Consider the following 57,671-nt stretch of genomic DNA (forward strand, 5'->3'; position numbering starts at 1 on the left):
TGCAAACATACAGATAAAAGATACAAAAACAACGAGACTCAGCCTGGCATTTAAAACCACAATCATTACAATTGTTCCCACAGTGACAATAAAGCTTTGTATTACCATGGTGAAACTATTATTCAACCCTTCCTGTACCGTATCCATATCATTGGTAAACCGTGACATTAACTCGCCGTGGGTCTTTGCATCAAAGTAAGACAGCGGCAGATTCTGGGTCTTACTAAACAGATCACTTCGGATTTCCTTTACCATTGCCTGTGCCGTTCTCACCATCAACTGGGTATAACCAAAGGTACATAAAACTCCGGTCAGATACATGGTTCCCATAAAGAGCAGCATTTTAATCAGCCCGGGTATATCTCCGGGAACGATATAATCGTTTACAATAGGCTTTAAAAGATAAGTGCCGTAAATATTGGCTCCCGCTGATATTATAACCATAACCGTCACCAGGCATAGCGCAAAGATATGGCGTTTAAAATAGCGCAGCATAGTTTTTAAGGTTTTCTTGATGTTTCTGGGCTTCTTATATCCTATTACTTTTGCCATTATTTATCAGCTCCTTCCTGTCCCGAAGTATATACTTCCTGATAAATGGGGTTTGTCTCCACTAACGTTTCATGGGTCCCTATCGCATTGATATGCCCGTCATCCAATACAATAATCTGGTCTGCATTTTTGACAGAACTGATTCTCTGGGCGATTATTATCTTTGTGGTATCTCCCATGTACTGTTCCAGTCCGTCCCGGATCTTCTTTTCCGTTGCGGTATCCACCGCACTTGTAGAATCATCCAGGATCAGTATTTTAGGACGTTTTAACAATGCCCTGGCAATGCAGAGACGCTGCTTCTGTCCACCGGATACGTTGACACCCCCCTGACCCAGATCAAAATCCAGACCCTGGGGAATCTTTTTCAGAAATTCGTCAGCACATGCAATATGACATGCCCAGTTAATTTCACTGTCATCCGCCTTTTCATTTCCCCAGAGCAGATTTTCCCGGATCGTTCCCGAAAATAATGTATTTCTCTGTAATACCATACCGATTGCTTCTCTCAAATGCTTCATCGGATACTCTTTTACATCGATACCGTCAATCTTAACGGTTCCTTCCGTCACATCGTACAGCCGCGGAATCAACTGCACCAGCGATGTCTTGGCAGATCCTGTGCCGCCTATGATACCAATGGTCTGCCCTGCTTCGATGTGAAATGTAATATCGCTGAGTACATATTCTTCTGCTTCCTCTTTGTATTTGAAATTGACATGTTCAAAATCGATGCTCCCACTTCCTACTTCTATATCTTTTGCCATGTCATCTTTGATTTCGCTTTGTTCTTCCATGACTTCCTGGATACGTCCTGCACTCGCAACACTTCTGGTAAGCATCATAAATACATTGGAAAGCATCATCAGGGAATTCAATATCTGCAGTACATAACTTAAGAAACCGGTCAGTTCCCCAACCTTCATACTGCCCACAAATATCAGATTGCCGCCAAACCAGAGAATAGCCACAATGGTAAAATACATCACAAACTGAAAACATGGCATATTAAGCACTGCCGTATGAAAAGCTTTTTCGCTGGTAAACTGTAGATTATCATTTACTTCTTTAAACTTTTCCTTTTCATAATTTCCCCGGACAAATGATTTCACAACCCGGATTGCGATAAGGTTTTCCTGGGTCACCCGGTTCACCATATCAACAGCTTTTTGCATTTTTCCATACATGGGACGCAGTTTCCTTATAATGCAAATAAGTGCAACAGCCAAAATCGGTACTGCTGCTACAAAGACAAGTGCCAGCCTGGCATTAATCACAAATGACATCGTGATTGCCATCACCAGCATGACAGGTGCCCGAACAGCCGGCCGTATTCCTCCGCTGATGGCATTTTGCAGAACAGCTACATCACTGGTAAGCCTGGTGATCAGTGAGGAAGTAGAAAACCGGTCCATATTCCCAAAGGAAAACTCCGAAAGCCGGCGAAATTCTTCCCCCCGAAGCTCTGCCCCAAATCCCTGTCCCGCCAGTGCCGCAAAACGGGCATATAAGATTCCCAGAAACAGTGATAAAAGAGCACACAATGCCATCAGAGAACCTTTCAGAAAGATATACGGAACATCTTTATTCACCACGCCTACGTCAATGATATCTGCCATAATCATGGGAATAATTAATTCAAACATGGTTTCCAGCACTACACAAATGCAGCTGATGTAAAGATATTTTTTATAATTATGAAAATATCTCATGAATTTCTGAATCATTGCACATTCTCCTTCCCGCTATTTGCCGTTTATATTTTCATACATCCGGTTTAAAAAATTCCGATACTGCTCCCGTTCTTCTTCTGTAAATCCCTGCAGGCTTTTTTCATCTGCCTCTTCACAGATTTTTTCCCACTCTCCAAGGGAAACAAGCCCTGCATCCGTCAGTACAATGTGAAATGCCCGGCGGTTTCCCGCTACATCCATTCGTTTTATCAATCCGTTCTTTTCCATCGTATCCAGCATCTTCGACATGGTAGCCGGCTCCACATTGCAAAACGAAGCCAGTTCCTTCTGCATACATGCTCCATGATCATAGAGATAATGCAGAACCTTAGGCTGCCCCACACAAAGTCCCGCTTCCAGAAGTTTGGGGCGGATCATATTTCTCTGGGCATGAAATGTCCTTGAGATAAGCAGGTGGAGGGAATCTTTTTTAATATTTATATTCATTTGTAATACCTCCTATCATTAGTCAACTAACTATTAGTATACTAACTATATCGCTATATGTGACGGGAGTCAATACCTCTTTTGATAATGGAGGGAGATATCTGTTGTTTTTGGATTGGAATTCATTTTTCGGAAAATATATGCTTTAGATTATCGATTTCTGTTACGGATAGATTTATGATAATTTACAATTGATCTGGGTTTGAAGATTTCATAAATTAGATGAATAGATTTTTTAATACTTCAGCGAATAATTTCATTTTAAATTTGGGTTTCGCTGAGTAATGACGCTTTGTGATGTAGGTAGTGTACGAAAAGATGGGTGTGGGAAACTGGCATGGGCTCCGTCAGCTGGCCGCAGAACTGGTATTTTCTAACCTTTCCGAAGCGCTTTTTGGCGGCACGCGGGCATTCGCTCCGAAATCCTGATGCATTTCGCAGCTCACTGCCCGCTTAGTATCCGATGGGAGCCAGTCGAATACTATCCGCCAAAAAACACTTCGGAAAGGTAAGTAAAATACTCAGCTCTGCTCTACGCTTCCTCCGCCCATACCAGTTTCCCACACCCATCTTTCCGAGATAGCATTCGTTGATACAAAGCTGGTTTTCTCAGCAGGTTGGAACCCCTGGGCTGTGGCAGGCTGTTCGTTATTGGATAAACACACAATTCATAGCAATACCCACCGGTGTCACCAAAAACGGATTTTCCGGCTTTATTGTTTTAATTCCTGTCTTCTTCTCGAAGATCTCCTCTATTCCTGTAAGGCAGCAAGTTCCTCCGCACAGATAGATTCCTTTGATTTTCTGATCGTGGATATATTTGTTGACAATGGATGCCATTTTTTCGAAAACCGGTTTTACAACCGGGTATATTTCTTTATGATTGCTGTAATCCTGTTTCATTACCTCGGCTTCTTCAAAAGATATGTGATATCTTCCGGAAAGAACCAGGGTCACATGGGTTCCTCCTGTTGCCTCGTCCTGAATTTCTTCTACTTTGCCGTTTTTGATGATTGCCAGCCCTGTAGTACCGCCTCCGATATCAACAATTACTCCATCTTTAATCTCATAGACTGAGTTGGCGGCAGATGGCTCATCCAGGATATTGATTACCTCGAACCCCGCCCCTTCGGCTACATAAGTATGGGTCTTTAAACTGCTTTGCGTACCTGCCGGCATTGCAATTGCACATTGTGACAATTCGCATTTCAAACGTTCTTCCAGCTTTGCCTTTAATTTTTTAACAATCTCAAGTGCGCCCAGATAATCTACCACAACACCGTCTCTCAATACTCTGGCACTTTGCTTTTCACATGCCACGGGCTGATTATTTTCATCTAATACAGCAATTACAATATATGCCGTACCCAGGTCCAATCCTACCTTTAACTTGCCTTTATAGGGGAAAGTTTTTGTCTCAGCTTCTGTGACCTTTTTCATGTACTCATTTACTTTTTCTATATTCATTCAAAAAACTCTCCCGTAATTACAATATTTTATTGATCTGCTCGCCCTTTAACCACTGGTCGATATTTCGGAACACAATTTCAGCTCTGATTTCCATAGATTCTTTTGTAGCAAATGCCACATGGGGAGTTACAATGGTATTTTTCGCATGAAGCAGCGGATGATCGGTATTAAGCGGAGGTTCCACTTCGAATACATCGATGCCTGCTCCTGCAATGCGTCCTTCATTCAGTGCCTTTGCCAGAGCATCTGAATCCACTACGGGTCCTCTTGCAGCATTTATCAGGATCGCAGATTTTTTCATATATCCAATGGTCTCCTGGTTGATCAGATGGCGGGACTGTTCCGTTAACGGGCAGTGGAGTGCTACAATATCTGCTTCTTCCAACAAGTCTTTTAACGGCATATAAGTGATCAGTTCACTGTTCTCCTTCTTTGAAAATCCATTATAGGCAATGACTTTACAGCCGAATGCACTGCAAAGCTGTGCGGTACGCATTCCGATTGCTCCTGTACCTATGATTCCCACAGTTTTTCCTTTTAATTCAAAACCAACAAGACCATCCTTCGTTTTTCCATCCCTGCAGCGTGCTTCCACCTGAGGAACGTTTCGAAGAAGTGAGAGTATCATGCCCAGCGTAAGCTCTGCTACTGATTCATTTGAATATCCGGAAGCGTTACTAAGGGCAGCTCCCATTTCTTTTGCGGCCTCCAGATCTACATGATCTACACCGGTAAATGCCACATCTATAAATTTTAAATGGCTGCAATTGCGAATTACTTCCTGTCTCAGCGGCATATTTGCCAGTATCAGGATATCCGCATCTTTGCTTTCTTCCTTTAATACTTCCTCATCACTGCTCTTTTCATATGCGTGGAAGGTATGTCCTGCTTCTTCCAGCGGTTTTATATAGCTTTTTAATATATCCTCGCTGACTGCAAGGGATTCTAACATTACAATATTCATGAAATTACTCCTTTATTCTTTGGTAAATTTAAAAAATTCAAATAGAGTATACATCAGCCGTCCGCAGAAATCAATAGCCCTCAACATCATAATAAAAAGCATACTGCTGCAGAATTCCGGCAAATCCCTGATACTTTGAAAATGGGAAACCCTCCGGATAATGACGGTCTAATACCTTCTGAATATGGGTATCTATGGGAAATGCATCGATATGATGCAGTGCAAACAGACATATGCATTCTGCCACCTTTATTCCAACTCCGCATAACTTTAAGAGTTCTCTTCTGGCATCCTCATAATTTAAATCATAGAGACGGTATAAATCAAAACCTCCGCTTACGACCATATCTGCGGTCTTTCTGATATACTTATTCCGGTACCCCAGGCTGCAGGAACACAGATCCTCTTCACCCAGACCTGCAAGCGCCTCCGGTTTGGGGAACGTATAATATGTTTCATTCCGGAAATTTGTTCTTTTTTCTCCATAGGCTCTGCAAAGAGACTCTACGCATTTTTTAATCCTCGGAATGTTGTTTTGCTGGGATATGATAAAAGTAATTACCATTTCCCAAAGCTCCTGGCGCAGGATGCGGATCCCTCTGCCATATGCACAAGCGTTTTGCATGTACAGATCCTTACTTTCAATCTGTGCCTTAAATGCTCCATAATCTGTCGTAAGATCAAAGTAAGAATCCCAGATCTCACGAAATTCATTCTCTTCACAGAAAAAAGTGATTTCTTCCTCCTGCTGCACTATCTCCAGATACCGCTCCCGGGCTATCAGGGAATAGCTGCCGTCTTCCCTTTTGTTCAAGCGGAAACACTGCCCGGAATCAGCAATCTGTGCTATATCAAAGTCCTTAATGATCTTTATTGTCTTTTCTGTCATGTATTTTCCTTACTGTCTTTTGTGTAAATGTATTATATATAAATTTCTTATCTCCGGTATCTGTATCTTTGTTTAAAGCAATTGATTAGTACCTCATACTTCTAATCATTCGACTTTAAATGTACAATTTTATTTTTCGTTCGGTTTTCAATTATTTCTAACTGCCCAATACTCTGTACAAATTTTGCAAAAGTTGCATAACCGTAATCCTTCACTTTAAAGTTATCAAATTTCCGGTGAATCCGATTGCCTAAGAATGCCAGTTCCATGCCTTCCCTGCCGCTGCTTCGTACCAGGTTAATGGCATATTCCGACAGCTGCTCTTTCTTAATATTGTTATCTTTCATACGAACCATGATGGCATTATTGTTCTTGGTAAGTTCAAAGCTTTCCATTTCTTCCAAAAACTTTGACAGGGAACTGTATCCATAATTACGGACATCAAAATCCGAATATTTCTTCACCAGCCGGCTTCCGATTTCCCCAAGGCCGGTCATTCTGTCCTTGTCATCATTTTCTGTTATAATGGATACGATGTCATTCTCAATGACACGTTTGCTGATAATACTGCTGTCTTCCATCCCCGGCTGGCTGTCTCCCAGGCGGCTTCTGCTGCCGATAGAGCTGTCACTTAACCGGCTCTTATGAACAAAGACTTCTTCCTGTGTTTCTTCATCCTGCTCCAGCAAAATCTCCAGATTCGTAAATACCGTACAGGCGGCACGGAAAGATCTTGGAGTCTTTTCCTCTCCCATTCCGATTACATCTTTGCCGGATTCCCGCAGCCTCCCCGCTAACCGTGTAAAGTCGCTGTCGCTGGAAACGATACAGAAACCATCTACATTATTGGTATACAATATATCCATGGCATCAATAATCAATGCGGAATCGGTTGCATTTTTCCCTACGGTATTGCTGAACTGCTGGATTGGCATAATAGAATTCTCAAGGAGTGCCTGTTTCCATCTCGTCGTCTGCGCACTGGTCCAATCTCCATAAATCCTCTTGTATGTGATGACTCCGTACTTGGTCATTTCATTCAGAATACAAGATATATATTTTGAAGAAATATTGTCTGAATCGATCAATACTGCAAATGTTTTTTCTCTCATTTTTTTGTTGCCCTCTTTTCATTTCATATCATGTGAATTAATACAATAGACTCCGAAGCAGTTCTTTCAAGAGCTGTTCCAGATCCGCTACTGCACATCCGCCCTCATTTCGGTCATCTTCAAACCCGCTATAATAGCCATACAGAAGTTCCAATTGCAGCCAGCGTCCCTCTTTTACCGCCTTTATTACTATATCTGCTGCAGAATTATTTTTGTAAACATAACGGGACAGCGCTCTTGCAACCCCGTCAATATTTCTCTTATCTAACAACCTTTCTTTGGAAGCCCGGTTCAGCTTTTCTGCCAGTTCCGGATAGTCCTTCATTATTTCGTCGTAGTCTTTCCCTTTTTCCAATCTCCCGATCTTCTCCTTCATTTGGCACTTATTGCGTAATTTTTCTTATTTTATTATAATTTAAATGAACGCAAATAGCAATGTTATCTGAGGGATTCTTTGATAAAGTTATTATTTCCTACTCCGGACGCGTATACTTTCCTTAACTTTCAGAATCAATCTTAACCTTTTCATAAGTTTATCTTCACTTTTTATAAATGATTGCACATACATTTTTTATTGTTTTCTACATCAGGTATGGTATACTCTTTTAATATAATTTGAAACTTATACATAATATAAATATACAGAGCGGCTAACAAAATCTCTTAGATTGCTCCCGAAAAGGATGTGATAGCAAGATGTTAATAACAAAGAAATTTATATTGTCGGAACAGAATGCGGATATGGTTGCAGATCTCATAGAAGAAACATTGCAGCAGCTTTCTGCAGCACCGGAAGAAATATTAAAGATACGTCTCTCTTTGGAAAAGGCACTGGATAGCTGGATGGAAAAAGGATTGGCACCCAATTCCGGGGAATTAATTATCCAGACACGTCTGAAAAAAATACAGATAACACTGAAGGTACAGGGCAAAGAGGCAAACCCTTACGAGCAGAATGATGATGACCAGTTTGGAGATGCATTTTTCAGCCAGCCGTTTCTTGCGGCTATTGGCAGCGGGTGCGGCTATGTGTACTCCAAGGGAATGAATATTGTTTCAGTTAGTATCAAGCTCAAGGCTTCCAACCCATTTTTGCCTATCGCAATTGCGATCATCCTGGCACTGGCCGCAGGTGTGGTAACCCATTACCTGCCTATAGAAGCCTCTGATTTTCTGCTGAACCAGGCAGCAATCCCTCTATTTGACACATTTGCCGGTATTCTGACAACGGTGGTCTGTCCTATGCTGTTTTTTGCCGTTGTATGGGGAATTTACCATATCGGAGCACCGAACCGGCTGGGAAGTGTGGGCAAAAAAGTACTGCAGCACTTTAGCGCAATTCTCATAACAATGACCATATTAGGAGGGATTGCGGCAGCCTTGTTCACAAAGGTGCATTTTCCCTCAACAGGTGCAGACGGCATTCAGGCAGAATCCATTTTTCAACTGCTACTTGATGCCATTCCGGAAAATGTCATCGACCCGTTCCAGACCGGAAATGCCATACAGATCATTGTTCTGGCTGTACTTGTGGGAATGGCAATGGTACTGCTGCAACACCGGATCAGCATTGCCGGACAGTTAGTTGAACAATGCAATGCTATATCGCAAAGTATTTTAGGATTTATTTCCGCCGTTTCACCGGCTTTCGTTTTTTTAAGTATTTACCGGCTTATCGTAGGCAATTACATACCTCTTCTTTTATATATGCTGCAAATGGCAGGTGTCTATCTGCTATGCATGGCAATTGTATTCCTCCTGTATCTGGTATCGGTAAAGGTAAAAGAGGGAATTTCGCCAATCCGTATATTGAAGAAAATTATGCCTTCCTCCTTTCTTGCCTTAGTAAATGCTTCCTCATCCGCAGCTTATTCTGATATGCGAAACAACTGCGATAAGAAACTGGGTATTGACCACCGCCTTTCTAAATTTACCATTTCCTTTGGAAGTGTGGTATTTAAACCTGCTACCGTGGTGCATTTAATACTGCTTACTGTTTTTGCTGCACAGGCATTCGAGATCAAAATAACCATTGCTATGCTGGTTATTACCATGATTGTGTCATTTACACTGGCTGCGGCAGCTCCATCTATTCCCGGTGGATTTCTTGCAGGTTATGCCGTTCTTTTTATACAGGCCGGAATTCCCGCAGAAGCACTTGGATTGGCGGTCATTGCTGATATTGTTATGAATGCCTTAAATGCTGCAATTAATGTAATAATTTTACAATTTGAAGTTTTACATTGTGCGAAAAGGTCAGATTTGCTGAATACTGAAGTCTTAAACGATAATACACTCTCATAAGAAATTGCCTGCTGTGCATACTAAGTAATATGGCAGGCGATTGCCATAACACTTATGCAAAGTATATGCATGAAAAGAGAGGAGATTTGAATATGGAAAACAAAGGTTATAATAATTATGATGTTACCGAACTTCCCCAGTCCTGTAAATCCGTTATGGAACACATGGTAAACGAACTGGACAAAGAGGAAGAAGAAGCAGCAGCACAATCCAGTACAAAAAGTAAAAGTAAAAGTAAAAAGAAGAAGAAAAAGAATTCATAGCCGCAAAAGCATCCGGATTATTTTAAATCCGGGTGCTTTTCTATTATCCGGCACATTTTTATTTTCTGTCACTTTTGAATTACTCTACTCTCATTTTTCATTTCTTTGCAATGATTTCATAACAATTTTTTTCTTGTACCATATATTATCTTAAAACGAATATTTGACAAAGGAGGGTTTATGCTCAAGAAAATTTTAGCCATTCTCTTATCTACGTTACTGCTGTTTTCTTTTTTTCCTGTATTTATTGTTTGTGCGATTCCTCCTTCCTCACATCCCCTCTACCTTGGTATTGACGTGAGCTTTTATCAGGAAGATATTGATTTTGAACAGGTTGCTGACTCTGGAATTCAGGTTGTTTATATACGTTCCAGCCTAGGTGGCGATTATATTGATCCAAAATTTGAAGACAATTACGCCAAGGCCTCTGCTGCCGGGCTGTCCATTGGCTTTTACCATTATGTAACCGCAAGAAGCATCTCCCAGGCACAGTATCAGGCACAATTTTTTGTAAACACTATCCAAGACAAGGACTTCGACTGCAGGCTGGCTATGGATTTTGAAGATCTGCAATATCTGACAGATACAGAAATAAATGCCATTGGATTGGCATTTATCCAGACTGTAGAACAGTTAAGCGGCAAGAAAGCTGTGGTCTATAGTGATTCCTATAATGCAGGTTACACATTTAGCGGAGCGATTACTGCCTACCCACTGTGGGTAGCCGAATATGGCGCAGCTTCCCCATCCGATAATTCAAATTGGAATTTCTGGGTTGGCTGGCAGCATTCGGACACAGGCAGGATTCCGGGAATCAGTACAAATGTCGATCTGGACTATTTTACCGATGGCATCTTTCTGGACAACAGCGGCCCGGTAAATCCTGTTCCTCCCCCACCGGAACCCTCTACTTCATATGTGGAATACCGGGTTAAATCCGGTGATACACTTTGGAATATTGCCCAGCTCTATCACACCAGTATTACCGCAATTGCAAACGAAAATGCTCTTGCAAACCCCAATCTTATTTATCCCGGTCAGATACTGCGCATTCCCATACCGGATAATACACCGTCTGAAGATACGTACCTGACCTATACGGTAAAACCAGGGGATACACTCTGGGCAATTTCACGAAATTACCATACCAGTATTGCAGACCTTGTAAAACTGAATCAGATTCACAATGAGAATCTGATTTATCCTGGCCAAAAACTCAGAATTCCCTGTACGCCGGATTCCGGTTCTTCAAAACCGGTTCAATGGTATACGGTAAAATCCGGCGACACCCTCTGGGCTATAGCCGCTAAATACAACACTACAATCAGCGCTCTTGTATCTGTTAACCATATTTCAAATCCAAACTTTATTTTAATCGGGCAGAAACTGCAGATTCCAAGCTAAGTAAAATGTGCTGATAACATGAATGAATTTTCAAACACGTTCTGTGGCGGATGAAAAATAGAATTCAGGGCATATCTGATTGCAATTAAAACTACCCTGCATTATTGTTATACAATACTGCAGGGCATCTTAAATTATCTTTTCATTTAATTACCTTTCCCATTCAATACATATACGAATTTATTTACGCTTTAACTACTCTTTCATTAACACTCATAACAAAATCTTCGATTTTCTTTTTGTCAGGTGCATCCGGCAGACCGGTATTTCTCGCCGCATTATCCAATCGTTTTTCATAACCCGACAATATTTCATAAAACTCATCCCGGTACATGCCGTCTTCTCTTTGAAATGCTCCATTTCTGACACTCATCAACAAATCATGCTCTTCTTCCCGGTAAGTACAAATCTCTTCTTTTTCCAGAATATCAATGGCCATCATAAAAAGCCGCAACAGATGCATCGCATGTTTATTCAGATGATTTTCATCTTTCTTATGATTGCGTTTACCAATTTTGTCATACTCTTTTACCACATTGTTTATCTCACACCAGATATTGCGGTAATCTCTCAATGGATAATGGGACAAATCTGCATCCATAAAAATCTCCTGCTCAAATTCAGGGTTTACAGCTTGGTCCAGATAAATATTGATACTTCCATTTCCAAACTGTGCGTAACGCTCCTGAAAATTGTACATGGCATTTTCTACAGACCGCAATATATGCTGTTCCTTCTCTGCCTGGGGCATTGTATCCCTTGCCAGAGCATTTTGCAGTCTTCGCAGCTGCTGACCGGCATAACCGCCGAAGGAGTGAATAGCGCGCTTTGATAAAAATAATTTCTTTTGATCCAGCAGTTCCTGGCCCACCGGGGATAAATACAGATAATGTTCCTGTTTTAGTCCCAGCATTTCACAGGTATTGGGATTACAGTCCATTAACAGCTTTATAATCTTGTTAAAAGTGTAAATTGTAGTGTCTGTTTTATCATCTGCATATTGATCATAGCTGCTCAGTCCGATCAGATCCGACTTGCGGTTGAGGGTAATCCCACGGACATCATAATCGCTGAATTCGTTATTTGTTCCATACGCATAGCTTCCTGCAACAGAAAGGAGAATCAGGTTCTTTCCCAGATGCTCATCCTGCCAGAGGAAATTATACTCCGGTGTATGTATCAGGTTTTTAAAGTTCATGGTTCTACCCTGTGGTATATCGCAGATAAATCTGCGATATACTCACAAACTTTCCTCTCTAGTTAGAAAACACTTTAATCCACGAATCTCTCCGCTCATGATCAAAGAAAGATTCTTCTTTATTTTTTCACTCGTCCAATCCCACCATTTTAATTCCAGCAGGTCTTCCACTGTCTGCCTGTCAAAGCGCATTTTAATCTTCTTTGCGGGAACTCCGCCTACAATGGTATAGGGCGGCACATCCTTTGTTACTACCGCTCTGGTTCCGATTACAGCCCCATCTCCGATATGCACGCCTGCCATAATTACGGCTTCATATCCGATCCAGACATCATTTCCAATCATGATATCACCCTTGTTATCCCATGCATCAGTTACATGTTCTTTCTTTAAATCCCACTCTTCAAAAAAAATGGGAAATGTATAGTTAGAAAGAGATCCCATAGCATGATTGGCGCTGGTGAACATGAACTTTGCTCCACAGGCAATGGAACAGAATTTCCCAATGACCAGCTTGTCTTTATTCACGGGATAATGGTACAGAACATTATTTTTTTCGAAATCTGCAGGGTTTTTTACAAAATCATTATAGATGGTGTATTTTCCTACTTTGATATTTGGGTTTGTTACTACCTGGTCTAAATATACGGTCTCTTTATCATTACTTCTTGGATATATTTTATTTACTGGAATAGTCATTTCAAATCCTCCTGTTTTTATGCTGATTTTCTTTTATACTATTCCAGTTTATGCAATACAGCGTTTCACCTGGGTCCGCCTCCTATTTATATCTCCTGTTCATAATTCCCCTGTTCACGGGGTGTCAGTATTTCGATTATTTTTACACATTATATTATATTCTTACTGTTTTGCCAAGCGTTTCTTTTATTTCATTTTTCAAAGAAAATCATTCCCTATACATAAGATATCTATTTAAGGCAAAAATAAACAGGGTAATATATAAGAATTGGAGGAATCAACATGCATTTAGAACCAAAATTTATTATTGATAGAGAAAACCATCTCGTCCTTGAAGTGATCAGTCCCGGCAACCCAACAGCATCCTGTACCTGTCAGGATTTTACCGAACTGAAACCCAATACATCTGAGGGTGCTTCGGAAAAACATCTTCCCATTATTGAAATCAGCGGTAATCAGGTTACTGTTAAAGTCGGCAGTATCTATCACCCAATGACAGAAGAGCACAGCATTGCATGGGTGTATCTGCAGACAAAAATGGGCTGTCAGAGAATAAATCTCTGTCCAACCTGTGAGCCGGTAGCAAATTTTGTATTAACTGACGGAGATGAAGCAATTGCAGCTTATGCTTACTGCAATCTGCATGGTTTCTGGAAAACAGAAGTCTAAAGAAATATAAAAACAGCCGGATCAAATCTGATTTTAATAAAAAATCATTTTTGTTTCCGGCTGCTTTTTATAATCATATACTTTTATTTCTTATAATATAACCTTGTCTCATATGGACGCAGAACCGTCACTTTCTCAGGAACCTGACTATCATAACCTTTCATAAGGCCCTGGCTATCATAACTTTTCATAAGGCCCTGCCCATCATAATTTCCCAGAAGACATTGATAATCCCCCAGATCCATTCCCGGATCCCACCCTGCTTCTTTTCCATAGAAGTTACTTGCTGCCACTAGTACTTCACCTTTATAGGTGCGCTTGTAAACCATTACAGATGGGTTATTTATATCCAGCGCTTCGAAATCCCCATAGGCGATCACTTCATAATCTTTACGCAGGCTGACCAATTTCTTATAGTAATAGAAGATCGAATCCGGATCATCCAACTGCTCTCTGGCATTAATTTTCTTATAATTAGGATTTACCTCTATCCATGGTTCTCCTTTTGTAAATCCTGCCTGGGTTTCCTCACTCCACTGCATGGGAGTACGGCTGTTATCCCTGGAATGTGCCATAAGAATCTGATATGCCTGTTCTTCGCTTAATCCTTTTTCCTGAAGGATCTGAAAATGGTTCAGGCTTTCCACATCCCGATACTGGGAGATATCTTCGAATTCTGCATTAGTCATTCCCAATTCTTCTCCCTGGTATATATAAGGGGTTCCTCTCAGACAATGAATCACCGTTGCCAGCATCTTCGCAGATTCTTTCCAGTACTTTTTCGTATCCCCAAAACGGGAAACCACTCTTGGCTGGTCATGATTACACCAAAACACCGCATTCCATGCATGATTTTTTGCCATATTCGTCTGCCAGTCAAATAGGATCTGCTTTAATTTTGCAAAATCATAAGGTATCAGTACCCATTTTTCGTTCCCCATAAAATCCACCTTAAGGTGATGAAAACTAAAAACCATGGAAAACTCTTTTCCATCTTCTCCAGCATATTGATAACAGTTTTCCATAGAAGTACTGGACATTTCCCCTACAGTAATTATTCCTTTTTCTTTTCCAAATGTCTTTTCATTAAGCTCTCTTAAATACTTATGAATATTGGGACCATCGGTGTAAAACCTTCTGCCGTCCCCTTCATAATCATCTTCAAATGCTTCCTTGCTGATCAGATTCACTACATCAAACCGGAATCCTTTCACACCTTTCCCCATCCAGAATTGAACTATTTCCTGCATTTCTTTTCGTACATCCTCGTTATCCCAGTTCAGGTCTGGCTGGGATACATCAAATAAATGCAGGTAATACTCGTCAAATGCCTCTACATACTCCCAGGCATTACCACCGAACTTGCTTTCCCAGTTCGTTGGTGGAATTCCAGATCCTTTTCCCTTTTTTAAAATGTAATAATTTTTATATTTCGCATCACCTGTTAATGCTTTTTGAAACCATTCATGACGGTTTGAGGTATGGTTAAATACCATATCCAGCATAAGTGATATTTCCCTTTTCGCCGCTTCTTTTACCAGATTTTCGAAATCCTCCATTGTCCCGTAAGAAGGATCAATCTGATAATAATCTGCAACGTCATAACCGTTATCCTTCTGGGGTGATAGAAAAAAAGGAGTCAGCCAGATGTAATCTATCCCCAATTCTTTCAAATAATCCAGTTTGCTGATTATGCCCCTCAGATCACCGGTTCCGTTTCCTTTACTGTCAGCAAAGGATTTTGGATAAATTTGATAAACTGTGCTTTTCTTAAAATCTGTCATGGTGCCATCCTCCTCTATTCATATGCCGCAATAACAGTTTCTCCTGCTTCTGCCTGCAAGTTAGACAGGAAGCGTATATTAGATGCATTCCCTTCATCGGTTACAATAAATACCGTAGTTGCCGGATGACCGGCTTTTTTAATTTTCTCTTTTGAGAAGCGAATCAATGGATCGCCGCAGCGAACGGTATCTCCTTCTTTTACAAAGAGTTCAAATCCTTCTCCATTCATATCTACAGTATCAATCCCTACATGAATCAGGATCTCCATTCCATTTTCCAGTACAAGACCGCAGGCATGTCCGGAATCTTCCATTACAACACTTACGGATCCGTCCGCAGGTGCAACTACTGTCTCGCTCTCCGGTTCTATTCCAACACCTTCTCCCATAATTTTCTGTGAAAACACATCATCCGGTACTTCCTCAATCGGAATAATTTTACCGGTTAAAACAGACATCAGAACCTGTTCTTTTTTGGAAGGAGCAGCGGCATCCATTTCTTTAGCTGTATCCACCTCTGCTGCCGCGATCCCTCTCTCCTGTAAAGTAAGTTTCTTTTTCCCCATAATCCATGTCAGAACAAATGGTACTACCAGTACGATCAGCATACAAATGGCAAACACCGCCATAAACTCTGTTTTAATGGAAAGAATGCCGGGAATACCTCCAACGCCTACTGCATTAGCCATTACCCCGGTACTTACCGCCAGTGCGCCTGCTATACCGGAACCGATCATTCCGCTGATAAACGGAAAACCTGCTTTTAAATTGACACCGAATATTGCCGGCTCGGTAACACCTAAGTAACAGGAAATGCATGCCGGTATTGCTACCTGCTGAGCACGTTCATTCTTCTTCTGTAATACAATCATAGCTAAAACGGCGGAGCCCTGTGCAATATTGGAAAGGGCTATCATAGGCCACAGAATTGTGCCCTGGTAATCCGCAATCAGCTGTAAATCTATTGCATTGGTCATATGATGCAGCCCCGTAATTACTAAAGGTGCATAAATAAATCCAAAGAATGCTCCAAACAATCCCCGGAAGCTTGAAGTAAGCCCTGCATAAACGCCTGCCGAAATCCAGGAACCCAGCTGCCATCCAATCGGACCTAAAATACCATGGGCAACGATAACGGAAAGCAGCAATGACATAAACGGAACCACAATCATGCTGATAGCCGCAGGTGTGATTTTCTTAAAAAACCGCTCCAGATATACCAGGGTAAATCCGGCAAGTATCGCAGGTATAACCTGTCCCTGATATCCCGCCATCTGCATTTGAAAGAAGCCAAAATCCCAGTACTTCATTGCCGCCTGCCCTACCTCGTAGGCATTGAGCAGCTGCGGAGAGACCAACGTAATTCCCAGCACAATACCAAGAATCTGCGTAGTTCCCATTTTTTTCGTGACAGACCATACGATTCCAACCGGAAGAAAATGAAATACCGCTTCTCCAATCAGCCAGAGAAAACTGTATATCCCGCTCCAGAACACGGAAACATCGGTCAGTGTCTTGGTCCCGCCTTCCAGAAATTTAACATCACCAATAATATTACGGAATCCGAGAATTAAACCGCCTACAATAATTGCAGGTATCAGCGGCGCAAAAATTTCAGCCAGATTTGATACTCCTTTTTGCAGCGGATTCTGCTTTTTCTTTGCTTCCTGTTTCACCTGGTCTTTACTTTCCTGCTTCATTTACCTGTCTGAGAAAATTAAAAAATCACAAAAAGGATACCTCTTCCATTTTTCTGCAAAAATTTGCACCCATTCATTCAGCGTAGTTTCCCATTACTGCATCTGCTTCTGAAACTCCTCAGCGGTATTTGAAACCATCGCTAACCTAATCCACTTTGTCAGTACATCCACATCTTTTTCTGTGACAATTCTTTGCTTTAAATCAGCTGATATCATTCCCTTAATATTTAAAATTTCCAGAACGGCTTCTGCCTTTCCCTGAGACATTCCCTGGATTATTCCCTGGGTTAAGCCCTGCGCTATACCATCATTTACTAACATCTGTCCTAACCTTGTCATATTTATCACCCCCTTTATTTCATCCATTTCTTCATACTTCAAAAATTTCTCAGCCAATGCATAAATTACAGCCTGGATTTTTTGTGATTCTTCATCCTTCATGCACCTCTCTTTTTCCAATATCTGAAAAGCGTTTTTTATGCGGTCTTTGATGGGTATTTTTCCCTGCATCAGTGGTGTTAATACCAGAGAGACCAAATCCTCCCGTGAAATAGGCCTGCCTTTTTTCTGCTTTTTCAATAATCTTTTGATAATATGATCCGCATTCTTATTTTGCATTACAATCGGGATTACACGATATGTATTGATGCCTTCCGTAAACTGATATTTGGGATTTTTAATTTTCCCCGAAAATAAAACATAGGTAACTACAGCAACTTTGTTTTGCTGGCTGGTAATTGCTTCATAGACGCGAAATCTCTTTAAATCCGTAATTCCGCCATTTGTTGACTGAAACTCAAAATGTTTCCAGGTTCCATCTTCCATTACCAGATTCATATCCTCATACAGCCTTTTTATTTCCATATGAATTTCTTCTGTTGGAGCAATCCGTTTCACCTTGCCCTGGATTCCCAAATAGGGAAGCATCTCATCTGCAAAAAAACGAACCATCGTTTTCATTGCCGAGTCTTCAATTTGATTGGCACTATTCTGCTTTTGTTTCTCTTCCTGCATACAACCTCTCTTTCTATTTACTTATGCAGAATTTACCTATTTCAAATACAGGGCGCAATTAAACAGAAACGCTCCGGCATTACAGATAATGGTTTTCCTTTTATATTGTTTTATAAGTGAATTTTGCTTTGATATAAAGCTTAGAATTGAATCTGAAATCAGAAGTTAAATCTTAAATTATTAATAGGAATTAATGAATGCAGCCAAAATAGATAAACTTTTGCACGAAACCAATATCTTACAAAAATAATAGCAAATTATCTGTTTGCTGTCAATTACTTTATTCTTCTGAGAAGGATTATAAATACGCAAATACCATCTCATTCGATGCAATGGAGCCGAGTGCAGCACTCTTTGGTAAGACAGCCTTCTCCAGCAACCGCGGATACGATGATAACAAGATGATTTTGAAAATGGATGAGTTTTTTCCTTGACATTCTCCTGACCCGATTTATAATAGTATAAAGATGTTTAAACAAGAATAGAAAGGGTGTTAATATGCCAAAAGCAAAATACGACATCATTTATCAGGATATTAAACGAAAAATAGAATCCGGGGAATTTGCATTCCAAGAACTGCTTCCATCGGAAAATACCATGGTAACCACTTATAACTGTTCCCGCAATACAATACGCAGAGCAGTCAGCAGCCTTGTTACAGAGGGCTATGTCCAGACGCTGCATGGCAAAGGTGTCCGCAATATCTTCAAACCTGTGGAACAGAATTCCTTCACTCTGGCGGGGATTGAATCTTTTAAAGAATCTGCACTTCGTAATCACAGGACAGCAAAAACACAAGTATTGTGTTTTGTAGATGATCTGGTCAGTGACGAAAAAATCGAAAAACGTACCGGATTTCCGATAGGAAGTGAGCTGTATTATATTCAGAGGCTTCGTTATCTGGACCAAAAAGCCCTGATCATCGATCACAATTATTTTCTGAAAAGTGTTGTAACAGGACTTACAGCTGATATAGCCCAAAACTCCATTTACGACTATCTGGAGCAGATCCTAAATATCTCCATAGTCACCAGTAAACGTACTATGACGGTAGAGCGGGTAACTGAGATTGATGAAAAATATATGGAATTAAATGGATATAACTGTATGGCCGTAATCAGCAGTCAGACTTACAATGATGATGGTGTCATGTTCGAATTTACCCAATCCCGCCACCGGCCTGATTATTTCTGCTTTCAGGATACTGCAACCAGAAAATAAAAATCCCGTAAGCAGACAGAAAGACAAGGACACTGTCTGCTTACGGAATTTCTCATGTGAAACACTAATTTACATTTCTGGAATTAAAGTCAACCATAACACGTGTTACTTCTTCAATATATTCTTCTTTTAACAACAATAACAGCTTTGGCATAAATTCATCCAGGTATTCTTTCGTCAGTTTACCCTGATCCATTCTGTAGAAACTGTCAGTAAGAAGACCTTTCGCCTCTTCCTCACTGCCGGGTGCCACCCGCTCCATAATAAATTCTAAAAAGCGGTTTTGCCCCTGTTTTTGAGATTCATTTTCCATTTCGCTCACTGTTCTTCCTCTTTCTATCAATGATTGTTCTTTCTATTATTGGCTTTTCTTCGGTTCTCTATACCTTTTTGTATCCACTCCGGCGCATAGGCCGAAGTACAGCCTTTTGCTACTTTTAATTCCTTATAAATCCCAAGTTTTTCTCCCATTGCAATACACCGGTCTGTATACTTGTCATCACGGATTCCGGCTTCGCACAGGAAACGGTTCATCGCCCACTGCTTTGCAGCAGGTGCACCTGCCAGATGTTCTTCTATATATACCAGTAATTCCTCGATTTCGTCATCCGGCAATTCGCCCTTTATTAAAAGTGCAACCGCCAGATCCCAACCTCCCTGTCCAATTCGATCATCGTCTATTTTCGCCCATTTTTTCAAATATTGTTTCGCATAACTGCTCAATGATAAAGCACGGAATATGAGCTCATCAACCAGATTAGAAGTATATGCATCCTTTATTAATTCTTCAAAATCCTGTTCCCGCAGCAGCTTACTGTCAAACAGCATTGCGGCCAGGACCATGGCATCATAATTTCTGCTCTCCCATAATTCCAGCGCCAGGGTATGGTTTGTTTTAATCTGCTTTGCCAAAGCACGCAGTTTCCCCATGGCAATACCAAATTGATTATCATCAGCCCCCAGTTTTTTATTGTATTTTTTTCTTTTGTCATCCGCCATTTCGGATAACTGCTTCATGATTTCTTTAAATTCCCTGCTCATGTAACCTGCCCTCTCTTATCAGCTCTACTCGCATTTCCACTTACTTCGAATGTTATCTGCTGTCACTTAATCATTTCCTCCACCTTTTTCTTATCAATCGCTGTCATTTCCACCCATGCGGGTCGAAATCCACTTCTGACTGCATTGCGGACGGAACCGATATTAGACCATGCCGCACAATAAAACGGTACCTTGCCACGGTTTAATACCTCGATTGCCAGCCTGCTGGTCAGTGCCGATGCAATACCTCCTTTACGATATCCCTGCAAAACATCAATGCCGATCTGCCACATCGTATCGCAGTCTGCAGAACAGCCCGCCATTCCAATCATTTTACCTTCGTCAAAAGCTGCCGCAGCCAGCACATCCAGGTGTTTTCTTTTCTCGCAAAGGGCATTGCTCCATTCTTCGGTATAGAGTTCTGCGAAATCTTTTGGTTCCAGAATTCGAATTTCATAATCACAGGGCTGTGGGGTTACCTGTGTTACGTCCGGCAAAAAATATTCCGCCATAAAACATATGGACTTATCATATTTTTCAAATTCCTTTGACAGCACATGAATATCCGGCGTTTCAAAGCAGTGTTCCACCTGAAAACGATTTACGTAACCAGCAACAAACTCTTTCACTCTGGGATCAACAGAAGCCACAATATTGTTTCCATAAGAAACCAGATTGCAGAAAAAAGGCAGCTCCAGATAACGCCTTGCCTGGTCATTTGCCTTTGATATAACAACTTTATTTTCACCTTGCTTAAAATCCTCCACACTGCAATTCAGATCGAATGCTGATTGCTGCATAGCAATTTCCATAATTTCTTTATTTGTCATAAAGCCTCCCTTACCTAATTACAGGTTCACGTAATCGTCAGCTTCTTTTGAAGTAACATTTGCTTTTATTTTAATGCATTCGGAACGCTATGTCTATTCATGAATATTTATTTTTATATTTTCTATTGCAAAGCAGCATTTATTTCTACTCTTTAAAGGGTTAGAAAACCTTTTTCTTATAGACAGAAGCTATTCTTAACAAGTCTTCTGCATCCTCCTGTGATTTTGCATTTATCGTATACATCACACCTTCCGGGCGCAGATTTTCAAGCATCACTTCCAGCTCTGCTGCCCTTACCTCAATCTGAATCATTTTACCTGCATCCTGAATCTTTTTCAATACTTCAATCCAGTGAGAAGCCGTAGGCTGTCCTGCACCATACACCCATTGCATCCCCTTTAAATGATCTATTTTCAATAAGCGGTCTAAATGCTTCAGAGCATCCGGTCCATCCAGATGATAGATGCTGGCATCTAAGAATTTCAGCTCTTCTTCCAGTTCTTCCACCACCAGTTCTTCATACATTTGTTCTGATATCATACAGGAAAAATCGCAGCAGGTTGGATACCATCTGCCCTCATGCCAGATCCCCATCCAATTAGTACTGCCCTTCTGACATGCTGTCGTCAGTGCATACAGCTCGTCATAGATGAATTTGAAACCGTCCAGCAGATCCATAGCTCCTTTTTTAATAAACTCCGGATTATCCAGTGTATCCATACAGAGTTCCTGAGGCCCCCGCATGGATACTAACCCATCCAGCCCAGGATGAATATCTGTTATGCCAACCAAATATTTATCTTTTCCATCTTCTACCGCTGCTTTCGTCATTTCTATCATTTTACGGTAATACTCATTCTGGGTCTGGAGAAGAAATCCCTGATATTCCTCTACATCATCATCACTTAAAAATGGAATAGACCAGCTGGTATCCGCGCCAAATGCAAGCTCTGTTCCATAACAAGCCGCAAAATAATCCGGTCCAAGGTTTGGATTCAATGCTGGAAATGCCTCCCCTCCGTAATAGGTGTTCTGCATTTCCCGGTTATTGCTTTTTATCATATACTCAGTATCCATCCATTGTTCCTTTAAAGAACCAGGAAAACACTCTGCTCTGCTTTGGGCATCCTTCTTCGGTGCCCGGATGCTTAAGATCGGACGGTCATGATTTTCTAATGCCCAATACTCTTTATATCGCACCATTATCTTATCCCAATTATTACAATATAACATATTTTACTCCTCCGTTTGTCTACATTTTATTTTGTTTACCTTCTTTGCAAAGATCCGGATTGATACTCTGATGGTGTACAATTACAAAACAGTTTAAAACGTTTACTAAAATAAAACTGATCTGAGAATCCAGTCATCTCTGCAACCTCACTGCATCGGTATTGATCATCCCGTAATAATTCTTTTGCTTTTTCTATTCGTATCTCTTCCAGTCTCTGCATGATCGTCCTGCCTGTCTGCGTCTTAAAAACCCTTCTTATATAACTGTTTTCAAAGAATAAATTTTCTGCTATATTACTAACAGATAAATTTGCTTCACTGTAATGGCTCTGTAAGTATTTTTCAATTTTTGTAACCAATATTTCTTTTTTACTGCTTATCTGTATATAAGTGCAGTCTGTCAGCATTTCATATACATAATTTTTAATGATATCTTTTACCTGATGACAGGAAAAACAATCCTTTAATTCCGTAATTATACATTCTTGAGTCTGCATATAATCCGAAAGCTGATTTTCTTTATTATAATGAAAATAGGAATGGACTCCTATTGAAAGTGCATGATATATAGAAATCACATATTGAAACGAAAACATCTGGTTTTCCGATAGTCCAAACATTTTTTCTATAATCGTATCCACTTTTGCATATTCTCTCATTTCAAAATACTTGATAAGTAAGTTCACATCCTGTGTGCTGTAAAATGTAACTTCTTTGCTTAGATTCTGTATGTCACTAAAACAGGCGATTTTTTCATCTACCTTGATACTGTTCTCGAAAACCATCTGTGCCTGTTTATAAGAATTCTGTAATTGATCCAATCCGGGTACAATATTCCCCATGGCCACCGAATCCAGCATGTAAGCCGCCTCATCTTTCAAAAGCTTCGCATAACTTATTTTTATTTCATCCATAGATCTCTCGCCGGAATTCATTACATGTACAAGCGTAATGCAGCTCCCATCATTTCTCAGGCAATAATTCTCGATACCTATGCAGTTCAAATAATGATTTAATAGGTTCCTGATTACTGACAAATTATAATTTGCATAACCCTTTCTTATTTTTACCATGGTAACAAGCGACGGCAAACCGGTTTGGGCTATTTCTCCATTTATAATATCCAAATCAGGCTGGAATTCTATTATCCCCCTTAAAAATAACTCCTGCTGCATCTGTTTGTTTTTCTTTGACGTCTCAATGTCTTCTATACATTTGCCCAGTGCCTCCTGCAGTTCTTCTCCGTCAAAAGGTTTTAAAAGATAATCAAAAACATTAAGCTTAATCGCCTGATGTGCAAAAGAAAATTCATCATATGCTGTCATAATAATTACTCTTGATTCCAGGCTCCATGATTTGATTGCCTCACATGCCTCAAGTCCATTCATTCTGGACATATTGATATCCATAAATATAATATCCGGAATTTCTTTTTGAATAACCTGAAGCGCTTCTTCTCCGTCTTTTGCATATCCGCAAATAGAACACTTCATAGCGTCCCAGTCTATAATCTGGCTAAGGTAATCCAGATATATACTCTCATCATCCACCAACAGTACTTTATAGCTCATGCTCTTCCCCCCTTTTTAAATTAATACACAAGACAATACTGGTGCCAAGCGGGGTATCTTCTAACTGAATACAGGTTCCTTCTCCATAAAAAATCTTTAAGCGTTCTGACACATTTTTTAATCCAAAACTTTCCGAATCCGTCTCTCGCTGTTCCCCGGATAATATCAGCGCAAACTTTTCCTTAGTCAGCCCTATGCCGTCATCGATCACACGGATGTAAGCCCACTCCTCCTCCAATTCTCCCGTTATCAGTATATGTCCCTTACCATTCCGGGGTTTGATTCCATGATAAATGGCATTTTCCACCAATGGCTGCAAGGTTAATTTAGGGATATGTAATGCACTTAATTCTTCCGGCATGGCAATGGAATAGCTCAGACTGTCCTGATAACGAACCGTTTGGATATCCAGATATTTCTGCAATGCATCCAGTTCCTGATCCAGCCAGACCCAGTCCAGTCCTTTATTCAAAACCAGACGGTAATATCCCGCCAGTAATTTTATCATCCGGCTGGCATCTGCATGACGTTTCATACTATTCAGACAAAATATGGTATCTAATGTATTATATAAGAAATGGGGTTTGATCTGGGCCTGCAAAAGTGCCAGCTCTAACTGTCTTTTTTCCTTCTTCTCATTTGTAATATCTTCAAACAGCTGCTGGTTCATATCAACCATCTGATTAAAACTGGAAATCAGTACACCTTCTTCGTTATGTGTATCAATATCCGGCAGCTTCTCCGGCAAAGATTTCGTGAATTTTCTCATATGTTCTGATAGTGCTGAGATCGGTCCGGCTATATGCCTGGCAATCATGATTGTAAGCATATAAAATATCATAAGCAATACCAAGCTGATACTGATGATCACAATAGTAATATTATTTACATCGGAGAGCATGGATTTCACATCTAAAACAGATACCAGATTCCATAAATCATTTACCTGATATTCACTGGTGTAATAGTTTCCTGTATCAGATATTTTCTCATCCAGCTTACGGATGATATTTTTTGAATAATCCAGTTGTGAATCATAAGCTGAAATCGCTTTAATATTGTTCATGGCGTCCCGGTCATCACTGGAAATCATCATTTGATTATAGTCCAGGAGATAAAACTCTACATCCTCACTGCTATTCTTATTTCGATAAATATCATAAATATTCTGCTCATCCAACTCCAATATCACATAGCCGATATCCGTGTTTTCTTTTACATCACGCAGCGTTTTTACATAGTGCAGGCTGAATTCTGAAAAGGCTGATTCCATTTGCAAAGAATAATACCATTGTCCCGTAGTCGATATTCCCATAGAGTCAAACTGATGAATTAAATCATCATTCCCGTCCGAGCAAATATAAGAACGGTTTCGATCCTTCTGGTAAAGATCCCCGTTACTATACAAAACAGCAATCTGACTGACATCTGGAAACATCAGGAAACTATTTTCAATAATATTTAATATCGTCTGTTTGGCTGCGCTGTCATATAAATCCGGGTACAGCGAATTATTTTTTTTCAGACCTGTGGTATTGTTTAAATTCACAATGACACTGTTGCAGCAGCTATTCAGATTTGTTGACAACATCCCGATTTGCTGCACAATCAGATTATCTTCATAGTTCCTTCCCTGAATGAGTTTCTCATACATCTGGTCTTTGTAAATCCCTCGCAGCCCAATGATGACACATACTGCAAATACTGTAAAAAATATAATAAAAGAATAGCTGATTCGCTGTTGAATCATCATGTTTTGTAATCTCTTTTTCATCCATTCCCTCCATCTTATTTTTAGCCGTATTAACATTGCCGGAGCGTGTTAAACAGGCTCCGGTACAGGCAATATCAAAATCTCTCCCGTACATTCAAAAGAATGCAAGTTATATCATCTAATATTATAAAGGGATTGGAGTATCCCCACAATGAATTTAATTTTTCATTCCGGAAAAAGCCATGGCATCACTTACTTTATTGCTGAAAAATACATATAGAATGATTACCGGGAAACTTGCAATTACCAATGCTGCTCCAACCGGTCCCCAATCCGTAGAAAACTGCCCATAAAAACCTGCCAGTCCCAACGGAAGTGTTTTTAACTCATTTTTAGTAATTAAAATTAATGCCAGACTGAATTCATTCCAATGGGATATAAACTGATAAATGATCAACACGGAAACCGCTGATTTCATCTGGGGTAATATGATACGAAAATAGGTTTTGCAAAAACCCGCTCCTTCCATGTAAGCGGACTCCTCTAACTCAATCGGCAGGCTTCGGTAAAAACCATAAAGAACCATCACGCCAAAGGGAAAGCTAAGAGCAACATAGGGAACAATCAAAGACCACAATGTATTTGTCAAATGTAGATTTTTCACCATAACAACCAGAGGTGTCATAACTGCCTGTATCGGTATAAACATTCCGGCTATTACCATAGAATGCAGTGCTTTTGTGGTTCGTACCCGCACTCTGGACACCACGTATGTAAACATCAGGCAAAACAGTATTCCAAGAAACATAGCAGCCAGCGAAACCCAGATGCTGTTTTTAAAATACAAAAGGATATCAAACTGTGTTACTGCTTTGATATAATTTCCCCATTGGGGTATCATGGGGGGACCAAAAGGATTCGTTACAAATATTTCTTCATTATTCTTCAATGAATAAAATCCCATCCAGATAACCGGATACAGACATATCGCTCCGTAGAGAATCATAATGGTATATACGATTATCCTGGAAGATTTTATTTTTCTCTCAGAAGATTTTATCTTCTTCATACCATACCTCCAAATCAGTTAATACTGCACATCAAAACGTTCTGTTAATTTATTTATAATAAGCATCATCCCTACACAAATCACCACTATAACTACTGCTATCGCACTTCCATAACCATATTTCTGCAGGCTGAATAATGCCTTATACATCATGATTGGCATAGTATAGCTGGAATTGCCGGGACCGCCTCCAGTCATCAGGTATATCATTTCGAATGCCCTGAATCCATAAGTAATGCACATAACCACGCTGACTTTTATCGTGGACACTGTCAGGGGAAGGGTAATATGAAAAAATTGCTGTTTTTTATCCGCCCCGTCAATGATAGATGCTTCATAGTAAACATCAGGAACATTTTTCATTGCTGCATAAATAATCAGCATATGATATCCCATTCCTTTCCAGGATTCTGCTATAACAATCGCAATAATTCCTTTTACCGGTTCATTGAGCCAGTTCTGCTTCCAATCTGATCCTAATAAGCCGGACAGCTGGTTTACTAAACCAAAATCACCATGGTAAATTGATATCCAAAGCTGAGCGACAACAGATACGGACAACAAAACCGGAAAGAAATATACATCTTTAAAAAACCGTTTCCCTTTAATCTTGAAATTCACAATAAAATATGCAAGAAGCGTTCCAATACCAATTTGATAAACAGTCAGTATTGCAGAATATAAAAGACTGTTCCGTATGGAAACATTCAAATCTCTGGATGTAAAAAGACGTTTATAATTACTTAGTCCATTAAAAACAGCTTTATTAATACCGTCCCATTCCGTAAAACTCATTGCTGCAGATTGTATCAGAGGAATCACTATAATTATGGAAAATAAGATTACAACCGGTGCAGCAAACAGAAACATAGCAGCTTTTTTCTTTTTAAATAACGGATTCATCATCTTACCCTTTCTTCCTTGCAAAGTTTCCTGATCTATTCACCAAGCGCCATAGAAATACGTTCCTCCAGATCTGCGATATAATCTTCGGGAGTACTTAATCCGGTAAGCAGCAATTCACAAGCATCTTCAAGACCGGTAATTAATTCCTGATTATTTAAAGCCCATTCATATTTAGTCGTAGATTCTATTTTATCAAGGCTGTCTGCATAAGCCTGGTATGCTTCTGCTCTTGGTTCTAATGGTTTTACCGGTTCTTTTCGCACACTGAGAGAACCAAGTTCTGCATTTGCTATATCTCTTGCCTCTAAAAATGATATCAACACTTTTTTAGAATATTCAACATATTTTCCTTTTGCACTTACACCATATCCTCCCATTGCACCGGTTCCGCCGGATTTTCTCCAATGCATTTCTTCTTCTTTTCCTGCGTCGGCAAAGGGATTATATTCAAAATATCCTATTTTATCTCCGTATCCCCCAACTGCCGCATCATTGAAAAACCAGCTGCCATTGACCAGCATACCTGCCTGTCCTGTCTCCAGTAATTCGAAAGCCTGACTGGCATTTGTATTTAATGCACCTTTGCCGATCAATCCCATAGAAACCAGCTCAGACAGCTTCTTAGCTGCTGCCAGATATTCAGGATCTGTAACTTTCGCAGTTCCATCATCTAAACCGGTAATGCCAAGTGGCTGGCCCTCCCCGATAACTGCCATATCAAACATCTGAAGCCCCGGCCATTTCTGCTGTGCAAACAGAGCCAAAGGTATCATCCCGTCCCCGCTTAATTTCTCTACCACATTTTTAAATTCATCAAAATTTTTCGGTTCACTCAGACCCAGTCTCGCAAATACTTCTTTATTATAGAACATCAGGCAGCACTCCGGTGTAGTTGATGATATAGCATAAAAATGTCCGTCAGCCGATCTTTTTACTTCAAAATTTCCGTCCAGATACTTATCAAAGAAACCCGTCTCTTCAATAACAGAATCTAATTCTGCCAAATCACCTGATTTCACCATCAGATCCGTTAATTGTCCGGTGCATTCAAATATATCCGGCAATTCTCCAACGGCTGCTCTTGTTTTTAAGACACTTCCATCCGAATCCGTCCGATGTTCAATATTTATCTTTAAATCCGGATATGTCTCTTTCATAATCTCCAGTGCTCTGTCAACCTGTTCTATTGCACTGTCTGCATAATAGGTGTAAAGTGTCAATTCCGATGGGATATCGCCCTCACTTTTCTCTCCGGCTGATTTTCCGGCTTTTTCCGTTTCGCCACCGGCCTTTTCTGTCCCACTGGCTGATTCTTTCGATACTGCTTCTGTCCCGTTAGTCCGGGACTCTTTTGTTTCAGATGTTTCTGTGGCTGCACCGCAGCCTGCTGCTATCATTGATGCTGCAACTGCCATTGACAACAATTTTACTAATAATCCTTTTTTCATACCCTGCTTCTCCTTTGCTTCTCATCTTTTTCTGTTACTTGTTCTGTATACATATTTTACCAAATATAAATTTAATTTGAAATGTATCAGCCGTGTGTGAGATGTAATATTTGTGCTTTTTACTTTCCGTTTCCAAGCACCAAAATCAGACTTTAATCTGCTGCCCATTGACGGTTACAAAAGCCGAAAAAAAAATTTGACGTACATACTGTACGTATGTTAATATAAGATAAAGCATTGAAAAGGAGGTAATACATATGAAGCACAAAGAGCATTACAATGACGAATATGTTCTGGAACTTTCTTCAAAACTGTACTCAGTAATGCCCCACTTCAACTCACAGAACTTTTGCAGTGACTTAATCGGAAATCTTGACGACAAAGAATTATTTGCAAGATTTGACTGTATTGTTGATGCCATGGAAAAAAGCATGGGGAATGATTATATGAAAAATATTCAAACCTTTTATGAGCTGCTGGGCCCGGAATTAACACAGCCGGAAGGAATGTTTAACCTTGGATGGTGGCTCTGGCCTATTGGGAGATACGTTGAACGTAACGGAATCGAAAACTGGAAGGAGTCTCTGGCTTTCCTAAAAGAATTGACAAAACGTTTTACTGGTGAGTTTGCTATCCGTCCTTTGCTGAAGGAGCATCCAGGTGAAGTAATGGATGAGCTGATCCTCTGGACACATGATGATAATGTTCATGTGCGCAGGCTTGCCAGTGAAGGTGTAAGAATACGCTTGCCCTGGGGTATAAAACTTCTTTCCGCATTGGATGAATTTGAACGGTACACAGAAATACTCACTAATTTAAAAGATGATCCTGAAAAGTTTGTACAAAAAAGCGTTGGCAATAATCTGAATGATTTATATCGGGAATCGCCGGAGAAGGCAGATCTTATCATTGCACAATGGCGGAAAACACCCTCCAGCAAAGCACAGGAATGGATCATCAAACACGGAATGAGAAATCAAAAGTAAGGAAAAATTAAAAATAAGGAGGAGTTTACAGTAATGAAAAGAGAAGAAGCCAGACAAAAGACGACATCAGCCTTATTGAAAATTGCAAGAAAACATTTTACACAACATGGATACTATGATGTATCTCTGGAAAAAATTGCAGAGGAAGCTGACGTGACACGGGGAGCGGTGTATCACCATTTTAAGAATAAACAGGGACTTTTCCTTGCGGTACTGGAGATTGTTCAAAAAGATATTGCAAAACATATTGAAAAAGAAGCATTAAAAAGTGATGATCCGTGGCAGCAGCTTACATTTGGATGTCTGGGTTTTGTGAAAGGCGCCAATGCAAAAAACTGCAGGCGTATCCTGTTGGTGGACGCCCCTGTTGTGATCGGCTGGGATGCCTGGAGAAAAGCAGACCTGGAAAATTCAATGGATGTATTGCAGACGCATATTGACCTGTTAAAACATCAGGGTTACCTGGCGGATGACGTTGATACAAAATTAATGACCTATTGCATTTCAGGTGCATTGAATGAGTTGGCGTTAAATTACCCGGTGCATAAAACTGCCGAGATCAATCAAAAAATAGGGCTTACGATAGAATATATGGTTAATGGATATAGAAAAAATATTCTGCAACAGTAAGCGCTGTACGTTTGGGATCTGCTGATTAAGAGACGTTTTTACACGGGCATTCGCTGAGAAATCCTAATGCATCTCTCAGCTCAGTGCCCGCTTAGTATCCGATTGGAGCCAGTCGAATACTTTCTTCAATAAATACTACGATCAGTCTTTCAATACTTCACGAACTGACTCCCTGCACATATTTACTGCCTTATCGATTTCTTCCTCATTAATAATCAGCGGCGGATTAAAATAAAGTACATTGCCAAGAGGACGTAAGATCAGGCCCTTCTTTAACGCTTCCTTATATATCTGATAACCCATGCGCAGCTGGGAAGGGTAATCTGACTTTGTCTTTTTATCCGGCGTCAGCTCTATGGCATTGATTAATCCAAGATGTCTTATTTCCCCTACATTGGGATGATCCAAAAAAGCTTCTTCTATTTTTTTGTTCAAATAAAATGCTCTTGTGGCAGCCTGTTCTAATATATGGTCTTCCCGCAGTATTTTCTGTACCGCAAGCCCTGCCGAACATCCCAGAGGATTGCCGCTGTATGTATGGCTGTGCATAAAAGCTTTTCCTTCACTGTAATCGGCATAAAAAGCATCATAGATCTGATCCGTAGTTATGGTAATTGCCATTGGTATATAGCCCCCGGTAAGTCCTTTGGAGACGCACATAATGTCCGGACTGACTCCCGCATAATCGAAAGCAAACATCCTGCCGGTACGGCCAAATCCCGTTGCGATTTCATCGGCGATTAAAAGTACCTGATAACGGTCGCAAAGCCGGCGCAGTTTCTTTAAATAAACCGGAGGATACATCCGCATTCCAGCGCTGCCCTGGAGCAAAGGCTCTACAATCATTGCACAGGTCTCATCTGCAAATTCCTCAAATGCTTTTTCGGCATGGCAGATGCACTCTCCATCGCAATCATCCCTGCATTTTCCAAAGGGACACCGATAACAGTCCGGAGCTTCTATCCGTATGGTATCCATTAGCATCGGCTGATAAATTTTAGCGTAGAGGTCCATGCTGCCAACGGACAGAGCACCGATGGTTTCCCCATGGTATCCTTCGCTCAGGCACATGAATCTCGTCTTCTTTGGATGTCCGGTCTGATACTGGTACTGGAATGCCATCTTCAGAGCACACTCTACTGCTGCAGATCCATTGTCGGAAAAGTTAAATTTGCAGAGTCCCTCCGGCAATATCCCAGCCAGCTCTTCACATAATTTTATTGCAGGTTCATGGGTAAAGTTTGCAAATATTACATGCTCCAGCTGATCCAGCTGCTGCTTCATCCCTTCATTTATTTTCGGATTACAATGTCCCAGAAGATTGCACCACCAGGAGCTCACAATATCAAGATAGGATTTTCCATCCTTGTCATATAAATATACGCCTTTTCCACGATCAATTACAATTGGCTTTAATTCTTCATAGTCTTTCATCTGGGAACATGGATGCCAGATATACTTCAGGTCCTTCTCAATTAAATTCATATTTATCCCCCTGTATAGCGCAAGCTAGCTTGGGCTATTCCTTAATTAGTAGTTTGAATGTAAATTTTCTTTAAAACTTCTTCCTCCGTTACTCATATAATTGCATCAGCTTTGGTAATTCTATATCCAGATCCCCGGACTCATCCTCCACACATGCAATTACCGGTATGCCGCTTCTGTGTTCAATCATTTTTTTATTATCTTCTTCCATGGGATTTTGAGGATGATAATGATTTAATATAATACCTTTTACCGGCAATCCCTTCTGCCTCATATATTCAACTGTCAGTACTGCCGCATTAATTGTACCAAGTCCGGCATCTGCAATGAGGATTGAACTCAGGCCCAGGGTTTTAATAATATCCTCCAGCCAGATTTCCTTTTCATCAAAACAGACCGGACAAAGGATTCCACCGCTTCCTTCCATGGTAACATAATCATAATGACGGCAAAGTTCTGCATATTTTTGTTTTACAACTTCCAAATTTACCGGATTTCCTTCTATTCTTGAAGCCAGATGTGGAGAAACTGCATTTTCATATACATAAGGAATCATATCAGACAGCTTCATATCAATGCCTGAAATTTTCCTGACCATATCCGCATCCCCCGGAATGAGACCTTTTTCTGATCTTACATTTCCACTGGCAGCCGCCTTGAAATAAGCCACTTTTTTCCCTGCTTCGTGCAGCTTTTTTACTATGAGTGCCGTAATAAAAGTTTTCCCCACATCGGTGCCTGTTCCTGTTATAAATATACTCTTACCCATGATACAGCACCGCCTTATACCCTAATTTTTCTAACATCTCCATATCCTGCCGGATACTGATCCCTGACGTGGTCAGCATGTCTCCCGATATGGCTGCATTGGCACCGGAGGAAAAGCACTGCTCACCTTTGTCCGTCAGAAGTCCTCTTCCACCCGCCAGCCGAATAGACGCATCCGGAATCAGAAATCGAAAAACAGCTGTTATCCTGCACATTTCATCATTAGATAATATTTCTTTTCCCTCATATGGGGTCCCTGGAATAGGATTCAGAAGATTTACCGGAATGGATTTTACACCCAGATCCCTCAGTGTCAGCACCATGTCAATACGATCCTCCATAGTTTCTCCAAGCCCCATGATCCCTCCGCTGCAGATACTTAAACCAGCTCTTTTTGCAGCAAGCAATGCCTCTATTTTATCGTCATAAGTATGGGTTGTACAAATCTCTTTGAAATAGCGCCTGGATGATTCCAGATTGTTATGTACTCTGGTAGCTCCCGCCTGCCGGATCTTGCGGTATTGTGTCTCATTCAACAACCCAAAGGACACACAGACAGCGATATTTGATTCCTTTCTGATCTGACGTATACTTTCACAGACCTGGTCTATTTCCTCATCACTTAACCTTTTTCCGGATGTGACAATTGAATAACGGAGTACACCGCGCTCTTCATTATAGACTGCCTGACTTACGATCTCTTCAGATGTCATCAGCGGATAGTATTCTGTTTTCGCCGGATAATAAGCGGACTGGGCACAGTATTTACAGTCTTCCGAACATCTTCCGCTTTTCCCGTTTATGATGGTACAGATATCAAATGCATTTTCACAGAATTTTTTTCGTATATCATCCGCTGCCCTGCAAAGTTCTTCCAGCGGCGCCTCAGCCAAAAACATCGCCTCCTCCTTGTTTATCGTACCTGAGTTCCAAATTTTCTCCTTTAAACCTTCTACACTATACAATGCTGCTCCTCCTCTTTCATAAAAGCTGGTTAATAACAGGCTTTAATCTTTTTGCAATGAACGCTGCCAGAAAACAAAGACAAATATCTCCCGGTACCGCCAGAATGAAACAATATAAAATCAATGGCCAAAGACCGATTGGCGTATCAATGACAAAATTACAAATCAGATAGTAATACAGCATTCCTACGCCGTATACGATTGCAAGCCCTGTAAAATTGGCGGCAAGTATCCTGCCCATATGTAAACTGCCTGCTTTTCTAACCATGTTTCCCGTCACAAAACTGGCAATTGCAAATCCAATTATATATCCGAAACTCGGTTTGAAAATATAACCGATACCGCCTCCTTCGGAAAATACCGGCAAGCCTGCGAGCCCCAGTATCAGGTATACAAATACGCTTAGTGCTCCAAGTTTACCGCCCAGTAAAAGTCCGGCCAGCATGGTAAATAAAAATTGCAGTGTAAAGGGAACTACCGGAACCGGAATCTTTATAAATGCTCCTGCTGCAATCAATGCCGTAAACAACGCACACATTACCATATCACTTGTTTTCAATCGTTTTTTCAATTTTTCACCTCCTATAAATATAATATCTATTCTCATCTGAATAACTGTTACACCAGTAAATATATAATAGCCCCGTCCTATTGTCAACTAATTTATTTTTTTGGTTAACAATATGCAAATGAGAAAACCACTGATCTTTTGACCAGCGGCTTACCTACTTAAAAATAATCAATAAAATAGAAAAATAAAAATTTACACAGTAACCATTTCCAGATATTCTTTCGCCTGGGAAAAACTTTCCACCTTTTTCACTGCAAAATATTTCTTGAATTCTTTAGTCCACATATCCATTTCTTCTTCAATTTCATTTACTTCTTTCATGATAAAAACTACATATCTGCAATCCGTCTTTGCCATTTCCGGAAGCAGAAAGGAGAATCCCCATTCCACATCCGCTTTTTCATCCTCAAATCCATTCTGTGCATCGATCACAAAATTGCTGCCTGGATTTTCACGTAATAAATTCAGCGCAAATGTTGTAGGGTTTCTGTAGTCACCAAAACAACAAAACTTTTTCCACTTTAAAAATACTATATTTTCTTTGTCAAGATACTTCACATTGCTAAATTCAGAATCAAATTCATTAGCCATATCTTCTCCCTGCTTTCTTTCCTGTTATAAACAACTTTATTATTATTATATCATTTTACAGTGCTTCTTCCACCATAATCTCCACAGACGAAGGGTACTGTTTTCCATAATAGACCGTATTCTGCGCTACCATGAATTCTTCACTGTCAAATCCACCTGTGGTATTACTGTTTGGAAAAATAAAGTTCTTCGCACTGGATGTAATCGTCAGGCGGATCCGGTGACCGGGCTGAAAAGTATTGGAAATCTTTGTGGTTTTGATTTGAATGGGATACACCTTCCCCGGTTCCATAAATACAGGTTGTTCAAATCCTTCCCGGTACCTGGCACACAGCATACCGTCAGCCAGTTTAATGGAACGCCCGTCTTCCTGTACATCCGTGATACGTACAATAAAATCCGTGTCAGGTGCATCCGAAGAGATGTATAATTTAACCAGCATATCTCCGGTAATGGTAACTGCCTTTTTTAAAACAGGCGTACTGTAGACCAGTACATCACTTCGTTTCTCTTCCTCTGTATAATCTTCCGGAACTTCCAGCTCATTTTCCGACATGTCAATCAGATGCACAGCGGGATTTTCCGGATCATAGCTATAAGTATCACTGCCATCTGCACCCGGATTACCGGTCAGCATGCCATTTGATTTTCCGTTTAAACTGTTTCCAGCTGCTTCACTTAACGCATTGCCTGTCCCCGAAAGATAAAGCACCTTCTTCTTAGCATGCTCTATCGGCCACCGGTCCGCCTGTTTCCACTTATTCTCGCCCAGTGTATAATACTCTACCGGAGAAGTGCTGCAGATCCCGTTGTCCCGTCCTTTCAGAAAGTGATCAATCCACTTAAAAAACATCAGGTCAATATCAAATCGTACTGCATCCATGCCCATGTGTATTCCATGAATATCATAATTAGCATTGCCGCTGTGCATCCATGGACCAAGAATCACTTTTCGCATTCCCTCCGGATAGTCCTTTGTCAGTTCCAGCGCCTGAGTGGTTCCCATCCCATTATCATCAAACCATCCTGACATAATCAGAGCAGGCACAATACGCTGTTTGGGATTCCTGGCCTGCCAGTCCGAACGCTTCCACAGTTCATCATTATCCGTATGCTTCAGCCATTTCTGTAAGAAGGGAATATCATAACCCAGTGCCTCAGGAGCTACCTGGGACAAGGGACGGATATTCAGAACCTTTTCCCAATCATCCCGTACCATAAGGGCCGGATCCATTTTCTTCTTAGACATGGCAAACGACCATGCCAGCATTCCGGAGGTGAAGCATCCGCCTCTTCTTGGTACATCCACAAACGCACTTCCCGCACATACGATGCTTAAGATAGCACACAGATAAGGGTTTTGACTGGCTGCCGCTGCCCATTGTACATACCCCAGATAGGAACCTCCTACCATCCCAACCTTCTGATTGCTGAACTGCTGGGCAGCAATCCAGTTCAGAGTATCATCGCCATCTTCCACTTCATAATAATTAGGAAGGAACTCTCCACCGCTTAAGTTTCGCCCACGGACATCCTGAATCACAACCGCATATCCACGCTGTACATAGCGGAAATAATTTTCTGCACCGGATTCTTTTTCGTAAGGAGTACGCACCAGCATGGTTGGAAACGGACCATCCCCGTTCCCCGGAAGATAGACATCGGTTGACAGTGTAATTCCATCCCGGGTGATTACATCATACATCCCGGCATACCTGACCGGACAGGGCTTGTGGTATCTGCCGTCATAATTTATCCAATCCTTCAGTACAGTTTTTTTCTCATACCCATCCCGTACCAGTATCCAGGCACATTCCCTGTTCGGGCAGATTACCCCGGCCAGAACTGATTCCGATACCAGGAAATTCTGAGGGAACTTGATATCTCTCTGTCCCCAGATGCCATCTAGCCTTTTCGTATAGCGCTCCGCAAATGGCGTATCCGCTTCAGGCTGGTCACAGCCGGTGAAAATCTTTTCATAAGTATCTTTACGCCTTAGAAACCTCAATATATCCAGTCGGCTCATCTGCTTATATTTTTCATTCACCGCTTCATCAAATACAGCCGTTTCTGTCAGTATCCCGCTGGTAAAATCCAATGTTCTGCAATAAAATCCGTCCGCTTCCTGCCAGAAGATTCCATACAATATTCCCGAAGTATAAAACTTCCACTGAACCATATCTCTGCCTCCCTTTTAAGCTCCGATCAGCATTTTAATCAGATACGCAACACCAATTCCCACATAGTTTCCGCATACTCCGCCAATTACACCCATAATCAGACCGATTCCCACAAGGGAATTCCATCCTCCGCCGGACGCTACCAGCGCAGCAGTAGGCCCGTCTGCAATCGCTCCTGTAATAGACAATACAGCATATTCATACTTCACTTTGAACAGGCGCAGAATCAGAAGATGAAGTGCCATTGCACCAAAAATTACACATGCACAAAACAGCGTAATTGCCAGTGTGGATCCAAAAAATGCCCGGATGTCCACCATAAAACCAATGGTAGAGAGATACATCATACCGAATAACAGTCCGAGGCTCATATTTCCTTTCAGCTTCTTTACCATAGGTAATTGTGCCATAATCAGAGAAATCGTTGTATTTAAAAGAATTTTACCGGCACTCATAAAAGACTCTGGGAAAAGCTTAGCTGATATGATTCCTGCCACTGTAGAGATCGTAATGGCAAGTGCCAGCAGATAAGCAATATCCCGGATGCTCCAGGTATCCGATCCCATCAGACTGCCTGAACCATCACTTTCCTGGCGTTCTGCTTCGGTGTAATGGTAAGGCCATACTCTTTCAATCCATTTCATTTTCCGAAGGATAGCCGGCATTGCAAATAAAAGAATCAGTACCGGGATTCCGATTACATAATCAGCTGCATTTGCAGAAGCAATGGTTTCCTGTGCAGCATTAAGCCCTACTGCAATTGCCGTCAGATTTGCGCTTCCGCCTGTGTAGGTACCTACGAACATCCCTGCAACTTTCCAGCCTTCCGGAATGACATTTCCAAATACTACCCCAAATATGACACTGATGATGCTCACACTGAAAACCGCACAGATAATAGCGATCCATGGCTGCCTGGAAAGCTTTTTCAAGCCCTGGAAATCCACATTCAGCAGATACAGCGATACTGATATTGGAATACAATATGTCCCCAGCGTACCATATAATTCATGGCTGCCCGGCACAATTTTCAAGTTGGATAAAATAATCCCGATCACAATCACGGTCAGTACCGGACCGATGCTTTTCAGGGCGGAATACTTTTGCAGCCACATACTGAAAGCGATCATGATAAATACAACCGCCAGCAAACTTTCCGTCGAATTAAAAATAGGTAATGTCATTTTATAAACCCTCCTCCTTAGTCTTCTAGAAATTAATATCTAATCCAAAGCCCGGCTTATCTGAAAGGGTAAAGATATCTCCCTCCCTGGTAAACCCGCCGCTCATGCCCGTTGATTCATCCTTATAATACAGAAAGCTGTCGCAGTCCGCCTCGGTAATATTCTGCTTGGATGCAACCAGACTCAGTCCGGCAGTGATGGCAAGTTTTGTTTCCAGCATACACCCAACCATACAATTTACTCCATTAGCCATTGCGATTGCATTGATCTGTTCTGCCTGATAGAGGCCGCCGCATTTCATCAGTTTGATATTCAAGGTATCGGCAGCACCCAGCCTGCAGGCTTTTGCTGCATCAATCGGGCTGTGAATAGACTCATCCAGCATAACCTTGATTCCTCTTGCTTTTTGGCGAATACAGGCTGCGCCTTCCATATCCCAATCCACAAGGCATTGTTCCACAGCTTCAACACCCGCCTTTTCAAATGCATCCAGTGCTTTTACCGCATCGCTTACACAATATCCCTGATTAGCATCCACCCTGAGACGGATATGGGGTCCTACCGCTTCCCGGATTTTATGTATATTTTCTATGTCCTTTTCCAGATTGCTTCCCGTCTTAATCTTCAGGATATGATATCCTTCTTCCTGCACGTAATGTCTGGCCTTTTCTACCATTTTTTCAGTTTCGTCCATGCCAATGGTTATATCGTTGACTACCTGGTTTGCAAATCCGCCCAGTACCTTATATACAGGCTGTCCCATCACTTTGCCGCGGATATCATAAAGCGCCAGGTCAATTGCACATTTTGCAGAAGTATTTCCTGCAATTGCACCATTCATAAGAGCATGTATCCTTTCAATATTCAGAGGATCCTCCCCAATCAGTCCCTGACGGAACATCTGAAGTGCCGCTATAACCCCTTCAATGGTTTCACCGGTCACAAATGCCAGCGGTGCTGCCTCACCATATCCCGCAATCCCATCGTCCGTAATGATTTTCACCAGTACATTTTCAGAATAATCAATAACAGCAAATGCTACCCGGAAAGGCTCGCTTAACTGAATCCGAATTTTTTCCAACTTCAAATCAACAATCTTCATATCCGCTTCTCCTTTTTTATAAATACTAAACTTTTTATAAATATTTTAGATTTATATTACTATTTATATAATTATATGTCAATTGTTTTCTGAAATTTTAGTATTACTTAAAATGTTTCCCTTTTATTTTTAGATATGCTATAATCTAATAAAATACAGACTAAATCACAGACACTACTATCAGGAGGATACCATGCTTGGTAATAAACTTAAACAATATCGAAAAAAAGCAAATTTAACATTGAAAATCGTGGCTGAAGAAACCGGTCTTTCCATTGGCTACATATCCCAGGTAGAAAACGGGCAGGTAGAACCCTCCCTCTCATCCCTTCGAAAGCTTGCCAAAGCTCTGGATGTACCGCTTTATCTGTTGCTGGACTATGAAGAAGATGAGGCACTTACAATTCGGGAAGACCGGCAGATTCGTATGTACAACCACCAGGAATCTGTTACTTATCATTTTCTAAGCCCTCTCCCTTCCCATAAATTTATGCCCCAAAGCCTAATGATCCGGTTTACCATCGAACCCCATACACAGGATTCGGAACTTCCGGTTGTCCATCATTCCGAGGAAATCGTAACTGTTCTGTCGGGAACATTAACCCTTCTTGTGGGAAACGATGAAATTATATTAAAAAAAGGGGATTCTTCATTGATTAAAGAAGATATCCCGCATTTATTCAGAAATGACCATGATACGATGGTGGAAGGCATTTCAAGCCTCACACCTCCCGTCTGGGGGAATATGGCTTTGAATTAATCAGACTTCCCGGTAATTTATACACGCATCAGAACATACACAAAAGACAGGAACTGATTGCCCCTGTCTTTTTCTATGCTGTTTTTTTCTATGCTGTATTTAATATGGTTCTAGAATTTTATGCGCATACTGCTGCCCGGTTACGCTTCTTCTGATATTTTGATAACAGCCTTCACCACATCTGCCTTATTATTTACGCTGTAGTCCATTGCCTTCTGGGCTTCCTCCAGCCTGAATATATCCGTAACAATTCCCTTCAGATTTACCTTTCCGGAAGCAACTGCTTCTATTGCCATTGGATAGATATGGCGGTAGCGGAAAACGGTTTTAAAGGTCAGCTCTTTATCTAAAGCCAGACTCATTGGAAGGGTCATTTCCCCGCTCTTGCTATAGCCAACCAGGACAATGTCGGAACCTTTTTTCGTCATATGTATTGTCTGTACTGTTGTGATCTGTGTACCTGCCGTTTCGATAGCAAGATCGCAGCCCTTATTGCCTGTCAGCCGCAATACTTCTTCCACCGCATCTTTTTCTGACCCATTGATTACTCCGTCTGCTCCTAATTCCATTGCTTTATCCAGTCTCTTCTGCATAATGTCCACCACATAAACTTTGGATACGCCCATTGCCTTTAATGCCATCATGCTAACCAGGCCGATACATCCGGCTCCCATAACAACTGCCGTCTGGCCTGCATGTGCATTTCCCTGCATTGCCGCATGGAATCCCACTGCAAGCGGTTCAATCAGTGCACCTTCTAATGTACTGACATTATCCGGAAGTTTAAAACACAGATCCGCCTCATGCGCCACATATTCCTGGAATACCCCGTCTACCGGAGGTGTTGCAAAGAATACCACATCCGGGCACAGATTATATCTGCCGGTTTTACAAAATTCACAATGCCCGCATGTCTTCCCGGGTTCCAGGGCAACACGGTCTCCTGCCTTCAAATGCGTTACGCTTTCGCCAACTTCCACAACTACGCCGCCCGGCTCATGTCCCAGTACAAAAGGAGGCTCTACCACATAATCTCCGATAGCCCCGGTTTCATAGTAATGAAGATCCGAACCGCAGATTCCTACATAATCCAATTTCACCAAAACTTCGTTTTCTTTTACCTTAGGAATCTCACGCTCTTCAAATCCCATTTTACCAATTCCATTCATCACTGCAACTTTCATTTTTCCATCCATAATCATCATTCTCCTTTACATGCTATGTATAACTTCATTTCTTTTATCAAATGTTTTATCAAAGTAATTATATTATTATTCCATTTTGCCCAAAAGTCAATCCCTAAATTTATTTTCGTTGATTCACCCAAATTATTTCGATTATATTATGTAATTTGTATAAAAAAAACCCTTCCGGTTAAACCAAAAGAGTTTCTTTGCTAATCCAACTAGTTGGTACACTAGTCCTATCTTCACTTACTGCAAACTTTCAAAAAAAGCATCTGCAAATCCCATGGTAACTCCGTAGGCGGATGCTTCCAGTTTGTATTTTCCCATTCTGATATAGGACGTATCTATATCAAAATTATTGTATTTCAATACTCTTTTATTCAGGTCCATCCGGAATTCTTCCAGATAACCCCCAACATACCCACCCAGTATAATGTTGCAGTCAAATGCCATGCGCAGATTTGTAATGGTTAATGCCAGATACTCCAGATATTCGTCCCAGACTCTGAGGCATTCCTCATCTTGTTTCCTTAGCTTGTCAAAAAACGTCTCCAGATTTCCATCTGCATGTTCCATCAGGACTTTTGCCGCACAATAGGCATCCACACAGCCTTTTTTGCCACAATAGCAGGTTCGTCCATCCTTTTCAATTACCATATGTCCAAATTCTGCACTTTTAAAATTTTCACCCAGATACAGACGATCATGCAAAAAGACCGCTCCGCCTACCGTATTGCTCAATGACAGATATACGGTATTTTCTGTCTCGTTTCCAAGTTCTGCATATGCTGCACTGTTTGCATCATTTTCCAACGCAAAATTAAAATCTATAAACTCATCTAAGCTTTTAAAGCTGACATTGCTCACACCCAATGTATGGGAGCGTATCAGCAGTTTCTGCTCCTGGTCTACAATTCCTGGCAGTGATATTCCCACACCCAGAATTTTTTCACTCTTTACCTTTAATTTTAAGATAAACCTTCTGATGAAGTCACCCAGCGCTTCATAATATGAAAAATCCGGTGCATATGTTTTTCTGATCCGCTCAATCTGCAAAAGTTCTTTTTTCATATTCACAAGCACAATCGTAATGTGATGATTAGTAATATCAATTCCAATCACATATCCGATATCCGGGACAATGGAAAGTGCCTTTGCCTTTCGCCCGCCGGTAGACTCATATACTCCATTTTCCACAGCGATGCCTTCCTCTACTAACTCTTTTACATTCTGCAGTGTCGTAGGCATACTTAATCCCAGTATATTTGCAATCTCAGCTTTTGATGTAACCCCTTTTGATGATATAAATTTGGCAATGCGAATCTTATTCATACGTTTCGTCTCTATTATCTTACCATTTCTTCCCATACTTTTTACCTGCTTATGAAAGTTTTATAAATCCTTTTATTAAATATATTATAGATAAGATTTTCTCATAATACAATAAAAACTTGTATTTTCTCGCATTTTTTATCGTAAGGGACATCATTTATAACGGCTCTTCTTAATTTTATCAGAAATATCCCGGAGTTCCTCTTTAGACAACTGGTCCAGGTTTTCTAATTTTTCCAGAAATACACCGGTTGTATCATCCATTTTGCTCTGAATAAATTCCAGGTAATAACTGACCACTACCCCTGGGATAAGCGCAACGATTAAAATACCGTAAAGTCCCAAAACCACCGTGCAGATCCGCCCCACAACCGTAACCGCATAGAAATCTCCGAAACCGATGGTTGTAATGATACTAAATGCATACCACAGTGCATCTCCATATGTCTTTACTTCTGGTTCTGCCGCCAGAAATGCAAAGGAAATTGCCAGTATAAACAGCAAAAATCCAATTAACATCTTATCTACATTTGTTATTTTTAAAATTTTCCAGAGTCTCTTTAATTTTTTCATTATATATTCCTTTTACATTTCATTTTCAGAGCGTTTTCAGATTTTTCCCGCTATTTCTCTGCACTCCCATCAAATACCAGCATAAAACCACTGCCATTTATGGTACAGTATAGATAGGAGGTGTTCATTATGAAGAAAAAGAAAATCCTTGTCACATTGGTATGTCTTGCTTCCCTTTGGGCTTTCGCCCTATGGAAAGGTCCGGAATATAAAGTAGTAAATGCATTCAGTACCGAAGCCGACCGTACCAATACCTGCGTATTGAACATTATTGTAACAAACACCTGGTCATCTGCCCAATTAAAAGAAATTGCATTGGAAACCTTTAAGGAATACCAGCATGAGAATCCGGATTCAGATGCCGATTCCTTTACTGTAAAATTCTATCATAACCAGCATGATCTTGAAAATAACGAAAACTTTGATGAAATCACTTTTGACCAGCAACTGCTATAAGCTTAGCTGCTGATTTTGTAACAGCCAATCTATTCGCAGAGTATATAGACTGCAGGAACTATATGATGCGCTGCCCCTGCATCCTATTTGTGAGGACCTTATCTCTTTATAAGGTCCTTACAAATTCTTTTGCCGTTTCCAGCCGTTCCCGAAACTGCTCATAAAAATCATTGTCTTTATCATAGGGCATTAAATAAAAATATTTCAATATGTACATCCCAACCTCTTTCATCAGATGATCATTTTGCTCACTTTCCAGCATCTTCTGCATGTCCTTTAAAAAATAATGCCACTCCACAATAAATTGTTCATAATTTTTTGCATCCGGTGTATCAATCCATTTCCGAACCTTTATTTTAGTTCTGTTGTCCTTTTTGCATTCATGGATCTGCAAAAAATATTGAAAAGAATTGTTCTCATAAAATCTTCCAAGGGGAAAAATCCTGCATATTCCCGGTCTGAATTTATGAATACTGCATCTTCCTTCTTTATTTAAAAAAGCACAGTGCTCTGATCCTTCTGCCATTTTCAGATTTGGCAATATCATTTTGTCTACGATATTTAATGTAACTTTATCCGTCAGCAGTTCCTCGAAAGAGCAATTTAGATTGGCTGTTAACCGGTAAATATCCAGAGGATCTAAAATTATGGAATCTCCCATTCCCTGACAGCAGGCGGAGCACCCGTTACAATCCTGACAGTCTGCTTTCACCATATCATTTAATCCATATAATTTTCCATCCGATATTTCTTGAAGGTCTACTTCTCTAATCATATTATTTTCCTCATATAACTTTTTATTTTCATATATTAAACATTATTATATGTTATCACCTGTTTATTTTCAATAATTATCGGATGAAAAAGCAATACCACTCACCCTCACTTAAGATTTAATCCCACAATTCCTGCTTTTTCTTATTGACATAACCAGAAATGTATATTAAACTATTAGTGTAATAACAACTAATGTTATTACTTTCTCTCATAGCCCGGATCCCACGTCCGGGTTATACCTTCTTAATATATTTTACAACCTTAATTCTCATATACAATACCTTAATACCTTAATTCTCAGAAATCTTTGACATTGACAGTTTCCCTTATTATAATACTTATATAGACACTAATTAGAGTTATATATTTATACATATTTGGACGAGTCCAGGGGGATAAGATTATGAAAAAGTACGAGTATAAATTTGTGGAAATACCGAAAAAAGAAAATGGCCTCAAAACAAAAGCCGGGGACACTTTCGAAGAATGCAAAGAAACCATACTTATGGAAGCCGAAAAAGGATGGCGGCTGAAGCAGGTTGTCGTTCCATTTAATGAGAAAACTGGAATATATTCTGCGATGAATTATCAAATAATTTTTGAACGGGAAGCACAATAATTTTATTAAAATATACGAAAACAGCTTTAGGATTTAATTTCCTGAAGCTGTTTGTTTAACTATATTGGGGTTTAGGTGAGTAATGACGCTTTGTAGATGTAGGTAGTGTACGGAAAGAGAAGGGGACGGAATATGTTTTTCATTCTGTAATCAGAAAAAGGAACAAACTTCCATCTTCTTTTACACAAACAGCCGAAACATACTGCGCAGTATCCAAAAACGAATAGCCTGCCACAGCCCAGGGGTTCCAACCTGCTGAGAAAACCAGCTTTGTATCAACGAATGCTATCTCGGAAAGATGGGTGTGGGAAACTGGTATGGGCGTAGGAAGCGTAGAGCAGAGCTGAGTATTTACTTACCTTTTCGAAGTGTTTTTTGGCGGATAGTATTCGACTGGCTCCCATCGGATACTAAGCGGGTACTGAACCGAGAAATGCATCAGGATTTCTCGGTGAATACCCGCGTGCCGCCAAAAAGTGCTTCGGAAAGGTTAGAAAATACCAGTTCTGCGGCCAGCTGACGGAGCCCATGCCAGTTTCCCACACCCATCTTTCCGTACACTACCTACATCTACAAAGCGTCTTAATCAGCGAAACCCAAATATAATATTTTATAACCTCATTTTTAATACCACACATCCACATTTCGGAACATCCCAGATATGTACCCCCTTATTAAAGGAGAAAGAGTCTTTTTCTACCAGATTTCCCATACAGTCATATACTTCCCTGTCATATACTCCTTCCTCTTTCACCGAAAGAATCAGATCGGACCGGAAGGTACCATTTACAAAAACCATCTCATCATAACTTCTTTCCAGTTCAATTAACTCTGTAAGATGATAGGTACATACCAGCGTATTCTTATAAATTCCTTTGATTACACTATATCTTTCTGTGGGATTCAACGGAATAAATTCACCGCTGATAAATGCCTGTTTATATTTGTTCCATAAGGAACAATAAAATTCCAGCATCTGATAATGCTCTTTCTTCAGATCTTCCAGGCGCATAGAAATCTGGGGTACGCTGAATAAAACCTGAATCATCTGAAGTGCTGCGCTTTCTACCGAATCTTCGTAGTGCCACATAACCATATCAGAATGTACCGCACTCTCTCCTGCAATCAGACGGATATCCGTAACCCGAACCTTATTTTCCACATCGTCCATCGGACAGTCCACCGCCCGGAAGATATTGCCATAGGTACGCATTCTGGGTCCGTTATATGTCTGACGGAATTCCAGCAGGATATCCGGCTTAATGTGTTTAAGCCTGCTGATACAATCAGTCATTAATCTGTCAGCCGCTTCTTCAAAAGACTGATAATCTCTTCTCTCATCCGCTTCTCTGCCGCTGAATGCCGTTACCACAAACTCATCCACGAAGTCCAGCTTAAAGCCGTCCAGCCCCCACTCTGTCAGGGCTTTTTCATAAAGTCCGATTATGAATTCACGGACTGCCGGATATCTCGGATCCAGCACATGCCATTCCCTGTCAGCATCGGGATCGATAAGCATATCTTGAAATTGTGCAAAGTTTGCGGATCTTTCTCCAATAAACGGTACACTGTACCAGAAGAGGACCCGCATTCCAATCTTATGAAGACTATCCGCAAATTTACGGATATCAGGCATTTTTGATTCCGCTGCTTCCCAGTCTCCACAGTATGCATATCCTCTGGCGTTATCTTCTGTCTGCCATCCGTCATCGACGATCACCGTTCCACAGCCGATTTCTTTTGCCATTCCGCACTGCCTCAGTAGTTCCTCCTGGCTGACCCGTTGATGGTAACTGTACCAGGTGGAGTATACAAGCTCCTTTGCTCCCTGGGGGACAAAAGCAGAAGCCATTCCCTCCAAAGTTTCCCACCACCGGGATACTTCCTTCAGGCTCTGATAATAGGGAATCTCTCTCATATCCAGTCTTACGGTGACCTCATATGATTTTCTAAGAGTGGTCTCCCGGCTGAATAAAATAATTTCAAATTCATATTCTCCGGTTTCTTCAACCGGAAGCGCCTTTAAACCAATGGTACTTAAAGTATCGGAAAGCCCGATACAGGCGCAGTTTTTATGATCAGGGGAAAGCAGGCATTCCACTGGGGCACCCGTAAATCCATTGGTCAGATATAGATTTTCAAACCAATCAGTATTAAGTGCTTTGATCAGATGCAGTTTCGGTGTCCATCTGTAATGCACCTCGATTGCAGGTACATAAATCCTTAAAGTAAGTGGGGAAAATAATTCTTCCCCCTCTGTCTGCACAGAAAAATGAATATATGCTGTCTCCCCTTTCTGTTCTGCAGTATAAGTAACTTTCCTTTTGCTTTCTTTAGGTATTTCACCGATTCTATATGATAATTTCTTCATACGACTCTCCTAACTCTTAACTGCGCCGGCAATCATACCATCCACAATATATTTTTGTGCTGCACAATATACGACCAGAATCGGGAGAATGGACAGCACAATAAACGCGCATACATAGTTCCATTTATAGGTCATATACCCTACAAAACTGTAGATACTCAGCGGTACGGTATTCTTTGCCGTATCTGTTACAAAATATAAAGAAATCTGGAAATCATTCCATACACCCATGAATGTTATTATTACATTAGTAAAAATAGCAGGTTTCAACAATGGGAAAATAACCCGGTAAAACATATTAAAAAATCCTGCACCTTCTAACATTGCCGATTCATCCAGCGCTCTAGGTATACCTTTGATTACACCGGAATAAATCATGATGCTCAGAGGCATTCTGGCTGCGATATGTATTAAAATAATGGAAGCATAGGTGCCGCTTAGTCCCAGTGTCTTTACGATGATAACCTCCGGAATCAGTGCCAGCGGAGCAATCATTCCGATTAAAAAATAACCTGAGAGAACTTTACTCGTTTTATCGCTGCGCCTCGAGATAATAAATGCCGTTACGGATGAGATAAAAACAGTCAGCAGTACGACCAGGCCGGTAATGATAAAACTGTTTTTAAATGCCCGCAGCAGCTGTCCTTTTTCAATTACATATCGGAAGTTTTCCCACAGAAATACTTTTGGAAGGGAAAGGGTAACCACTGCCGATTCTTCCACTGATTTAAAAGCCGTCAGAATTACAAGAATAAATGGAAATATTACGGCAAATGTCATCAGAAGGCAGATCACATAGATTCCTGTTTTTGTAATAGCTTTCTTGGTCTTATAATTTGCTTTCATCAAATATCCGGCTCCCTTCTTCTTAAGAAACTCAATAATGGGGAAATAATAATAACAATCAGCAGAAACTGAACAAGGTTAATTGCTGATGCGTATCCAAGTGTTCCTACTCTCATGGCATCGTAAGATAATTTACTGATGACCTGGGTAGCTCCGTTCGGACCGCCATTCGTCATGGACATGACAATATCAAATATATTAAATCCACCTATAACGCATAAAGTAATGGTTGTATTAATTGACGGTGTGACAAGAGGCAGGGTAATTGATTTCGTTGTCTGCCATGCACTTGCACCATCGATTCTCGCCGCCTCGTATAAGTCGCCGGAAATGGATTGCAGACCTGCCAGAATGATTGCGGTGTTGAACCCGATCCACATCCAGGATTCCACCGTACATACGGAATAGAGCACCACATTGGTATCTCCAAGCCAGTTCAGAGCCAAAGCCCCAAGACCGATACTTCTTAAGAAGATATTTAAAATACCAGTATCCGGCTGCAGAATAAAGGTGAATACATAACCGATTACCAGGGCACCGATGGTACATGGCAGGAAGATTACTGCACGGAAAAAATTCCTTCCCTTAAATGCCCGGTTCAGCAAAAGAGCAAACAGCAGTCCAATCCCCACTTTGATAATCGTTGTTATGATTGCAAATTGAAATGTATGGCCTAAGGCCGGAAGAAAGCTTTGGGAAGCGAACAGATCCAGAAAATTAGAAATACCGATAAAATTTGGTGATTCAAAATTGTAAATGCTCCAGTCCGTAAAGGAAAATATAAATCCTCCGCCAATTGCAAAAATATAAAATATCGTAAAAATAGCAACTCCCGGAATTACAATATAGAGAGGATAATACTTCTTTTCCAGTTTATTCATGCTGCTTTTTTTCTTCATGTCTCTCATACAGCTCCTTTCTGTACAAAAACCACCTACGTATGAACGATGGTGGTTTTTGCACTTTATGCTCAGATTTTATTTAAATCCTTCAAACCCTAACTGTTTTCCTACTGTTATTACTGCATCACTCCAGATTTTTGCACATTCTTCCGGTGTCTTCTGACCCAGTAAATCAGACAGGAATGCACTGTTTGCGTCATCTGACGGTGTTATAACATATGTCTGGTTATAGTGAATCTGTGTTTTTCCTTCATCGATATACTTCTGTGTATCCTTTAACGTTCCGCTTAAGTTCGGAGCATCCAGATCATTCCATACGGATGTACAAGCTCTGGTCTTCATATTGAGCAGTAAATTATCATCTTCAGCCATGAAACTGATAAAATCTTTTGCCACATCCGGATTTTTACACTGATTGGAGATATAATATCCGCCCGGACCTGCAATTGCAAGCTGGCTGTCACCATCTTTAGAAGGTGCTGCGAACATTCCGATATTACCCTCTCCTGCCGGCTCTACTTTCACATATTCGGGATCTGCCCAGTCACCCATGTACATCATGGCAGCCTGTCCGGAGGCAAGTGCTTTCTGTCCCATCTCATAAGTTGCAGTTGAAATATCTGAATTTATATAACCATTATCCACATATCCTTTTAATCTTTCAAACATCTGTGTAAATTCAGGAAGGGAATCCCAGCGGATTTCATTCTTATTTAATTTTTCTAATGCATCCGGGTTCTTGCTTAAGATATTCGGCCACTCAGCATTCATAATCTGATTAACTGTCCACGCATCTGCCATAGATACATAAATTGGTGTAATACCTGCATCTTTTAATTTAGCACATACCGCATCAAATTCTTCATATGTTTTGGGCACTTCCAGTCCGTTGTCCTTAAATACTTTTGTGTTATAAACGATACCAAAAGAATTGACTCCGCCATTTGGGAAACAATATACTTTTCCATCCGAATGGGTTACAAATTCCTTGCCTGTTTCCGTTAATTTAGGTACCCAGGCTTCGTCAGATAAATCTACCAGATTTTTTTCGTGCTGGTAAGAGGTTGACTGAGTTCCGGTATCTCCGATGAAGATATCCCACATGCCGCTTGTAGACATTTTTGTCTGTAAAAGAGAATCAAACTGGTCGTCATCAATTGCCTGGATATCCAGTTTGTTTCCTGTTTTTTCTTCCCAGTTCTCTTTAAAGGTTTCAATATTGGAAATTTCTACATGGGATGCCTTTAATCCAACGGTAATCGTAACTCCACCTTCCGCCTTATCACTGGAAGCAGCCGCGTTGGAAGTTTTCTCTTGGGAAGTATCCCCATCAGTCGTCTTCTTTTCTCCACCCTGGCAGGCTGCAGCTGACATCATTAAGACTGCTGCAATCCCGACTGCCATCACCTTTTTTGCTAGATTTTTCTTTTTCATACAAATCCTCCTTATTCTTAACAATTAATTTTTTACAACTGTTATTGTGTTTTTATTATATAAATCATATGGTCATTTTGGAATGTAATTTTCTGTCCGGTTTGTATATATTTTTTTGACATTCCAATAAATTTTAAACATGCTTTCTCACAAATTTGTGGGTATCAAGCAGTATTCGGGCAGACAAACGCTGCCTGCCCGGTCTTTCCTCGTAAATATTATTTTACCTTGATCGTCTTTGTCTTACTCCAGTTACCATATATTTTCGAACTGCCCGCTTTCTTGTAACTTCTGACCCGGATGTAATAGGTCTTCTTACTTTTCAGCTTCTTAAGTTCTAACCGTGTGGTTTTACTTTTGGAGACGGTCTTCACTTTCGTCTTTGACCCGGTAAATTTTTTACTCAGGGAATACTGTACCTGATAACCGGTTGCCTTTTTATCCCGCTTCCAAACCACTGCTGCTGTCTTTTTCTTCAAAGATTTCAAGCTGCTGATTCCGGCCTTCTTTGGTTTCACGGTAACCGTTACTTTTTTTACCGCTGTTTTAAAGTCTGTTGCAGATGCTGTCAGGGTAATCGTTGCCTTTCCACATCCTTTTATGGTCACCTTTCCCTTGCTGTTCACGGCTGCAGCCTTGGGATAACTGCTCTTATACTTTAATTTACAGTTTGCCCGGGCCCCCAGAGAAAATGCCTTATTTCCATAAGTCTTTTTGTATTTTGTCTTCTTAATATGAATCACTGCATTCTGTAGTCTTTTCAGACTGTCCATTGCCTTTTTAAGTGCCGCTGCTGCGCTGTCTGCGGAAGTTTGGTCAGATGCTTTATCCGCCGCAATCCTTTCTGCATTTTTCAGTGCATTTGCCACTGCCTGGTAACTTGCATCCGTATAATCTGCTTTTATCAGCCGTTTCGCCTGGTCAATTACAGCATTTAACTTCGTAAAGTCTGTTTTAGGCACTAAGACCAGCTCGTCCATTGCTTTTTTAAGCCCTGCTGCCGCCTCATCTACCGCTGATTGCGCAGCGGATTCATCGGCAGCAGTCTTCTTTGCCGCTTCCAATGCTTTTCTCATTTCCTGATAGCTGATTTGGGTATAATCTGTTTCTATTTTGCTATTTGCTTCTTCTATCAGGTTGTTCAGGGCGGTAAAATCTGCTTTTGGAACTAATCTTTCCACCGCATCCCGTAAGTCTGTCTCCGCCTGGTCGATAGCTGCCTGTGCAGACAACTCATCTGCAGCAATCCTTTCCGCTGCTTCAAGTGCCGCTGCCAATGCCTGATAGCTGGCTTGTGTGTAATGGATTTCTGCTAACTGCCTTGCCTGATCAATTGCAGCATTTAATGAAGAAAAGTCCGCTTTTTTCACTAATTGTTCCATGATACAGCCCAGATCTGCTGCTGCCTGGTTGACCATTGCCTGATTCAGATCCGGTTTTCCCAGGATCTCCTTAATCCGCTGCAGTTCCGCCAAAAATCTGCCAAAGCTATCTGAAGTAAAATCTGCTTCCTGCAGCTGTTCTGCTTGTGCAATCATTGCTTCTAATACAGATGCATCCGCGGCACCGCTTCCAAATACTTCTACTTCTGAGATATTTATCTTATTACTGCTGCCCCAGCTGCAGGTATGGCCTTTTCCATAAATGCGGATATAGCGGGCAGTTACCGGTGCATCCGGAACAATTTCCTGAGGTGTTTCCTGAAATGGTTTTGAAACAACGTCTTCCGGTCCAAATAAAACCTGAACTGCTTCTTCCGGAAATTCCGGATCTGAGCTTACTTCTACAAGGCAGTCTAACCAGCGGATATCCACATTCCCATCCGCGTAATAGGTGCGGTAAATATCCATTTTATCAATCTGGCGCTCTGTGCCCAGATCATACTGCAGATAAACCGGTTCCCAGGTTTCCGGATTGCCATTATCTTCTCCAAGCGCCGCAATCTGGATAAAGGGGTCATCATAAGAGCACGAAAGGTTTCCATCTGTGGCATTACCCGGGTTCTCAATTTCCATTGCAGAGTTGGTCACAGCCTCTTTCCCGGAAAGCATATTCTCCGTTCCGGACGGCAGCTTTATAAGGGCTTTCATCGCTCCCTGTAACTGATAATATGCTTCAACCTGACTTTCCTGTGATACATCAGACTGTGCCAGCACCTCTTTTGCATCCGTCAGTGCTTTCGCAAATGTGATCCATGACTCTGTTGTGTACATCCCTGCATCTATTGCTTCTGCCTCTGTAATTAGTGCAGATAAATCCACCATAGCCACCAGGGCATCAATGGCATCCGACAATTTTATGTAAGCAGCTTCTACCTCTCCAATGGACACATTTTCCCTATCCAGTACTGCCTGAGCACCAGCTTTTGCTTCTTCATATACCTTCCAGCTTTTTTCTGTATACCCATCCGGATTAAATTCTCTGTTAACCAGCTTTTGCAGCTCTTCTTTGTTTATTTCCTGTTTAACCAGTTTATCCATACGGATATCGGTCTTATCTGTGAAGAATTGCAGCCTGTTTATGCCTTCCTTAAGATTCACTTCGAAATTCACTGTATTGCTTCCATCCGGCAGCGGTAAGCTCTTTTCCTGTCCATCCAGAATGTAAGTCAGATTTCCGGAACCGGAATAACTCACTTCCATAATCGCATTTACTGTGTTTTTACTGTTTACCGGAATTTCCACAGCATTTTCTATGCCGTTCATCTGTTCTACATATCTTCCATTAGACATTCCAGACTGTTCCATGATTTTTGCCGTCCCGTTCAGATTATTTTTATAGGACTCAAATTCATAGGTTACATCCGGTTTTGCCGTGATTTCTCCTTCCAGAAGAATGCCTGCCGTACCATATCCGTCAATTACAGGAACAATAACTTCTGCCGTACCATCTTGAGATACCGTTATTGTCTGTGATTCAAAATGGCTGATATCCGAATCATACGTATAAGGATATATTTTTGCTGTCACTTCTGCTCCTGCTTCAAAAGGAACATTTTTCATAATCACTTTGGTACGGTCATAAGCGGTTGCCGTATAGTTATTAATAAGTGCTACGGGAGTTCCGTCTGCATTTACGGCACCCACGCTTTGTGTCATGCCTCCCTGAATTGAACTGGATTTTACGTCAAAATACCCTTTACCCAGTCCCAGATTAACCGAAAGCATACCCCAGGTTTTTGTAAAGTTTGCAAGATACGGTTCCCCCGCATTCCAGGTATACATTCCTTTGCCCCGTTCGATCCATCCGGAACTGGCTTCATAATCATCCATTGGTACGTCAGCCGGATAGCAGGTGTAATATCCTCCGCCCTCATATTGATCTGTCATCATATCAATAAGGTTTTTGGCATGCCAGCCTGTGCTCTTGTATCCATAAGTTTCATTGGCAGGCTGGCCTGTGCTGATATTATACTCATTTAAATAAAGGGGTATTTCTCTTCCCAGCTTATTTCTTAACCAATACTTTGCATTTCTGGAATTCGCCCCCTGATTACCGGTATCCTGGTTCGCCGGACGTTCTCCATATTTATGAATAGAAACAAAATCTATTCTGTCAAACCATTTTTCATACTTTTTTGAAAGAATTGTTCCAAGTACTCCATAATCGCCTCCCCAGCTGTCATCTGCACCTCCGCCCATTTTTACTTCCGGCTTGCTGCCGCCTTCTGCTTCATAGATGGCATCGATTGCCTGATAGAACTGATCTGCGGCAATCAGGTTCTGTCTGTTGCCAGCCGGATACGCATTCCCCTCCGGATCCCGCTGATCGCCTCCCTGGGGTACATACCAATGAGGTTCATTTAAGAATTCGTAACTGTCGATTCCCTCTGCTTTTAACATGAGATATACTTTCTTAATAATATCCCTGTAAACTTCCCAATCCTTTGGTGCACCATTGCATACTTTTTCCGTATGTGCAGTTCCGGTTACTACTCCTGCCGACAGCCATTCCGGTATCTGGAAAGTCATAGCCATCACCTCATATCCCTGGGTTTTTGCCTCTCTTACCCAGCGCAGAAGTCTGCCTGTATTCCAGTTCGCAGGATTAGACAGCCCGTTCAGATATTCGCCCCGCTCATTATAGTAATCCATATCCGCCCGATAGCCCTCCAGAGTGAATCTGTTTTCTCCGGTCCCGTCGGGTGTTGGAACATAATAGTAATCAGACCGCACATAAGATGGCTGGTCAGATCCCTGGGTTCCGTCTGCCGGTGCCCAATTTGTATCCGGAGTTTTTGTCCAGACAGGAAGAATTTCCTGGAGACGCGCATCTGCTCTCATGAACCGAACTCCGGCTTCATTTGTCAGCATTGGCCATACCTTAGAATGATCTCCGATGTCAGAATCTTTCCCGTCAAGGCTGGGATAATGCGTTACCCCGAATATCTTCGGTGAGCCGGCAGCAATGGTATTCCCATAGTCAATGGTTACGGTTCCCCCTTCTGCCGGTTCTACCACAGTAACCGCTGCCGTATCTCTTTTATTTCCATCCTGGGTAATAACCGTTATAACAGAAGCACCAGTTTCCCCTGCTGCCGTGACAAGTGCTGTCCCGTCTGCCCCGGGTGTTACGCTGGCAATGTCGGGTCGTGAAGATTCCCAGGATATATTTTTGTTCGCGGCATCTGACGGTACAATGGAAGCGGTAAGCGTCTGGCTTTCCCCCTGTTTCAGTGTCAATGCCTTCGGTGATACCGCTACGGAAGCAACTGAATTTTTAACGATTATTACAAATGAAGAAGTAACTTCCTCCCCTTTGACAGATACCGTAATTTTAGCCGTCCCTTCCCTGTTAGGGGTAAGCAGTCCATTTTCATTTACGGATACCACGCTGCTGTCAGAAGATGCATATTCCAGCGTTTTTCCTGCTGCAGAGGAAGCAGGGAAAATTCTTGCGTCAATCACAAAATCCTGCTTTACTTTTGGAAGAACATATGCATCCCCATCTTTTTCCAATGCATTCAGATTCTGGATTCCGATTGATAATGCAACATCTCCCGATTCTAAAACTAATTTGTCAGGCCGTAAATCCCCGGATTCCGTATAAAATTGAATGGTATTCTGATTTCCGCCCTCCAAAGAAATATCAAATGAAATATCCTTTGTTAATGAAATGCCCGAGACATCAATGTCCATGGGCTCTCCACCGTTGACACTTACTTTGGTACCGCTGACGTTTCCGGAAGGTGATGCGTATAAGTGTGCCTTATAGGTACCCGATCCGTCTGCCGCGACCTTGCGCAGCGTAACAAAGTTATCCGCTCCTCCAAACCCTTTTACTGTACGGTTAAAAGAAGCTCCTGTAGTCCAGGAAATTTCCGTATTACCCCCAAAATGATTATCCTGGCTCTCAAATTCATACATTTCCTGCGCCGGCAGGGTTCTGTCTGTTCCGCCTGTCACTACCAGTCCCATGGCTGATTTTGCCGGTATTATCGGAATAGATGCCGTAATAATTCCATTGTGTACCTCAAGATCCGGTATCGATATAACTTCTTTCGAAACTTCCGTACCAGTGTTAGCCGCATATCCTTTTAATGTGACAGTGCCGTCTTCGTAAGGCACGTTGCGCAGCTCAATACTCACATTCTGCTTTTGCTGGTCTCCGAAATTTGTTAACAGCATCATTGCCTCATTTTTGGAATTTACCATTGCTATGGAATCATCCACCGGCCAGCTGCTGCCCATATCAGTGGAAACAACTTTAAATTCTCCTTCCCCCAGTCCCATCTGACTGCTCAGCAGCGTATATGCTTTCGCAAATGGATTCAGGGTTACGGCTCCGTCATCTTCCGTGTACATATAACTTCCGGCATTTGTCCGGGCATCTACAGACCCGTCGAACAAAACCATGTCCCATCCGTCACGCATTGCCTTAAATATTGCCAGAGAATGGTACTTGATTCCATCTGCACCGGTGATGGTACCATCTGGGCTGTCTGCCCCTTTTGCCATAGATGACCATCCGGTGAGAAAAAGCGGCATGTCTGCATTGTGAAGCGCTGCCCTGACTGCTTTTCTTCCGGGTTTGAATTCTCCGAAAACATCATTTTTCCAATCCGTCGTAGGATCTGCACCATATGCTTTGAAGGATACAAACTGTAGGAGCGACTGGTCATGGTCTGCATAGGCATTCAGTACTGCCTTCACATTGGGCGCTGTGCTGAGGGAATCATTTTTATCCTTCAGTTCATACCCCATTCCTCCGATCTGTACCTGTGGAAGTATACTCCTAACCTTTGCAGCAGCCTGATAATAAGAATTCGTAAAATCCTCAGCGCTAAGAGAGGTATCCGGTTTTAACTCCACGTATCCAATGCTTTCTTCATAATCTGGTTTTGCGGCACTTAGAAAGGTCTCTACCATTGCAGCAAATGCACCTGCCTTGTCCGGGGTACTCTGATACCATGACGGCAGCTTGTCAAAAGTTATAAAAGCTTTGATACCTGCACCCTTTATTCTTGTAAGAATACCTCCCGCTACATGGGTATAAGACTCCAGTACCTCAGAGTCCGCATCGGTACCTTCCGGGAATAATTTAGACAGATCTACATCTACTCCCATTACTTTTAATCCTGTTTCCTGTGTCAGGCTTTTCCATGCATTACTTTCTGCGGCTGGCGTACCAAGTCCCCCAAAGATCATCGGGTTTCCTGTCCCTATACTGGTATTGTAATCCACCACGATCTGTGCATTTCCGGTTTTGGGCTCTTT

General features: G+C 41.2%; 51 protein-coding genes (2 of these 51 running past the window's edge). 11 read left to right on the forward strand and 40 right to left on the reverse strand.

Annotated features, from left to right (window positions below; genetic code table 11):
- The 3 genes in view from RHS_RS08035 to RHS_RS08045 are tightly spaced (at most 18 nt apart) and all read right to left on the reverse strand, a layout consistent with a single transcriptional unit that may run on beyond the window.
- Positions 1-552: the 5' portion of an ABC transporter ATP-binding protein gene (locus RHS_RS08035; RefSeq protein WP_047832875.1), read on the reverse strand. It extends 1,308 nt beyond the left edge of the window; 552 of the gene's 1,860 nt are visible here — the first part of the coding sequence; the start codon lies at positions 550-552; its stop codon lies beyond the left edge, outside the window.
- Complete coding sequence (locus RHS_RS08040; RefSeq protein WP_047832876.1) at positions 552-2,279, reverse strand: ABC transporter ATP-binding protein; 1,728 nt, start codon at positions 2,277-2,279, stop codon at positions 552-554. The genes RHS_RS08035 and RHS_RS08040 overlap by 1 nt, the downstream gene beginning before the upstream one ends.
- An 18-nt stretch (positions 2,280-2,297) precedes the next feature.
- Positions 2,298-2,732 (reverse strand): MarR family winged helix-turn-helix transcriptional regulator, encoded by a 435-nt coding sequence (locus RHS_RS08045; RefSeq protein ID WP_044289421.1) that lies wholly within the window; start codon positions 2,730-2,732, stop codon positions 2,298-2,300.
- A 306-nt stretch (positions 2,733-3,038) separates the two neighbouring features.
- Between RHS_RS08045 and RHS_RS30575 the strand changes: the two genes are divergently transcribed.
- Positions 3,039-3,161: a hypothetical protein gene (locus RHS_RS30575; RefSeq protein ID WP_255348091.1), complete on the forward strand. Its 123-nt coding sequence runs from the start codon at positions 3,039-3,041 to the stop codon at positions 3,159-3,161.
- Positions 3,162-3,380: 219 nt separating this feature from the next.
- Here the strand turns inward: RHS_RS30575 and eutJ are convergent, their stop codons facing one another.
- The 5 genes from eutJ to RHS_RS08070 all read right to left on the reverse strand — a co-directional run bounded on the left by eutJ (position 3,381) and on the right by RHS_RS08070 (position 7,522).
- Entirely contained in the window at positions 3,381-4,199 is an 819-nt protein-coding gene (gene eutJ, locus RHS_RS08050) for an ethanolamine utilization protein EutJ (RefSeq protein WP_047832877.1), read from the reverse strand.
- Positions 4,200-4,218: 19 nt separating this feature from the next.
- The gene (locus RHS_RS08055; protein WP_047832878.1) at positions 4,219-5,166 is read right to left on the reverse strand and encodes an NAD(P)-dependent oxidoreductase; all 948 of its coding nucleotides are present in this window, start codon (positions 5,164-5,166) and stop codon (positions 4,219-4,221) included.
- Positions 5,167-5,236: 70 nt separating this feature from the next.
- On the reverse strand, positions 5,237-6,055 hold the full coding sequence (locus tag RHS_RS08060; protein ID WP_044294762.1) for a DNA-3-methyladenine glycosylase: 819 nt from the start codon (positions 6,053-6,055) through the stop codon (positions 5,237-5,239).
- Between the two features lie 101 nt (positions 6,056-6,156).
- Positions 6,157-7,167 (reverse strand): NYN domain-containing protein, encoded by a 1,011-nt coding sequence (locus RHS_RS08065; protein WP_027294506.1) that lies wholly within the window; start codon positions 7,165-7,167, stop codon positions 6,157-6,159.
- A 37-nt stretch (positions 7,168-7,204) separates the two neighbouring features.
- Positions 7,205-7,522 carry a hypothetical protein gene (locus RHS_RS08070; RefSeq protein ID WP_047832879.1) on the reverse strand — a complete coding sequence of 106 codons (318 nt, stop codon included), beginning with the start codon at positions 7,520-7,522 and terminating at the stop codon, positions 7,205-7,207.
- A gap of 341 nt (positions 7,523-7,863) precedes the next feature.
- Between RHS_RS08070 and RHS_RS08075 the strand changes: the two genes are divergently transcribed.
- The 3 genes from RHS_RS08075 to RHS_RS08080 all read left to right on the forward strand — a co-directional run bounded on the left by RHS_RS08075 (position 7,864) and on the right by RHS_RS08080 (position 11,138).
- A complete protein-coding gene (locus RHS_RS08075; RefSeq protein WP_047832880.1) occupies positions 7,864-9,471 on the forward strand; it encodes a dicarboxylate/amino acid:cation symporter in 1,608 nt (535 codons plus the stop codon).
- Between the two features lie 92 nt (positions 9,472-9,563).
- Complete coding sequence (locus tag RHS_RS30580) at positions 9,564-9,734, forward strand: hypothetical protein (protein ID WP_395021784.1); 171 nt, start codon at positions 9,564-9,566, stop codon at positions 9,732-9,734.
- Between the two features lie 180 nt (positions 9,735-9,914).
- Entirely contained in the window at positions 9,915-11,138 is a 1,224-nt protein-coding gene (locus RHS_RS08080; RefSeq protein WP_047832881.1) for a LysM peptidoglycan-binding domain-containing protein, read from the forward strand.
- A 184-nt stretch (positions 11,139-11,322) separates the two neighbouring features.
- On the opposite strand, the gene RHS_RS08085 is transcribed toward RHS_RS08080, so the two are convergent.
- Positions 11,323-12,336 carry a DNA polymerase beta superfamily protein gene (locus tag RHS_RS08085; RefSeq protein WP_047832882.1) on the reverse strand — a complete coding sequence of 338 codons (1,014 nt, stop codon included), beginning with the start codon at positions 12,334-12,336 and terminating at the stop codon, positions 11,323-11,325.
- A gap of 42 nt (positions 12,337-12,378) precedes the next feature.
- The gene (locus tag RHS_RS08090; protein ID WP_047832883.1) at positions 12,379-13,035 is read right to left on the reverse strand and encodes a CatB-related O-acetyltransferase; all 657 of its coding nucleotides are present in this window, start codon (positions 13,033-13,035) and stop codon (positions 12,379-12,381) included.
- A 282-nt stretch (positions 13,036-13,317) separates the two neighbouring features.
- On the opposite strand from RHS_RS08090, the gene RHS_RS08095 reads away from it, so the two are divergent.
- Positions 13,318-13,704 (forward strand): desulfoferrodoxin family protein, encoded by a 387-nt coding sequence (locus RHS_RS08095; RefSeq protein WP_027294511.1) that lies wholly within the window; start codon positions 13,318-13,320, stop codon positions 13,702-13,704.
- A gap of 83 nt (positions 13,705-13,787) precedes the next feature.
- On the opposite strand, the gene treC is transcribed toward RHS_RS08095, so the two are convergent.
- From treC to RHS_RS08110, 3 genes are all read right to left on the reverse strand, one after another.
- A complete protein-coding gene (gene treC / locus RHS_RS08100; RefSeq protein ID WP_047832884.1) occupies positions 13,788-15,488 on the reverse strand; it encodes an alpha,alpha-phosphotrehalase in 1,701 nt (566 codons plus the stop codon).
- Between the two features lie 14 nt (positions 15,489-15,502).
- On the reverse strand, positions 15,503-17,188 hold the full coding sequence (gene treB / locus RHS_RS08105; protein WP_047832885.1) for a PTS trehalose transporter subunit IIBC: 1,686 nt from the start codon (positions 17,186-17,188) through the stop codon (positions 15,503-15,505).
- A gap of 93 nt (positions 17,189-17,281) precedes the next feature.
- Positions 17,282-18,202: a hypothetical protein gene (locus RHS_RS08110; RefSeq protein ID WP_395021788.1), complete on the reverse strand. Its 921-nt coding sequence runs from the start codon at positions 18,200-18,202 to the stop codon at positions 17,282-17,284.
- Positions 18,203-18,700: 498 nt separating this feature from the next.
- Between RHS_RS08110 and RHS_RS08115 the strand changes: the two genes are divergently transcribed.
- The gene (locus RHS_RS08115) at positions 18,701-19,423 is read left to right on the forward strand and encodes a UTRA domain-containing protein (protein ID WP_027294516.1); all 723 of its coding nucleotides are present in this window, start codon (positions 18,701-18,703) and stop codon (positions 19,421-19,423) included.
- Between the two features lie 64 nt (positions 19,424-19,487).
- Here the strand turns inward: RHS_RS08115 and RHS_RS08120 are convergent, their stop codons facing one another.
- The 9 genes from RHS_RS08120 to RHS_RS08160 all read right to left on the reverse strand — a co-directional run bounded on the left by RHS_RS08120 (position 19,488) and on the right by RHS_RS08160 (position 29,236).
- Positions 19,488-19,745, reverse strand: a complete 258-nt coding sequence (locus RHS_RS08120) for a hypothetical protein (protein ID WP_027294517.1) — start codon at positions 19,743-19,745, stop codon at positions 19,488-19,490.
- A 17-nt stretch (positions 19,746-19,762) separates the two neighbouring features.
- The gene (locus RHS_RS08125; protein WP_047832886.1) at positions 19,763-20,464 is read right to left on the reverse strand and encodes a DNA alkylation repair protein; all 702 of its coding nucleotides are present in this window, start codon (positions 20,462-20,464) and stop codon (positions 19,763-19,765) included.
- Between the two features lie 62 nt (positions 20,465-20,526).
- Positions 20,527-21,294 (reverse strand): GNAT family N-acetyltransferase, encoded by a 768-nt coding sequence (locus tag RHS_RS08130; protein WP_044294777.1) that lies wholly within the window; start codon positions 21,292-21,294, stop codon positions 20,527-20,529.
- 160 nt (positions 21,295-21,454) lie between these two features.
- Complete coding sequence (locus tag RHS_RS08135; RefSeq protein ID WP_047832887.1) at positions 21,455-22,528, reverse strand: hypothetical protein; 1,074 nt, start codon at positions 22,526-22,528, stop codon at positions 21,455-21,457.
- 35 nt (positions 22,529-22,563) lie between these two features.
- Entirely contained in the window at positions 22,564-24,099 is a 1,536-nt protein-coding gene (locus RHS_RS08140; protein ID WP_047832888.1) for a response regulator, read from the reverse strand.
- Complete coding sequence (locus RHS_RS08145) at positions 24,089-25,873, reverse strand: sensor histidine kinase (protein WP_047832889.1); 1,785 nt, start codon at positions 25,871-25,873, stop codon at positions 24,089-24,091. The genes RHS_RS08140 and RHS_RS08145 overlap by 11 nt, the downstream gene beginning before the upstream one ends.
- A 157-nt stretch (positions 25,874-26,030) precedes the next feature.
- Positions 26,031-26,882, reverse strand: a complete 852-nt coding sequence (locus tag RHS_RS08150) for a carbohydrate ABC transporter permease (RefSeq protein ID WP_047832890.1) — start codon at positions 26,880-26,882, stop codon at positions 26,031-26,033.
- An 18-nt stretch (positions 26,883-26,900) separates the two neighbouring features.
- Positions 26,901-27,788 (reverse strand): carbohydrate ABC transporter permease, encoded by an 888-nt coding sequence (locus RHS_RS08155; RefSeq protein WP_052377830.1) that lies wholly within the window; start codon positions 27,786-27,788, stop codon positions 26,901-26,903.
- A gap of 32 nt (positions 27,789-27,820) precedes the next feature.
- Entirely contained in the window at positions 27,821-29,236 is a 1,416-nt protein-coding gene (locus RHS_RS08160; RefSeq protein ID WP_047832891.1) for an ABC transporter substrate-binding protein, read from the reverse strand.
- Between the two features lie 257 nt (positions 29,237-29,493).
- On the opposite strand from RHS_RS08160, the gene RHS_RS08165 reads away from it, so the two are divergent.
- The gene (locus RHS_RS08165; protein WP_027294526.1) at positions 29,494-30,222 is read left to right on the forward strand and encodes a DNA alkylation repair protein; all 729 of its coding nucleotides are present in this window, start codon (positions 29,494-29,496) and stop codon (positions 30,220-30,222) included.
- A gap of 33 nt (positions 30,223-30,255) precedes the next feature.
- Entirely contained in the window at positions 30,256-30,852 is a 597-nt protein-coding gene (locus RHS_RS08170) for a TetR/AcrR family transcriptional regulator (RefSeq protein WP_044294790.1), read from the forward strand.
- Between the two features lie 141 nt (positions 30,853-30,993).
- Here the strand turns inward: RHS_RS08170 and bioA are convergent, their stop codons facing one another.
- From bioA to RHS_RS08210, 8 genes are all read right to left on the reverse strand, one after another.
- Positions 30,994-32,337, reverse strand: coding sequence for an adenosylmethionine--8-amino-7-oxononanoate transaminase (gene bioA, locus RHS_RS08175; RefSeq protein ID WP_047832892.1), 1,344 nt, complete (start codon positions 32,335-32,337; stop codon positions 30,994-30,996).
- 88 nt (positions 32,338-32,425) lie between these two features.
- Positions 32,426-33,106, reverse strand: a complete 681-nt coding sequence (bioD, locus tag RHS_RS08180; protein WP_027294529.1) for a dethiobiotin synthase — start codon at positions 33,104-33,106, stop codon at positions 32,426-32,428.
- A complete protein-coding gene (gene bioB, locus RHS_RS08185; RefSeq protein WP_047832893.1) occupies positions 33,099-34,070 on the reverse strand; it encodes a biotin synthase BioB in 972 nt (323 codons plus the stop codon). Before bioB ends, bioD begins: the two co-directional genes overlap by 8 nt.
- Positions 34,071-34,086: 16 nt before the next feature.
- Positions 34,087-34,614, reverse strand: coding sequence for a biotin transporter BioY (locus RHS_RS08190; protein WP_395021819.1), 528 nt, complete (start codon positions 34,612-34,614; stop codon positions 34,087-34,089).
- A gap of 219 nt (positions 34,615-34,833) precedes the next feature.
- Positions 34,834-35,232 (reverse strand): hypothetical protein, encoded by a 399-nt coding sequence (locus tag RHS_RS08195; RefSeq protein ID WP_047832895.1) that lies wholly within the window; start codon positions 35,230-35,232, stop codon positions 34,834-34,836.
- A gap of 55 nt (positions 35,233-35,287) precedes the next feature.
- The gene (locus RHS_RS08200) at positions 35,288-37,411 is read right to left on the reverse strand and encodes a CocE/NonD family hydrolase (protein WP_047832896.1); all 2,124 of its coding nucleotides are present in this window, start codon (positions 37,409-37,411) and stop codon (positions 35,288-35,290) included.
- Positions 37,412-37,426: 15 nt separating this feature from the next.
- Entirely contained in the window at positions 37,427-38,596 is a 1,170-nt protein-coding gene (locus tag RHS_RS08205; RefSeq protein ID WP_027294534.1) for a DUF819 domain-containing protein, read from the reverse strand.
- 25 nt (positions 38,597-38,621) lie between these two features.
- A complete protein-coding gene (locus tag RHS_RS08210; RefSeq protein WP_047832897.1) occupies positions 38,622-39,698 on the reverse strand; it encodes a mandelate racemase/muconate lactonizing enzyme family protein in 1,077 nt (358 codons plus the stop codon).
- Positions 39,699-39,891: 193 nt separating this feature from the next.
- On the opposite strand from RHS_RS08210, the gene RHS_RS08215 reads away from it, so the two are divergent.
- Positions 39,892-40,458, forward strand: a complete 567-nt coding sequence (locus RHS_RS08215) for a helix-turn-helix domain-containing protein (protein ID WP_047832898.1) — start codon at positions 39,892-39,894, stop codon at positions 40,456-40,458.
- A gap of 140 nt (positions 40,459-40,598) precedes the next feature.
- Here RHS_RS08215 and RHS_RS08220 read toward each other — a convergent pair whose 3' ends face one another.
- The 3 genes from RHS_RS08220 to RHS_RS08230 form a co-directional block, all read right to left on the reverse strand.
- A complete protein-coding gene (locus RHS_RS08220) occupies positions 40,599-41,654 on the reverse strand; it encodes an NAD(P)-dependent alcohol dehydrogenase (protein ID WP_044294797.1) in 1,056 nt (351 codons plus the stop codon).
- A gap of 237 nt (positions 41,655-41,891) precedes the next feature.
- Positions 41,892-43,013: an ROK family transcriptional regulator gene (locus tag RHS_RS08225; protein WP_027294538.1), complete on the reverse strand. Its 1,122-nt coding sequence runs from the start codon at positions 43,011-43,013 to the stop codon at positions 41,892-41,894.
- 117 nt (positions 43,014-43,130) lie between these two features.
- Positions 43,131-43,550 (reverse strand): potassium channel family protein, encoded by a 420-nt coding sequence (locus RHS_RS08230; protein WP_047832899.1) that lies wholly within the window; start codon positions 43,548-43,550, stop codon positions 43,131-43,133.
- Between the two features lie 129 nt (positions 43,551-43,679).
- Here RHS_RS08230 and RHS_RS08235 point away from each other — a divergent pair, with 129 nt between their 5' ends.
- Positions 43,680-44,006, forward strand: coding sequence for a hypothetical protein (locus RHS_RS08235; protein WP_027294540.1), 327 nt, complete (start codon positions 43,680-43,682; stop codon positions 44,004-44,006).
- A 106-nt stretch (positions 44,007-44,112) separates the two neighbouring features.
- Here RHS_RS08235 and RHS_RS08240 read toward each other — a convergent pair whose 3' ends face one another.
- Positions 44,113-44,781, reverse strand: a complete 669-nt coding sequence (locus tag RHS_RS08240; RefSeq protein WP_047832900.1) for a YkgJ family cysteine cluster protein — start codon at positions 44,779-44,781, stop codon at positions 44,113-44,115.
- A 405-nt stretch (positions 44,782-45,186) separates the two neighbouring features.
- On the opposite strand from RHS_RS08240, the gene RHS_RS08245 reads away from it, so the two are divergent.
- A complete protein-coding gene (locus RHS_RS08245) occupies positions 45,187-45,402 on the forward strand; it encodes a DUF4177 domain-containing protein (protein ID WP_027294542.1) in 216 nt (71 codons plus the stop codon).
- Positions 45,403-45,840: 438 nt separating this feature from the next.
- Here the strand turns inward: RHS_RS08245 and RHS_RS30585 are convergent, their stop codons facing one another.
- The 6 genes from RHS_RS30585 to RHS_RS08270 all read right to left on the reverse strand — a co-directional run.
- Positions 45,841-45,963 carry a hypothetical protein gene (locus RHS_RS30585; RefSeq protein ID WP_255348045.1) on the reverse strand — a complete coding sequence of 41 codons (123 nt, stop codon included), beginning with the start codon at positions 45,961-45,963 and terminating at the stop codon, positions 45,841-45,843.
- 49 nt (positions 45,964-46,012) lie between these two features.
- Complete coding sequence (locus RHS_RS08250) at positions 46,013-47,773, reverse strand: glycoside hydrolase family 36 protein (RefSeq protein WP_395021799.1); 1,761 nt, start codon at positions 47,771-47,773, stop codon at positions 46,013-46,015.
- A 9-nt stretch (positions 47,774-47,782) separates the two neighbouring features.
- Complete coding sequence (locus tag RHS_RS08255; RefSeq protein WP_044289424.1) at positions 47,783-48,619, reverse strand: carbohydrate ABC transporter permease; 837 nt, start codon at positions 48,617-48,619, stop codon at positions 47,783-47,785.
- A complete protein-coding gene (locus RHS_RS08260) occupies positions 48,619-49,518 on the reverse strand; it encodes a carbohydrate ABC transporter permease (RefSeq protein ID WP_243132998.1) in 900 nt (299 codons plus the stop codon). The genes RHS_RS08255 and RHS_RS08260 overlap by 1 nt, the downstream gene beginning before the upstream one ends.
- A gap of 78 nt (positions 49,519-49,596) precedes the next feature.
- A complete protein-coding gene (locus tag RHS_RS08265; protein ID WP_027294545.1) occupies positions 49,597-50,955 on the reverse strand; it encodes an ABC transporter substrate-binding protein in 1,359 nt (452 codons plus the stop codon).
- 218 nt (positions 50,956-51,173) lie between these two features.
- On the reverse strand, positions 51,174-57,671 hold the 3' portion of the coding sequence (locus tag RHS_RS08270; protein ID WP_047832901.1) for an Ig-like domain-containing protein. Its footprint extends 96 nt past the window's final position; the window shows 6,498 of its 6,594 coding nt (coding positions 97-6,594); its start codon lies off the right edge, out of view; it ends in the stop codon at positions 51,174-51,176.

This window comes from Robinsoniella sp. RHS (assembly GCF_001029355.1).
In the GTDB taxonomy this organism is placed as follows: domain Bacteria; phylum Bacillota; class Clostridia; order Lachnospirales; family Lachnospiraceae; genus Robinsoniella; species Robinsoniella peoriensis.

What these genes read in the sequence shown, in the direction of transcription:
- RHS_RS08040 (WP_047832876.1), bottom strand. Translation starts at nt 2,279, where the DNA reads ATGATTCAGAAATTCATGAGATATTTTCATAATTATAAAAAATATCTT.
- RHS_RS08045 (WP_044289421.1), bottom strand. Translation starts at nt 2,732, where the DNA reads ATGAATATAAATATTAAAAAAGATTCCCTCCACCTGCTTATCTCAAGG.
- eutJ (WP_047832877.1), bottom strand. Translation starts at nt 4,199, where the DNA reads ATGAATATAGAAAAAGTAAATGAGTACATGAAAAAGGTCACAGAAGCT.
- RHS_RS08055 (WP_047832878.1), bottom strand. Translation starts at nt 5,166, where the DNA reads ATGAATATTGTAATGTTAGAATCCCTTGCAGTCAGCGAGGATATATTA.
- RHS_RS08060 (WP_044294762.1), bottom strand. Translation starts at nt 6,055, where the DNA reads ATGACAGAAAAGACAATAAAGATCATTAAGGACTTTGATATAGCACAG.
- RHS_RS08065 (WP_027294506.1), bottom strand. Translation starts at nt 7,167, where the DNA reads ATGAGAGAAAAAACATTTGCAGTATTGATCGATTCAGACAATATTTCT.
- RHS_RS08075 (WP_047832880.1), top strand. Translation starts at nt 7,864, where the DNA reads ATGTTAATAACAAAGAAATTTATATTGTCGGAACAGAATGCGGATATG.
- RHS_RS30580 (WP_395021784.1), top strand. Translation starts at nt 9,564, where the DNA reads ATGGAAAACAAAGGTTATAATAATTATGATGTTACCGAACTTCCCCAG.
- RHS_RS08080 (WP_047832881.1), top strand. Translation starts at nt 9,915, where the DNA reads ATGCTCAAGAAAATTTTAGCCATTCTCTTATCTACGTTACTGCTGTTT.
- RHS_RS08085 (WP_047832882.1), bottom strand. Translation starts at nt 12,336, where the DNA reads ATGAACTTTAAAAACCTGATACATACACCGGAGTATAATTTCCTCTGG.
- RHS_RS08090 (WP_047832883.1), bottom strand. Translation starts at nt 13,035, where the DNA reads ATGACTATTCCAGTAAATAAAATATATCCAAGAAGTAATGATAAAGAG.
- RHS_RS08095 (WP_027294511.1), top strand. Translation starts at nt 13,318, where the DNA reads ATGCATTTAGAACCAAAATTTATTATTGATAGAGAAAACCATCTCGTC.
- treC (WP_047832884.1), bottom strand. Translation starts at nt 15,488, where the DNA reads ATGACAGATTTTAAGAAAAGCACAGTTTATCAAATTTATCCAAAATCC.
- treB (WP_047832885.1), bottom strand. Translation starts at nt 17,188, where the DNA reads ATGAAGCAGGAAAGTAAAGACCAGGTGAAACAGGAAGCAAAGAAAAAG.
- RHS_RS08110 (WP_395021788.1), bottom strand. Translation starts at nt 18,202, where the DNA reads ATGCAGGAAGAGAAACAAAAGCAGAATAGTGCCAATCAAATTGAAGAC.
- RHS_RS08115 (WP_027294516.1), top strand. Translation starts at nt 18,701, where the DNA reads ATGCCAAAAGCAAAATACGACATCATTTATCAGGATATTAAACGAAAA.
- RHS_RS08125 (WP_047832886.1), bottom strand. Translation starts at nt 20,464, where the DNA reads ATGAGCAGGGAATTTAAAGAAATCATGAAGCAGTTATCCGAAATGGCG.
- RHS_RS08130 (WP_044294777.1), bottom strand. Translation starts at nt 21,294, where the DNA reads ATGACAAATAAAGAAATTATGGAAATTGCTATGCAGCAATCAGCATTC.
- RHS_RS08135 (WP_047832887.1), bottom strand. Translation starts at nt 22,528, where the DNA reads ATGTTATATTGTAATAATTGGGATAAGATAATGGTGCGATATAAAGAG.
- RHS_RS08140 (WP_047832888.1), bottom strand. Translation starts at nt 24,099, where the DNA reads ATGAGCTATAAAGTACTGTTGGTGGATGATGAGAGTATATATCTGGAT.
- RHS_RS08145 (WP_047832889.1), bottom strand. Translation starts at nt 25,873, where the DNA reads ATGAAAAAGAGATTACAAAACATGATGATTCAACAGCGAATCAGCTAT.
- RHS_RS08150 (WP_047832890.1), bottom strand. Translation starts at nt 26,882, where the DNA reads ATGAAGAAGATAAAATCTTCTGAGAGAAAAATAAAATCTTCCAGGATA.
- RHS_RS08155 (WP_052377830.1), bottom strand. Translation starts at nt 27,788, where the DNA reads ATGATGAATCCGTTATTTAAAAAGAAAAAAGCTGCTATGTTTCTGTTT.
- RHS_RS08160 (WP_047832891.1), bottom strand. Translation starts at nt 29,236, where the DNA reads ATGAAAAAAGGATTATTAGTAAAATTGTTGTCAATGGCAGTTGCAGCA.
- RHS_RS08165 (WP_027294526.1), top strand. Translation starts at nt 29,494, where the DNA reads ATGAAGCACAAAGAGCATTACAATGACGAATATGTTCTGGAACTTTCT.
- RHS_RS08170 (WP_044294790.1), top strand. Translation starts at nt 30,256, where the DNA reads ATGAAAAGAGAAGAAGCCAGACAAAAGACGACATCAGCCTTATTGAAA.
- bioA (WP_047832892.1), bottom strand. Translation starts at nt 32,337, where the DNA reads ATGAATTTAATTGAGAAGGACCTGAAGTATATCTGGCATCCATGTTCC.
- bioD (WP_027294529.1), bottom strand. Translation starts at nt 33,106, where the DNA reads ATGGGTAAGAGTATATTTATAACAGGAACAGGCACCGATGTGGGGAAA.
- RHS_RS08190 (WP_395021819.1), bottom strand. Translation starts at nt 34,614, where the DNA reads ATGGTAATGTGTGCGTTGTTTACGGCATTGATTGCAGCAGGAGCATTT.
- RHS_RS08195 (WP_047832895.1), bottom strand. Translation starts at nt 35,232, where the DNA reads ATGGCTAATGAATTTGATTCTGAATTTAGCAATGTGAAGTATCTTGAC.
- RHS_RS08200 (WP_047832896.1), bottom strand. Translation starts at nt 37,411, where the DNA reads ATGGTTCAGTGGAAGTTTTATACTTCGGGAATATTGTATGGAATCTTC.
- RHS_RS08205 (WP_027294534.1), bottom strand. Translation starts at nt 38,596, where the DNA reads ATGACATTACCTATTTTTAATTCGACGGAAAGTTTGCTGGCGGTTGTA.
- RHS_RS08210 (WP_047832897.1), bottom strand. Translation starts at nt 39,698, where the DNA reads ATGAAGATTGTTGATTTGAAGTTGGAAAAAATTCGGATTCAGTTAAGC.
- RHS_RS08215 (WP_047832898.1), top strand. Translation starts at nt 39,892, where the DNA reads ATGCTTGGTAATAAACTTAAACAATATCGAAAAAAAGCAAATTTAACA.
- RHS_RS08220 (WP_044294797.1), bottom strand. Translation starts at nt 41,654, where the DNA reads ATGGATGGAAAAATGAAAGTTGCAGTGATGAATGGAATTGGTAAAATG.
- RHS_RS08225 (WP_027294538.1), bottom strand. Translation starts at nt 43,013, where the DNA reads ATGGGAAGAAATGGTAAGATAATAGAGACGAAACGTATGAATAAGATT.
- RHS_RS08230 (WP_047832899.1), bottom strand. Translation starts at nt 43,550, where the DNA reads ATGAAAAAATTAAAGAGACTCTGGAAAATTTTAAAAATAACAAATGTA.
- RHS_RS08235 (WP_027294540.1), top strand. Translation starts at nt 43,680, where the DNA reads ATGAAGAAAAAGAAAATCCTTGTCACATTGGTATGTCTTGCTTCCCTT.
- RHS_RS08240 (WP_047832900.1), bottom strand. Translation starts at nt 44,781, where the DNA reads ATGATTAGAGAAGTAGACCTTCAAGAAATATCGGATGGAAAATTATAT.
- RHS_RS08245 (WP_027294542.1), top strand. Translation starts at nt 45,187, where the DNA reads ATGAAAAAGTACGAGTATAAATTTGTGGAAATACCGAAAAAAGAAAAT.
- RHS_RS08250 (WP_395021799.1), bottom strand. Translation starts at nt 47,773, where the DNA reads ATGAAGAAATTATCATATAGAATCGGTGAAATACCTAAAGAAAGCAAA.
- RHS_RS08255 (WP_044289424.1), bottom strand. Translation starts at nt 48,619, where the DNA reads ATGAAAGCAAATTATAAGACCAAGAAAGCTATTACAAAAACAGGAATC.
- RHS_RS08260 (WP_243132998.1), bottom strand. Translation starts at nt 49,518, where the DNA reads ATGAAGAAAAAAAGCAGCATGAATAAACTGGAAAAGAAGTATTATCCT.
- RHS_RS08265 (WP_027294545.1), bottom strand. Translation starts at nt 50,955, where the DNA reads ATGAAAAAGAAAAATCTAGCAAAAAAGGTGATGGCAGTCGGGATTGCA.